This window comes from Cyanobium sp. Cruz-8D1 (genome assembly GCF_024345975.1).
Lineage (GTDB): Bacteria > Cyanobacteriota > Cyanobacteriia > PCC-6307 > Cyanobiaceae > Cyanobium.
This window is the reverse complement of record NZ_JAGQCD010000008.1, coordinates 1-57,671: the sequence shown is the minus strand read 5'-3', so window position 1 is coordinate 57,671 and position 57,671 is coordinate 1. Positions and strand designations below refer to the sequence as shown.

Here is a 57,671-nt window from a genome sequence, read left to right as displayed (position 1 = left end):
GCCCCTTGACCGTCCTGATCATGTCTATTCCATAAAGCTTGAACCCTGGGGCCATCAGCAACAGCAGCCAAGAGAGCATCCAAAAGGGAACCTGCCATTTCATACCATTCTTCCGGAAGTCCCACCAATACCAGACAGCCCCTACTCCGAGAGAACAAGCCAGCAACTGAATTTTGGAAAGGCCAAAAAGAACAAGCAAGCCAGACGAAATCAGCCGCGGCCACCCTAGGCGCACAGACAGGATGAACAGGACGAAGAACGCAGCTGCAATGATGTCGCTGGAGGGCTCCGCAAACTGAAGGGCCGAGCTGGCAATAATCGAGAAAGCCAGCGCCTGGAAGATCCAGTTCCTAATAAACAATAGGCAAAGAGAATAGGATGACAAAAGGAATAAAAGCGTTGCGATTCCTTTGGCATGCCAATTCAGGCTTTCCGCAGAGGGAGAAACAATCAACTTGTACAGGCCGATCAGCAAGCTTGCCGACACCCCTCCAGACCAATTAAATCTTGGATACTGAAACACCCAACCCGAAGGAAGTCGATAGAGACGCAGATCCGCCCTCGTTACAAAGGACTGATCCATGGGCCAATCCATTACTTGCCCGCTTTGGCTCAGGAGCCCAACAAACGAGACGACAATGGCAATGACAAGCAGTAGCGGTAAGAAGATTCTTCCAAAAGTCCCTGGATGTTCTTCAGGCTTGGATTGCATTACTATAGGGCAACTTCGGAATCCTAACAGGCTCAATTTCCACATCTCAGCGCCAAACCAGGGCCAGCCGGTGGCCGCTCACAGCCAGCCCTGCCGTGGGCGCACGAGCCTGACAGACCGCAACCCAGGAATCAGACGCTGTCCCACCCCGAAGCCGATGGGCTCAGTCGGCGTTCGCTTCAAACGATCTGGTTGAAGTTGAAGCCAATCACCAGATCATCAAAGTCGCGATCACCACCGCCAACCATGTCTTCCAGGCCAAAGAGGTTGGTGCCCAGCGTGCGGAAGTGGCTGAGGCCGTCGCTGTTGGCAGCGCCGAAGGCAAAGAAAGTGTTGCCATTCACCTGGGCGAAGGGCGCGAGGAAGGAGCCGCCGCTGATGGCTGAGAAGCTGCGGGAGGCCGTCTGGTCATCGGCGACGCTGAGGTTGCTGAGCGGAGCGATGAGGTTTGACGTGCGCAGGGCCTCGGTGGCATAGGAGCTGTCACCGGGCCTTAGACGGATGATGCCATCGGCTGCGAGCACGGTGCCTGCGGCATCGAGGGTGCGGTAGAAGCCGGCGCTGGAGTTGAAGTCGGCTTCCCGGCCCACCGTCACCGTGCCGCTGAGGTTATGGGCGGTGGTGAAGGCGCTGAGATCCAGCACCGGAGCCATGCCCTGGGCATGGCTGATCAGGGCGTTCAGGTTCGGATCGGCGGGCAAGACGCGGAGCGAGAAGGTGGTGCCGCTGCTGGAGCTGAAGTCCACCTGGCCGTTGGCGATGGTGCCGGGGTTGAGGAGACGGAAGCGGCTGTCGGAGAGGCTGGAGAGCTGCTCGAGGCTGGCGTCCACCACCTCGAAGAAGCGCAGGCTCTGGCCATTGATCAGCTGGAGGTCGCGATCGAAGGCATTGCCGGCCGGGAGGGTGACATCGGTGCTTTCGAGAGTGGAGACCAGGGTGCGGGCGCGGCTCCGCAGCCAGGAGAGATCGGAGAGCAGGGAATCAGCCCTGGCAACTTCTGAGGCATTGAGCACCACGTAGCCGATCTGGTTGGAGCTGGTGGGTCGGCTGCTGAGGCTGGCGCGCAGATTCACAGCCGCCGGTGCGGCATTGCTGGGGTCGCTGATCATGACAGTGCCGGAGCCTGCGTTGCTGAAGCGGAGATTGCTGAGATCAGCGAAGCCGGCGAAGGAGGGATCATCGATGATGCCGTTCTGCACGCCGTCTTTGTCGCCAAAGCCGCCGTCAACAAGACTGAGCGCGAAGAAATCGGCCGTGCCGTTGTTGTCGAGGTCGTAGAAGCGTGCGCCGGCGCCGGTGATGGGGTCATAGGTGAGGGGAGAAATGGCTCCTGCGCTGTTGACGCCGTAGAAAAGGAGCTTGCGATCGGCTCGCCGAGCACCGGCGGGATCGGTGAGCTGGGGCAAGAGGTCTGCCGCCACCAATTCGAGCAGGGCACCGAGGGATGCGCTGGTGCCTTGATCAACTGTGAGCTGGAAATCAAGACCCGATTGATTGGTCGTGACGCCGAGCGCGGCCAAGGTGGTGAGACCAGCGGCATTGATGCCGAGATCGGAGATGACTCTGAGCCTGGAGCCGGCAACGAGATCGGCGTTGTTGATGGTGACCGGAACTTCTGTGACCTCACCGGTGGGGAGGGTGATCGAAACGATGGCGCTGAAGGTATTGATTCCGGGGGGCTCGTTGACGTCGCTAAGGGCCAGGGAGAAGGCAGCCGCTACCGGCGTGCTGCCCGGTAGGGCTGGATCGCTGGCGGAAACTGTGACGGAGTAAGCAGCCTTGGTCTCGAAGTCGAGGACAGTTCCGGCCTTGAGGAAGAGCTGGGTGCCGATCACCTCGAAGCTGGCGGCATCAGCACCGGCGAGTGTGATGGTGTTGGTGCCGAGGGCGTCATCGGTGATAGCGATGTCGGCAACTTTGATGCGAGAAGAGGTGCTGGTGTTTTCAGCCAGGGAGGTGGGGCTGTTGGTGAGAACTAGTGCCGTGGGGGGCTCGTTGACGTCGCTAAGGGCCAGGGAGAAGGCAGCCGCTACCGGCGTGCTGCCCGGTAGGGCTGGATCGCTGGCGGAAAGTGTGACGGAGTAAGCAGCCTTGGTCTCGAAGTCGAGGACAGTTCCGGCCTTGAGGAAGAGCTGGGTGCCGATCACCTCGAAGCTGGCGGCATCAGCACCGGCGAGTGTGATGGTGTTGGTGCCGAGGGCGTCATCGGTGATAGCGATGTCGGCAACTTTGATGCGAGAAGAGGTGCTGGTGTTTTCAGCCAGGGAGGTGGGGCTGTTGGTGAGAACTAGTGCCGTGGGGGCGGAATTGAGTGTGAGTTGCGCAGTGAAGCTTGAGACGGCTTTGCCGTCACTGAATCCCAGCAGCAGGGTGGTGCTGGCCAGCTGATCTTCTGTGACGCCGACGGGAACTGATGCCGTCAGAACGGTGCCGCTCGTGCTGATCCAGCTGGGCCCTTCTAGCTTTAGGAGCTGCAGGGAGTCACCATCTAGATCGGAGCCAAAGGGACTCAGGCCTTTGCTGACTTCAATGCCGCTCTTCAGGCTGATGACGACGGGCGTGCCGCTGAGTTGGGGTGCGGCGTTGATCGCCACATTCAGCCCTTGCAGCTGCTGGCGCACCGCAGCCCAATCGCCGGTGGGGGCTACCCCGTCGATCAGTAGTTCGTCGATGCCTGGCTCGTAGTCAAGAATCTGTAGCGAGCCGGTACTGCCTGGATTAGAAGAATCGATCAGGAAGCTGTCGCGCTCTTGGTCGACTAAGGCTGTGAAGGGGGACAGGCCAAAGGTTGCTGCGCCCGATAACAATTGACCGCCAATGATTTGATCATTAGTTGGGCGCAGGAACAGCCGGTCGGCGCCGATCCCACCCACCAGCCGGTTGTCGCCTTGGCTGTCGGTGTTGAACAGCTCGTCGTTGCCGGCAGACCCATCGATCAGTGAGCCGACCCCGGCGAAGATGCGCTCGCCCGCCTCCGAGCCGAGCACCGTCACGTCGGCTAGCTGAACACTGGCCCGGGGCAGGGTGGCGAAAGCGGCAGGGTTGAGCAGGGTCTGGCCGCCGGCGCTGTCGGTCGCTAGGCCGAACACCAGATCCAGCTCACTCCAGCCCTGCTGCCAGTTGATCTGCGGCGTGGCCTGGGGTGTGATGCTGAGGCTCAAGTCGCTGCCAGCTACCACGGTCTCACTGGCCCACTGGGGAAGACCGGAGAAGGAATTAAGCCCATTGAGGAACTGGAAGCTGCCGATCGCCTCCTCCTTGCTAACCGTGAGATCGAGGAAACCGCGGCGGTTGAGATCGGCATACTTCAGCCCGCTTACATAACCACTGAAGAGGCCATCGAGGCCATCCACGGCAGGGTATTTGGCACGGATGTAAGCATCAGCGCCGGGAAGGTATTTCTCGAGACCCGGGGAAGTGACACCTGGTATGGCAAATTCAATACCGGCCCCCGTGCCGAGTACACCGGCCCAGGCGTTGTGGGTGTCGCCGGCGAGGCTGATCAGCCGCTTGCCTAGGGCTAAGGCGCTTTGCAGGATCGTCTCCCGCTCTACGCCGTAGCCATCCCAGGCATCGAGGTTGTAAGGGATCTTGCCGGCCTCGGCGAACAGGGCCTGCTCCTGGGGCGTGAGATCGGAGAAGGGGGTGCCGGTGGCGAGTTTTTGCAGCGGCGCGGCGTACTTGTCGAGCAGTGAGGGATCGCCGGGGTTGAGCAGCAGCTCCGCCGGCACGGCCATGATCTGCATCAGGGTCTGTTGGCCGAGCACCTGCCAGGCGGCGCTGGAGCTCGCCAGCTGCTGCTGCAGCCAGGCCAGTTGGGTGTCGCCGATCATGTCGCGGCTCGGATCGCCCCAGGCCTGCTGCACCGTGGCGAACACCAGCTCCTGGGTGACAGCGGGCGCTAGAGCAGCAGCAAAGGCTGGGATGGCTCCGGGATCGGTTGGGGCGGTGAGGCCGAGCTGGGCGGCATAGGCAGCCACCAGGGCGGAATCGGTCAGAATCGCGCCGATGCGCGCCTGCACCGCCGCCGCATCCGGATAGGCCAACTGCTCATCCCGGGCCGTCAGGCGGGTTTCGAGCATGTGCAGCGACAGCACATCGCCGAAATTGAAGGAGCGGTAGGCCTGGGTGAGCGGCGAGAGGGCGGTGGCATCGTCGCTGGCCTGGCGTTGGCCGGGCTCGCGGATTGGCAGCCACTCGTAGTAGGCCTTGAGGGCGGCATCGCAGCGGGCAATCCAGTCGCCTTCCGTCTCGCTCTGGTGGTTCTCGGCTCCGCCGCTCCAGCTGTTGTTGGCGGTTTCGTGGTCGTCCCAACCGGCGATCAGCGGCGCGACGGCGCGCAGGTTCTGCAGGTTGACGTCGGTGTGGTACTGGGCGTAGCGCTGGCGGTAGTCGTCGAGGCTGATGATCTCGCGGTTCGGCAGGAAGCCTCGGTCTGCGGCCGCATCCTCGGCGGCCCCATAGCCACCGGGACCATATTCATAGATGTAATCGCCCAGATGCAGTAAGGCGTCGTAGGCGTTGACCGCATGGATCTCAGCAGCGCGGCCGTAGGCGGCGAACTGGTCGGCGGCGGGGAAATTGGCGCACGAGAACACCGCCAGCCGCACCGGATCGCTGCCCACCGGCAGGGTTTTGGTCTGCCCCAGCATCGACACCACTTCGCCGGCGCGGAAGCGGTAGTAGTAGGTGGTGTCGGCGGTGAGGCCTTCTGCTGCCACCTTGACGGTCCAGTCGCGAGCGGCACTGGTGCTGAACGAACCGCTGTCAACGAGTGATTCAGCGTTGAAATCGGCAGTTCTGGCAACCTCCCACCGCACATCCACCAGGCCGGCGAAGTCTGTGGGTGGGGTGATGCGGGTCCAGAGGATCACCGAATCGGCGTAGGGATCGCCGGAAGCGACGCCATGGCCGAAGGCGAGCCCGCCGGACACGGCACGGCCCAGATCCAGATCGAGTATTAGGGGATCGTGGTCAGAGGTGCGGTAGGGATCGGCGGCGAAGAAGTCGCGCACCGCAGCGTTGCCATTGTTGTTGGAATCGCGGTTGTAGTCGCGGAAAGCTCCTTCAGCGGCATTAATTGCCCAGTCGGTTGCGGCGGTGGCTTGGGGCACCAGTGAGGCGGATATCAGCAGGTGATCCAGCGCCCCGCTCATATCGACTGGATTGAAGAAGGCGTAGCTCGATGGCGGCTCGGCGGTGAAGCTGGGCAGGGCATTGCGATAGCCAGCGTCCTCGAACACCCTGATTGGATCTTCCTTGGCGTAGGCATTGATATCCCCGAGCACCACCCAGTCGGGATCGCTGCTGCCGGTGGGATCGCTGTTGATCCACTCCAGCAACCTGGCAGCAGCCGCGGTGCGGGTGGCGTTGTAGGCCGCCTGACCGTCCTGCTGGTCGAGATCGGGGCCGGTGGCATCGGTCCCTCCCTTCGACTTGAGGTGGTTGACCACCACATTTACCGTTTCGCCGCTGGCCAGCTCGCGGAAGGTTTGGGCCAGGGCCGGGCGGTTTTTCGGCGTGCCGCTGGCTAGGGGATCGGTGAAGGCGGCCTCCGCCAGCACCTGGGCGGCGCCGCTTGGGGCCACCGCCAGGTTGTTGTAGATCAGCCCCACCTTGATGGCGTCGCTGCCGATCAGACCGGTGGGTATAAAGCTGTAGGCGCGGCCGGAGGCCTCGGCCTGGGCGCCATTGAGCCTGGCCACGATCTCGGCCAGGGTGGCATCGGTGGCGTCGTTCTCCAGCTCCATCAGGCCGATCACATCGGCCTGGAGGCCGTCGAGGGCTGCGGTGAGCTTGGTGAGTTGGCGCTCCAGTTCCTCGGGGGTGTCGGCGCCGCGGGGATCTAGGCCCGTGGCCGTGGTCGCACCTGGGGCGTCGACGGTAGTGAAGGTGTTGAGCACGTTGAAGCAGGCCAGCCGCAGTTGACCAGGGGCCGCTGGCGTGGCTGCTGCCGGCCTGGGGTTTTCGGTGGTGAAGCTGGGCAGCGCTGTCGGGTGGAGCCGGTATTTGTTGAAGCCGTAGGCGAGCACTCCTTCCAGGTCGCCGACGGTGTCACCGCGGCGCAGCAGCTGATCACGAACGGGTGCGGCGTCGGTAGCAGCTGAGGCCTGGCGGTAACTGCTGTTGCTGCCGTCATCAAGCACCAGTTCCCGCAGGGCGGTGGCTTGCTCGGCGGCGTAGGCCGCAGGCCCAGGCTGCATCACATTGGTGGGCTGGAGAGGCAGGCCGCCGGCGCTGAGTTCGATTTCTCCGAAGCGGAATTGGCCGTAGAGGCCGTTCACGGAGAGGGTTTCGGGGAAGCGCACCCACATGCCCTCGTAGGGCTCCAGGTCGAGCGCTGTGCTGCGCTGGGCCAGCAGGTTTGGAATCTCTACCGGGCGGGTATCCGCCAGCCGGCCTTGGGCTTCCACCGAGAGGGCCTGGACGGTGCTGAGGAAGGTATAGCCAAAGCTCTCGCTCACCAGGCCGCTCACCAGCACCCGGTCGCCCAGTTGCACGTCGACGTTGCTGCCTGTGAGGGGGTAGGCCACATAGAGGCCTTCGGAGGAGAGAGTGGTGTTGTCCCAGTCGCTGATTTCTTCCTGCAGGAAGAAGCCTCCTAGCTCGCCGCTGAGCTGGAAGTCGCCCACCACAACCGCTTGCACGGTGACGCTCTGGCCCACCAATGGACTGGCGCTGCCGCTGCCCTGCACCGCCGAGATCAGGCTGATGCGGTCGTTGTCGAGAATGGTGATCTCGGCCAGGGCGCCGGAGGCAGCCAGGGCGTAGCCCGGCGGTGCGGCGATCTCCATGGCCAGGATTTCGCTGCCTTCGTCGAGATCGTCGTCACGCACCTCGATCGCCAGGTCGATGCTGGCGCTGCCGGCCGGGATCACCACCGAGGCGGGCAGGGGCGTGGTGAGGTCTTCGTTGGTGGCTAGGCCCGCGCCGCTGCGCAGGCTGATCGGCACCGTGAGCGCTTCAATTGTGCTGCCGGTGCGGCTGATTCGCACGCTGGCGGCGCCCCCGGATTCGCTGGCCTGAGCCACGATCGCTTGGATCGACAGCTCCGGCAGGGCGGGGAGCTGGGGGATGGCGATCGCCAGGTCGTCGATCGCCAGGCCGTGGTCGCTACCGGGGTCGTTGACTTCCGTCCAGCGCAGCCAGAACGTGGCGGCTTCGGCCCAAGGGGTGGCGGTGAGGTCGATCGTGCCGCCACGGTCCTCCACCCTGCCGGTGGTGTTTCCATCCACAGCGGCAGCTGTGCCTGTGGCAACGGGGGAGGCCCAGTTGAAGTCGCCGCCCGGTGCCACCCAGGAGGTCACCTGATCAAAGCTGGCGCCGTAGCCGTATTCCAGCACCATCGTCTGGGCGGAAGCATTGCCGCCGTTGCGCCATTGCTCGCCGTTGAAGGAGACGTTGAGGCTGCTGATGGAGCTGCCGCTGGTGTTGCTGAGGGCCAGGGCAAACCAGCCGGCCACGCTGCCGCTGGCTGGAGAGCCGAAATAACCGCCCGCGGAACCGACACCACCAAGGGCCCGATCGCTGCCGCCACTGGTTCCGTAGCTCAGGAAGGCGCCGGTATTGGCTGCACCCGTATCGGCGTTGTAGCTACTGATCGCAACAGGAGAAGCGGCAGGCTGGCGGAACAGAAACCAGCCCGGCAGGGTCTGATCGTTGGTCCAGGCGTTGCCGCTTCCGGATGCTGCCAGGGTGTCGAAGGACTGGCTGTAGCTACCTGAGAACGAAGCGGCCATGGTCTGGGGTGGTGAACGTGCTGGATCAAAGTGGTGATCCCGTGAGCCGAGAGGCAAACGAGAAAAGCCGACCGCCCCCGGAGGAGGCGATCGGCATCAGAGAACAATCAGGCGAAGACGAAGTTGGCCTGATTGTTGAGAGCGGCGGCGCTCACACCGGTGAAATGACCGATGCTGGTGCCGGACACGTTGAGCAAGCTGTCGGCGCCCATCTGGGTGACACTGAGGTCGGAGAAGCTGGCACCGCGCAGGCCAACCAGGTCTTCACCGGCCTTGAAGTCCATCACGAACTGCTTGGCGGCGGGCAGGTCGCCAGGGCCGCTCACCAGCCAGAACTGGTCGCTGCCGGCACCACCACTGAGGTAGTTGGTGCCAGCACCATCGAGGATGGTGAACACGTCGTTGCCCTCGCCACCGAGCGCCCGGTTACCGGAGCTACCGATCACGAAGTCGTCGTCGCCGCCCATGCCGCTGAGGCGGTTGCCGTTGCCGGCGATGGCCCAGATCTGGTCGCTGTCGCTGCCGCCGGTGATCACGTCGCGAGTGCCGGCAATCACGGTATTGGCACCGGAGCCGGTGAACACCTGGTTCTCGAAGCCATCGCTGAGGGCCACATCCACCTCGTCGTCACCAGCGCCGGTGAAAATGGTGTTGCCGATCAGGGTCAGACCTTCGAGATCGCCGGGCTGAAGCAGCGTGTCGTTGCCGCTGGTGCCGACAACCGGCTTGGGAGCAATGGTGGGCAGATCGAGGCTGAATTGGAAGATCTGGCCGCCGTAATCAGACTTTGTGGCTTCCACCGCACCGGCGGATTCAGCGGGTTGCTGTACCACACCAATGAACACGTGCTCCGACAGTGGTCGGCTTTGCTCAACGGTCTGGATGCCGTTGCCCGCCAGTTCCTCCTGGGTGTAGAAGGAGCCATCAGCCTTGCGGGCCACGAGGGCGGTGGTGTTCCAGGTTCCGGAGAATTCCGAGCCCCTGGCGGTCTCAAACGTTTCGCCGTACGCAGATGCACCGGCTAGGCCGCGGGGATTCTTGGTGCCGCCGGCCTGGGCCAAGAAGTAGCCGGTTCCTTCGGGCTCCACGCTGAGCGTTTCTGGGTCAATCACCAGGGCGAACTTGCGCTCGCCATAGTCGTTGCCGGAGTCTTCGTCAACGATCAGCACATCGGCATCGGACGACTTGATCCAGATCAAGCCATCCGGATCGTTCATTTTCCGGTTCTTGAGCTCGATGTGCTGCTCGGCGGTGGCACCATCAGGGTTGCCGGTGGCGTCGTAGTGCCCCACACCCTTGTCACCCACATCGAGGGTGAGGGCGCCGTCAACGGCGGCCAGGATTCGGGTGACATCGGCTGAGAGGTAATCGGGCAGGCCGTTGCCATCTAGGTCGTTGCTGGTCAGCTCCTCGGTGATGCTGGCGAACTCAATGCCGAGCAGGCCGCCGGTGCGGGTGTGGTTCTGGATGTAACGCGAGCGGGTGGTATCGGGATCAACGGCCGGATGCTCGACTTTGGTGTCGCTGTTGAAGTAGGTGTAACCGACGGGCTGTTCGTTTAGCTCGGCTACTCCTCCAACGAGGTCGCCATCCTTGGCCCAGAGGAAGACTTCGGTGTCTTTAACGGCTTCGGGTGTATCGAAGCCATCCCAGCGGTAGCTGGTGGGGTAGTAGCGGGCCGTGAATTGATCAGGGGCCGATGCATTCTGCAGATAGGCATCAAGCATCTTGGTGTCGGCATCCACTGCGGTGATACCGAGCTGCGCATAGGTGGCGGCGGTGGCAGCCATGCCATAGAGCTGGCCATACAGCAGGCCGTTGCTACCCAGGAAGCGGTCGCGCTCGCTGAGATTGGGGTCGTCCAGATTGAGGGAATTGCCCGAAGCGTCGTAACCCTTGCGGCCTACATATACCTTCAGGGGGGCAGGGTTGATGTCGTGGTTGTATCCAGCGGCCACCACCACCACATAGTCCTCATGGCCAGGATTGATCGGCATCAACTTCTCGTAGCCAGCCTGGCCAAGCGCCGGCACCGTGTAAGCCACCTCGTTCTTGAGATCCACCACCATGGAGGCCAGGCCCATGGTGCCGTTGGCCACATCAAATCCCTTGAGCGGACCGGCGCCATCCGGATCAGCGAACATTCTGGCGCCGATGTTCCACTCTTCGCCCATCAACCAGACATCGTCGCTGAAGCCGACACCGGCACCGTATTTGTTGGCAGGCTCGTACCACGCTCCGCAGAAGGAGTGAAAGAAGAAGTCTCCTTCGGTCAGCTGCCTATCGGGGAGGAACTCAACAATGGTGCCGTCTGGATTGGTTTGGTTCCCCCATTTGCCGGCAAGATCGAGTGGATCGCTTGTTTTGGCGGTGACGACCTCGCCGAAGACGTTGTAGACAGTGTTGAAGAGGTGGCCTGAGCCCAAAACCATGTCGCTGGCTGGGCTGTCATTGTTGAGGAAGTCGGCAAACTTGCTGCGCTCGTAATCAATGTAGTGAACATGTGAGCCGGTGAACTTCACACCGCTCTCCATCTGCCAGCCATACGTCTCATTCGACATCGTGGCGTAGGACTCGGACTGGTAAACGACGCGAACTGTGTCGCTGTCCTTGAGCCAGGCTGCATTGCCATCGGGATAGCCCGTCAGTGCCTGATTTGTAACTGGGTCAACTTCACCAACTGTGGCAATCGGCTTGAAGTTGGCGTAGGGGAATGCTGTATCGCCGCTTTGACCATCCAGTAATTCTGATGGCTCATTAGCAGAACTTGCTTCTGGGATCAGTGCCGTGGTCTGGCCGATCGTTTTGATCAGAGTCATGGTGCGTGAGGAGGTTAAAGAATGGATGTGGCCGGAATCGATCAACGATCCGATGTGGCTGGACTACCGATGTTTAATTTCTTGACTAAGAACTCTTTTGGGCGGGCGGCAGTCTTATGGCAAAGAGATGATTACCGCTGGTATTATTATAATCTTGACGACCCGAAGCTGCCGTGCCAAGGAATTCCTCAGAGTGTGTTCCTGGCTGCATCAGAGAGCAATCAGGCGAAGACGAAGTTGGCCTGATTGTTGAGAGCGGCGGCGCTCACACCGGTGAAATGACCGATGCTGGTGCCGGACACGTTGAGCAAGCTGTCGGCGCCCATCTGGGTGAAACTGAGGTCGGAGAAGCTGGCACCGCGCAGGCCAACCAGGTCTTCACCGGCCTTGAAGTCCATCACGAACTGCTTGGCGGCGGGCAGGTCGCCAGGGCCGCTCACCAGCCAGAACTGGTCGCTGCCGGCACCACCATTGAGGTAGTTGGTGCCAGCACCATCGAGGATGGTGAACACGTCGTTGCCCTCGCCACCGAACGCCCGGTTACCGGAGCTACCGATCACGAAGTCGTCGTCGCCGCCCATGCCACTGAGGCGGTTGCCGTTGCCGGCGATGGCCCAGATCTGGTCGCTGTCGCTGCCGCCGGTGATCACGTCGCGAGTGCCGGCGTAGACGGTGTTGGCACCGGAGCCGGTGAAGATCGTGTTGTCACCACCGCCAGTGAGAGCAACGTCGATCTCGTCGTTACCGGCACCGGTGAACACCGTGTCGAGACGGCCGTCGAAGCCGGGGATGGTGGAGGCGCCCGGCAGGGTGGTGTCGTCACCGCTGGTGCCGACCCGCACCGGATCAATCACCGCATCGCTGCGCACCGCCAGGTTCTGCAGGCGGGTATCGAGCGCCTGGGTTGTGTCTGCCTCGTCGTAGGGGTTGGTGGGGGAGTGGTTGGCGGCCAGGAATTCGGCCAGGGCGTCCTGCTCGGAGCCGTCGGCGGCGAAGGTGGCGACGCCCGTGCGGGGTGCGGCGAGTTCGTCTGTGAGGTCCACTCGGTCGGGGCTGGTGAGGCTGGTGAAGGGGTAGCCGTCTCCGCCTCCGGCCAGGAAGTTGAGCGTCACCATGCGGATAGATCGGGCCGGATCGCCCACTACCGCACCGCCGCGCACCACGATGTCAAGATCGTTGCCGGCGTCGTCCTGGATCGCCAGGGTCTGCACCCGTGCGCCAGCAGGAAGGCTGAGGTCGTAGCTGAAGGCCATGCCTCCCACCTGGGGGAAGCGGCCGCCGCCGGCGCCGGCGGCGACGCCGAACTCGATCAGCTCCTTCAGTTCGGTCGCGGTGACGCTAACCAGCGATAGGCCGTTGTTGAAGCTGAGGGCATTAGCGATGTCGTTGCGGGAGATGCCGCCCTCCGGCTTCACCTCGTTGCCCTGGGCGTCGAACACGGCCGCGGTGGGTAGCAGGTCGGGCTTGCCATCCACCGAGCCAGTGGGAATCACCGACTGTCCTATGGAGTTGCGGATGCCGCCGCCGTTCTTTAGCGACACCATCACCGTCGCGTCGATCGAGCGGGCGTAGGCCAGGTTGGCATCGGCGGTGAGGTTGCCGAGGTTGGTTTCTTCGCTGCGCACACCGGGGTTGCGGTTGCCGTTGAGGAACACGTCGCTGACGCCGAACCACTCCGATTCCTGGGCGACGATCACCTCGCGCAACGTGTCGGCCACCTCCTGCACGCGGGCATCGATGAACTTTTCGGCATCGAGGGCTGCCAGGCCGGCGGCATCGGTGCGGTAAGCGCCGCTGACCGTGGCGTCGTAGCTGCCGGGGATGATGACGCCGGCGGCATCGAATTCGAGCACCAGGCGGCCCAGGTACTTGTAGTTGCCGTCGGTGTTCACCACCGCCACCGGCTTGCCGTCGGCGTCGGTCTTGATGATCGGGTAAGGGCCCTGAACGCTGTCGCCGGGCCGGGCGGTGTCGTTGCTGTCGAACAGGCGGGTGTTGGAGCCACCGCCGGCGATGATGTCCACATGACGCAGGCGCTCGGCCAGGGCCTGCTCGATGTTGAGCTGCTGCATGTGGGCCAGCAGGATCACCTTGTTGAGCCCAGGGTTGGCAGCGAGCAGGGCATCCACATCGGCCTGGATCACTGCGGCCAGGGCATCCAGCTCGGCTGGAGTGGGGCTGCCGCTGAAGGGTGCAGGGGAAATGCCCACCTTGCCGGGGCTGGAGATGGTTTTCAGCCAGGGGGTGGTGGCGCCCACCACACCCACCTTTTCGCCGTTGAGGTTGAACACCACGCTGGCGGTGATGCTGTTGGGCTTCGGCGCTTGGCCATCGGGCACCACCAGGCCGGCCAGGTTGGGTTCGGTGGCGAAGTTGAGGTTGCCGCTGAGGTAGGGGAAGGCAGTGCCGGGGTAGCCGCTGGCGCTGCTGATCAGATCCTTCAGCACGCTCGTGGTTTGGTCGAACTCGTGGTTGCCGAAGGCGATCGCCTGCACCCCAAGGGCGTTCTGAATCAGCACGTCGCCGCGGCCAAATCCCTGGAGATTCCCGTCCTGATCTATGTAGCCGTAAGCCGGGGCAGAGGCGCCGTAGAACAGACCCGGGATCCAGGCATCGCCGCTGGAGAGGGTGAGGGTGTTAACGAAGCCGGGGATGCCGTCCAGGTCGATGTCCTGGGCGCGCAGGGCATGGAGCACCCCAGAGAGGCGGGGGGCATCGTCGAGGGAGCTGAGGTTGCCTTCCTGATCCGAGAGGTGGAAGAGCTGCAGCTTGAAGGCGCTGCCCGCCGCCAGCGCTTCAGCAGTGGTGATGCTCACCACATCATTGCCCTCGCTGCTGGCGACTACACCAGCTGGCTCGCCGGCCTCACTGCTCAGGAAGGTGATGCCCTCAATCCGGTTGGAGCCGGGGAACACCAGCGGATCGACAGCCACCACGTTGTAAGGGTCGGTGACGTCAAACACCGCCGCCACGCTGGTGGTGGTGCGCTCCAGGGCCACGAAGGCATACGTGCGGCCGGCGACGGTGGCGATCTCCACCATTTCGGGCTCGGTGCCCTTGTCGTCGTCGCGGTTGCTGGCCATCAGGCCGAGGCTGTTGGCCAGATCCTCTAGAGCGTCGCTGGAATCGAACACCACGTTGCCCTTGTCGTCGTAGATGCGCAGGGAGCGGGAGCCGATGCTGAAGGCTTTGTCGATCAGCCCATCGCCGTTGATGTCGCCGTAGTCGTTCAGAAGATTCAGCCGGGTGCTGTTGAAGCCGGTGGCCGCGTTGAAGGCGGCGTTGAGAGCACTGACGCCAGGGTGATCGGGGAAGGCGGTGCCGTTGATCTGTGCGCTGTCGCTGGCACGGGTGAGGTCGTAGAACACGTTGCCCTTGTCGGGTTCGTATTCGCGCGAGTCGCCTTCGCCCACCGCCAGCAGGAACTGGCGCCCCTGCCCATCGGTGTAGGTGGCAATGCCATCCGGCATGGTGAGGCCCCACACCGGCAGACCGCTGATCGGCAGGTAGCGGTTGCCGCCGCTGGAGCTGCCGTTCACGTCCCGGTCGGAGCTGTCGAAGCCGGCGCCATCGAAGCTCACCACGGTGAAGGTGTTGCCGCTGGCGCCTTCGGTGCCGAAGTCGTTGTCGTAGTTGACCACCAGCGCGCCGTCGTCGCGGATGGTTAAGCCTTCTGGTTTGTCGTAGGCGGTGGTGCCGCCGATCGAGGGCAGGTTGAACAGTTCGATCTTGTGGGCCAGGCGGATGCCAGCGGCGGCAAGGGAATCGGCGCTGGAGGTGCTGAACACGCCATCAACCAGGACGCGGAGGTTGTTGAGCAGCTCGGGGCTGACCACACCGATCGCCGCCTGCCAGCCGCCCGTGCTGGTGAGGGGCAGGGTGTCGGTGGCACCGCGCAGGTCCACTTCGAACACATGCTTGAAGCCGGTGAGGCTGCGGCTGCTGTCGCGCTCGATCACCAGGAACACGCCGCGAGCGGCGTCGAAGGCCACATCGCCGATCTTGTCTTGACCGTTGCGGCCGCTGAGCAGGTAGAGGTGCTCCTTCACCGCTGCGCCGGTGGCTGGGTTAATCGCCAGGATGCGGGTGAGCTCGGAGCGGCTGCGGCCTTCGGTGACGCCGTCGCCGTTGGCATCCACATCCAGCGGGCTCTGCATAAAGGCGTAAAGCAGCCCGTCGGTGGGGTTGAAGGCCATGCCCTCGATGCCACGGTTGCTCCAGCGATTGCCGTAAACGGCTGGCAGGCTGTCGATCGTTTCGGCGCCGATCGGCGTGGCACCACCCACGTTGTGCTGGGCGGCGAGCTGGGCTTTCTGGCCGGCGGGGATGAAGCGCTGAATCAGGTTGCCGGTGTTGAAGTCGAACAGGCCGATCTGGCCGCGATATTCATCGCCGACAGCGAAGACTTTGCGCTGTTGGCCGCCGATGCTGATGTCGAATACCGAAACGGTTTCTGAGTCGATACCGAACGGGTCGTAGGCGAGAGGTGCGTTGTTCTGGTCGACGGGAATATCATCTTTGCTGGCCAGCTGCGGCAAGCCGGTTAGAGGAGTGCCGTCGGCTCGGTTGAGGCCGATCCGATCGAGCTCGAGGATGGCGCCGGTGGCGCGGTTCATGCCCAGCTTGTAGATGCTGGGCTGGAAATCTGGGTCTAGGAACTGGCGTTTGCCAGCCACGATGTCGCCGTTTGGTCCGCGATCGGTGATTGAGAAGTAGATATCGAGTTCTGTACCATCCACCGTCTCCTTGCCGGAGAAGAACAGTCCCGACAGGCCTCCGGCCAGCACACCAGCTGGTTGCTTGGCTGCGCCGGCGGCGTACTCCAGCTCGTAGTTGAAGTTTTCAGCGCTGGCCACGCCCCGGCTCCAGTCCTTGATGCCGGCCGAGAAGATCTCCTTGACCACGGGCTCAGCGCCGCTGAGGTCCACCACGGCGAAGGCATTGTTCTCCTGCAGGGAGATCCAGGCCGTCTTGCCATCGGCGCTGATGGCGATCGCCTCGGGCTCGATGTCCTGAGCCACGGTGGTGGTGACACCTAGCCGCTGGCCGATGCGGATGCCGCGGTTGATCAGCTCTTCACGGCGGTTTTCCCAAGCGCCGAAGCCGATGGTTTGCACGTCGCTCTGAGCCGGTGGCACCGGCGTTGCGGCCAGGTAGCCGCGGGTGTCGATCACCGAGATAGAGCCTTCGGGATCGATGGTGTAAAGCGGATCGGGCTCGCCCTCATTGGTGACGAGCAGCTTGCTGCCGTCGCCGTTGAACTTCACCATGTCGGGTAGGGGGCCGACGCTCACGGTGCTGAGGTAAACGGGCAGTGCCGGGTTGCTCAGGTCGTAGAACTGCACAAAGCCGGGGTCCGTCTTGACCGCGTTCTGCACCGCAACGGCGAGCAGGTTTCCGAATACCGCTGCGCTCTGGAGGGTTTCAGCGTTGCCGGTGGAGGTGGCTCGTGCAACAGCAAGCGGGCTGGCAGGATTGCGCAGATCGGAAACAACAATTGCTCCGGATCCACCACCGACGGTGTAGAGGAAACCACTCGTTGGGTTGTAGGCAGATATTTCAGCGTTGGCCTCAAGACTCCCCAGAGAAATCACTCCATTTGTCGCTTGGACGAAGGGATCCAGTGCGGAAAAGGTGAGGGCCATTGAAATCAGCTGCATTCAGCCTAAACCTGACAGCAGCGGCCTCAAACCAGGTTAAGCTCTGACAAATTCATGTTGAAGAGATGGGGGTCATTCGCTGCCCCGCTACGTGACCAGGTATTCGGGACGACGTTGGTTTTCGTGGCTGCAGGGTCCGTTTGAAGCTCGTGCCGGTGGGCACGATGGCAAGACCTATGGCGTCCTTCAGTAATCAGAACGTAAAGGTGTCAGGTCTTCGATCGTCAGCTCAATGGCGCGCTCAGGCGCGTTGAGTCGCGTGGCCTGGGAATTGAGTGGGTGCCGAGGAGCCGTCGGCGATTTCCCTGCAGAAATCAGCCCTCCTGAACAAGCGCACCGGCGCTCCACCCAACCCCATCCCTTTGCATTGCAGGTCTGACACCGCTGCACGGGGCATCGCTGCTGCACCGGCCCTCAAGCGCCAGGAAGCGCGCTAAGGGTTGGGCCTAGAACCTGACGCCCCCGATGCCGCCTGTGCCCGCACCAGCCCACGCCCTGCCAGCGGCTGATGTGCTGACGGCCCTGCAGAGCGATGCCATGAGCGGCCTGAGCGAGGCGGAAGCCAAGCGCCGGCTCCATGCCCATGGCACCAACACCCTCACCATCCGAGGCGGCAAGCCTGGCTGGCTGAAGTTTCTGCTCCAGTTCAACAATCCCCTGTTGATCACCTTGCTGGTGGTGGGGGCCGTGAAGGCGCTGCTGGGTCACCCCCGCGATGCCCTGGTGATCTGGAGCGTCACGGTGATCAATGCCGTGATCGGCTTCGTGCAGGAGAGCAAGGCCGAGAACGCCATCGCCGCCCTGGCGCGGTCGGTGCGCACCGAGGTGGAGGTGGTGCGCGGTGGCGTACGCCAGCGCCTGGCGTCGGAGCAATTGGTGCCGGGCGATCTGGTGCAGCTGGAGGCTGGGGCGCGGGTGCCGGCCGATCTGCGGTTGCTGGAAACGCGCCACCTGCAGACCGATGAATCGGCCCTCACCGGGGAATCGCTGCCGGTGCATAAGGGCACAACCGCCGTGGAGGCGTCAGCCCCCCTGGCGGAGCGGATCGGCATGGCCTATGCGGGCAGTTACGTGACAACCGGTCAGGGCCTGGGGCTGGTGGTGGCCACGGGTGATGGCACCGAGGTGGGCACCATCTCCACCTCCCTGCAGGAGCAGGTGGATCTCACCACCCCGCTCACGCGCAAGTTCGGCCGCTTCAGTCGCAGCTTGCTGCAGGTGATCCTGGTGCTGGCCGGACTCACATTCCTGGTGGGGCTGGCGCGGGGGCGCGGCGCCGATGAGATGTTTGATGGGGCCGTGGCCCTGGCGGTGGGAGCGATCCCGGAAGAGTTGCCGGCGATCGTCACGATCACCCTGGCCATCGGCGTGAATCGCATGGCCAGGCGGCGGGCCATCATCCGCAAGCTGCCGGCCGTCGAAACCCTGGGCAGCACCACCGTCATCTGCTCCGACAAGACCGGCACCCTCACCCAGAACCGGATGACCGTGCAGCACCTCTACGGGGGCGGCCAATCGGTGGCGATCGAGGATCTCTGGCCTGGGAATGGCCTGTCCGGTCCATCGAATGCGGCCCTGCAGGAAACCCTGCTGGCGGGCCTGCTCTGCAACGACGCCCGACCCAGCAGCCGTGAGGGGATGGTGGGGGATCCCACCGAAACGGCCCTGCTGGTGGCGGCTGACGCGGCCGGGATCGACCGCCAGGACGCTCTGGATCGCCATCCACGCCGCGATGCCATTCCGTTTGCTTCGGAACAGCAGTTCATGGCCACCCTGCACGGCAGCGAGCGCATCCTGGTGAAAGGCTCGGTGGAGGCCGTGCTGGATCGCTGCAGCCGGCAGCTGGATTCCCTGGGCCAGCCCGAACCACTCGACCGAGAGGCCATCGAAGCGGCCGTAGGGGCGATGGCGGCCAGCGGGGAACGGGTGCTGGCCTTTGCCATTGGCCAGGCCGAGGCCTCCCAGCACCAGTTGGAGCACCACCATGTGGCCGCAGATCTGGATTTCCTCGGTCTGCAGGGGATGCTGGATCCACCGCGCCCCGAGGCGATCCGGGCCGTGGCGGCCTGCCAGGCGGCGGGCATCACGGTAAAGATGATCACCGGCGACCACCTGGAAACCGCCCGTGCCATCGCCCGCGAGATGGGCATCGGGCGCGCTCCGGTCGGCACCGGTGAGGAGCTGGCGGCGATCGATGGCCGCCAGCTGGCCGAACTGGGTCCGGATGGCATCGCCGCGTGCGTCGATCGGGTGGACGTGTTTGCCCGGGTGGCGCCAGCCCAGAAGTTGCAGCTGGTGCAGGCCCTCCAGGCCAATGGCGAGGTGGTGGCAATGACCGGCGACGGCGTCAACGACGCGCCCGCCCTCAAACAGGCCGACATCGGCATCGCCATGGGCGCCGGCGGCACCGAGGTGGCGCGCCAGGCCGCCGACATGCTGCTCACCGACGACAACTTCGCCACGATCGAAGCGGCGGTGGAAGAAGGCCGCACGGTCTACCTCAACCTGCGCAAGACCCTGGCCTTCGTGCTGCCGGTGAACGGCGGCGCCTCGATGACGATCCTGCTCGGGGCTGTGCTCGGCACCGCCCTACCGGTGACGGCTTTGCAGGTGCTCTGGCTCAACATGATTTGCTCGCTGACGATGTCGCTCGCCCTGGCGTTCGAACCTGTGGCCCCCTGGTTGATGCAGCAGCCACCCCGGCCGCCCCAGCAGCCCCTGCTCACCGGCGGCCTGATCCGCCGGTTGCTGGTGGTGTCGCTGTTCAACTGGATGGTGATCTTCGGGCTGTTCCTCTGGAGCACACAGCGCTACGGCGACCTGGCCCTGGCCCGCACCATGGCCGTGCAGGGTCTGGTGTTGGCCCATCTGGTCTATCTGGTGAGCATCAGCCAGTTGCGCACAGCTCTGCTGGCCCTGCCGCGGCTGGGCTGGCGTGCCTTCACCCAGGCACCGGCGGTGCTGCTCGGCATCGCTGGCACGGTGACGGTGCAATGGATCTTCAGCCAGAGCACGGTGATGCATCGCTTCTTCGGCACCGCCCCGCTCAACCTGGAGCAGCTGGGAATCTGCGCCTTGCCGATGCTGCTGGTGCTGCCCGTGGCCTGGTTGGGGGAGCGGCTGGATCCCACCGATGGCAGAGTTCAGACGCCCTGAAAGGTGCTCCCACCGGCCTCAACATCCGGCCAAGACAATAAAAAACCCCCGGTAGTGACCGGGGGTCTGGAGGTCCCTCGAAGATTCGAGAAGGGGCGTCGACGGTGTTCGGAAGCCGGAGGCTCAGCCGAACTTGCCTGACGTGGACGCGATCAGGAAGGCCGCGTACGTGAGGATGTAGCCGATCGTGAAGTGGGCGAGACCCACGACACGGGCCTGAACGATCGAGAGAGCGACGGGCTTGTCGCGCCAGCCCACCAGGTTGGCGAGGGGCGTGCGCTGATGCGCCCAGACGATGGTTTCGATCAGCTCCTGCCAGTAACCCCGCCAGGAGATCAGGAACATGAAGCCGGTGGCCCACACCAGGTGACCGAAGAGGAACATCCAGGCCCAGACGGCCAGGTTGTTGGATCCCATCGGGTTGTACCCGTTGATCAGCTGGGAGCTGTTGAGCCACAGGTAGTCGCGGAACCAGCCCATGAGATAGGTGCTGGATTCGTTGAACTGGGCCACGTTGCCCTGCCAGATGGCGAGGTGCTTCCAGTGCCAGTAGAAGGTGACCCAACCGACGGTGTTCAGGGCCCAGAAGACTGCCAGATAGAAGGCGTCCCAGGCCGAGATGTCGCAGGTGCCGCCACGGCCGGGGCCGTCGCAGGGGAAGGAATAGCCGAAGTCCTTTTTGTCGGGCATCAGCTTGGAACCCCGGGCATCCAGGGCACCCTTCACCAGGATCAGGGTCGTGGTGTGCAGACCCAGGGCGATGGCGTGGTGAACGAGGAAGTCACCAGGGCCGATCTGCAGGAACAGGGAGTTGTTGCCTGCATTGATGGCATCCATCCACCCAGGAAGATAGGCGGCACCAGATGTGCTGGCCAGACTTCCCGAATTGGCCAGCAGCACATCCATGCCATACATGGCTTTGCCACTGGCGGCCTGAACGAACTGGGCGAAGACAGGCTCGACCAGGATCTGCTTCTCGGGGGTACCGAAGGCCACCACCACGTCGTTGTGGACGTAGAGACCCAGGGTGTGGAAGCCGAGGAACAAAGAGACCCAGCTCAGGTGGCTGATGATGGCTTCCTTGTGCTCGAGCATCCGGGCAAGAACGTTGTTCTTGTTGGCTTCCGGGTCGTAGTCGCGGATGAAGAAGATCGCACCGTGGGCGAAGGCACCGCACATCAGGAAGATGGCGATGTACTGGTGGTGGGTGTAAAGGGCCGCCTGGGTGGTGTAGTCCTTGGCGATGAACGCATAGGACGGCAGCGCGTACATGTGCTGCGCCACCAGGCTGGTCGCGACTCCCAACGACGCCAGGGCCAGGCCCAGCTGGAAGTGGAGGGAGTTGTTGACGGTGTCGTAAAGGCCCTTGTGGCCTGCGCCTAGGGCTCCACCAAAGGGAGTGCCCTTCGGCGGATTGTGGGCTTCGAGGATCTCACGGATCGAATGGCCGATACCGAAATTGGTCCGGTACATGTGGCCGGCGATCACGAAGATGCAGCCGATGGCCAGGTGGTGGTGGGCAATGTCCGTGAGCCACAGCGCTTCGGTCTGGGGGTGGAAACCACCCAGGAAGGTGAGGATCGCGGTGCCGGCTCCCTCAGAGGTACCGAACAGCTGATTGGCTGTGTCGGGGTTCTGGGCATAGACCCCCCAGTTGCCGGTGAAGAACGGAGCCAGACCGGCGGGGTGGGGCGAGACCGAGAGGAAGTTGTCCCAGCCGACGTGCTGTCCCCTGGATTCGGGGATGGCGACGTGGACCAGGTGACCGGTCCAGGCGATGGAACTGAAGCCGAACAGCACAGCCAGGTGATGGTTGAGCCGCGATTCAGCGTTCTTGAACCAGGCCAGGGAAGGCAGGAACTTGGGCTGGAGGTGGAGCCAGCCGGCGAACAGGGCCCAGGCCGAAAGGATCAGCATGAAGATGGAACCCTGGTAGAGCTCCATGTTGGTCGTCATGCCGATCGTGTACCACCAGTGGTACAGACCGGAATAGGCGATGTTCACCGGGGAGGAAGCGCCCGCCTGGGTGAAGGCGTCGATGGCGCCCTGGCCGAAGTGGGGATCCCAGATCGCGTGAGCGATGGGACGTACATGCAGCGGATCGGCGACCCACTGCTCGAAGTTGCCCTGCCAGGCGATATGGAACAGGTTTCCCGAAACCCAGAGGCCGATGATCGCCAGGTGACCGAAGTGGGTGGAGAACAGCTTTTGGTAAAGCCGCTCCTCCGTCATTCCGTCATGGCTCTCGAAGTCGTGAGCCGTGGCGATGCCGTACCAGATACGACGGGTTGTCGGGTCCTGTGCCAGACCCCGGCTGAACGAAGGAAATTTCGTTGCCATTGGGAAAGGTCAGGTGGAGGTCAGCCGACCGCGATGAGTCGGGACAGGAAGAAGGCCCAGGTGGTCGCAATACCGCCCAGGAGATAGTGGGCGACACCGACGGCACGGCCTTGGGTGATGGAAAGCGCCCGCGGTTGGATGGCGGGAGCCACCTTCAGCTTGTTGTGAGCCCAGACGATGGACTCGATCAGTTCCTGCCAGTAGCCGCGGCCACTGAAGAGGAACATGAGGCTGAAGGCCCAGACGAAGTGGGCACCCAGGAACATCAGACCGTAGGCACTGGAGGACGAGCCGTAGCTGTTGATCACCTGGGCGGCCTGGGCCCAGAGGAAGTCCCGCAGCCAACCGTTGATGGTGATGGCGCCCTGGGCGAAGTTGCCATTGGTGATGTGCTGGACGGTGCCGTCGGCATTGACGGTGCCCCACACGTCGCTCTGCATCTTCCAGCTGAAGTGGAAAATGACGATCGACAGGGAGTTGTACATCCAGAACAGGCCGAGGAACACGTGGTCCCAGGCCGACACCTGACAGGTACCGCCACGGCCGGGGCCGTCGCAGGGGAAGCGGAAGCCCAGATTCGCCTTGTCGGGGACGAGGCGGGAGCTACGCGCGTAGAGCACACCCTTCAGCAGGATCAGCACGGTGACGTGGATCGTGAAGGCGTGGATGTGGTGGACCATGAAGTCGGCCGTTCCCAGGGGGATCGGCGCGGCGGCCACCTTGCCGCCAACGGCCACGACGGCGCCGTTGAACACTTCGCTCACACCGGCCAGCGCATTGGGAGCGGTGGTGCCGGCAGCAGCGGCGTGCAGACCCTGAATCCATTGCGCGAAGACGGGCTTCAGCTGGATCGCCGTGTCGCTGAACATGTCCTGGGGACGACCCAGGGCACTCATGGTGTCGTTGTGGATGTAGAGGCCGAAGCTGTGGAAGCCCAGGAAAATGCACACCCAGTTGAGGTGGCTGATCAGAGCATCACGGGCTTTCAGCACCCGATCCAACACGTTGTCGATGTTCTTGGCCGGGTCGTAGTCGCGGATGAGTGCGATGGCCGAGTGGGCACCGGCTCCGACGATCAGGAAGCCGCCGATCCACATGTGGTGGGTGAACAGCGACAGCTGGGTCGGGTAGTCGATCCCGATGTAGGGATACGGCGGCATCGCATACATGTGGTGCGCCACGATGATCGTGAGCGAACCAAACAGCGCCAGGTTCAGACCCAGCTGGGCGTGCCAGGAGGTGGTCAGGAATTCGTACAGCCCATCGTGACCTTTGGGCGCAGGGAACAGCAGGGGATCGCCCTTCTGGCCCTCGAGAATTTCCTTGATGCTGTGACCGATGCCCCAGTTGGTGCGGTACATGTGGCCAGCCACGATGAACAGCACCGCGATCGCCAGGTGGTGATGCGCGATGTCGGTCATCCAGAGGCTGCCGGTCACAGGATTCAGACCACCCTTGAAGGTGAGGAAATCGCTGTAGGCGGCCCAGTTGCCAGTGAAGAAGGCGGAGATCCCCGCGCCGAAGCCGGGGAACAACTGGGTCAGCAGATCCTGGTTGAGAAACTCGTGGGGGAGCGGGATGTCGGCCACCGAAGCGATGGTCTTGCCGTTCAACACCAGCGGGTTGCCGGCGTCGATGGCGTCCATCAACTGGGTGGTGGGCAGCGACACGTGCAGCAGGTGACCTGTCCAGGACAGGGACCCGAGCCCGAGCAGGCCGGCCAGGTGGTGGTTGAGCATGGACTCAACGTTCTGGAACCACTCCAGCTTCGGCGCTGCCTTGTGGTAGTGGAAGACACCGGCGTTGAGCATGAGGCCGGCCATCACCAGGGCACCGATGGCGGTGCAGAGGAGCTGGAACTCGTTGGTGAAACCCCAGGCTCTCCACACGTGGAAGAGGCCCGAGGTGATCTGAATGCCGTGGAAGCCGGCACCCACATCGCCATTGAGAATTTCCTGGCCGAAGATCGGCCAGACCACCTGAGCACTGGGCTTGACGTGCAGGGGGTCGGCCAGCCAGCCGGTGTAGTTGGAGAAGCGGGCTCCGTGATAGAAGGCGCCGCTCAGCCAGATGAAGATGACGGCCAGGTGGCCGAAGTGAGCGCTGAAGATCTTCCGGGAGACCTCTTCAAGATCGCTCGTGTGGCTGTCGAAATCGTGAGCGTTGGCGTGGAGGTTCCAAATCCAGGTGGTGGTTTTGGGACCTTTGGCGAGGGTGCGATCGAAGTGCCCGGGCTTGCCGAGAACATCGAAGTCGACGGGAACGGGGTTCCGGTCAACCATGTCCTTCGCCTTGTTCCCACGCTCTGGTGGGCTGATGGTCATCGAGACGTTCCTCGAGGGACGGGGTCGAGGTGGAGGTCCACCCCTTCGACGGACGCCGGGGAGAGGTCATGGGACCGTCCCGGGCCCATCGGTGGGCCCCACGGCCGGGGAGACCCGACCATGGGCACCAGTCGTGAGGTGGGGGAAATCCCTTGCCACGACTGGGGCTTTGGGCCCCGAAAGGGGACCGCTGGCGGAAGTATAGGGGTCGAAAACAAGGCGAATCGGCCGCCAGTTACAAAGGTTTAATCCCGGCGGTTCCAAGGCTGCGACAGCGGTCTGACGGCATGTTGTCAACAACGTAACAATCAGAAATAACGCAGGGTTTCTATAGCCTGCTGCTGCATTTTTCGGCCATTTCGACAGCCGATCAGCCCGCTTCAGGCCCCGAAGCAGAATGGCGCCACGCATGAGGGAGCCCGCGTGAGCGACAGGGATGGGAGGCCAGGAGCCGCAGGGCGAAAGGCTGGCAGGGCGTCCTTCTGGGCCGCCCTGCTGACGGGCTTCCTACTCACGGGGGTCCTGCTGCTGGTGCTCAGCCTGGCGCCACCGGCCGCTCTCGCTTTCTCCCTGCCGGGCCGCCGGCCGCCCTCGCCGGCGGCACCACCCCTGGCGCAGGGGCGTTCCAGCCAGCAGGAAGTGGCGCCCCCCCTGGCGGTGCAGCAGCTGCAGAAAGCCCTGGAGGGGAGGCGGCCCCGGCTGGAGATCCTCTCCCCCGCCGACGGCGCCCTGCTGCAGGCGGGCCCCTGGACCCTGCGGCTGCAGGTGGAGGACTGGCCCCTGGTGGACGCCGGCCCCCTCGGCCTCGGCCCCCACGTGGTGGTGCAACTGGATGGGGATCCCCCCCTGCCGCTGACCGGCACCACCACCACCATGCGGCCGCTGGAACCGGGCAGCCATCGGCTCACCGTCTATGCCGCCAGGCCCTGGGGCGAGGCGGTGAAAAGCCCCGGGGCCCACCGCCAGATCCGGCTGCACCGGGTCGCGGCCAACCCCTTGAGCCAACCCACCCCGGGCAGCCCCCAGCTGATCGCCGTCAGCCCCTGGGGAACGGCAGCCCGCACACCCCTGCTGCTCGACTGGCTGCTGCTGGAGGCCCCGCTGCAGAACCTGCGCAGCGGCGATGCCAGCTGGCGGCTGCGGGTCAGCCTCAATGGCGACAGCTTCCTGGTGGACCAACAACTACCCCTCTGGCTGGAGGGCTGGCGTGCCGGCAGCAATGCGATCCAGCTCGACCTGCTCGATGGCCTGGGCGAACCCCTCAACCCACCGTTCAACAGCCTCGTGACGGAAGTGACCCTGCAGCCCGGCGCCGAAGCACCCCGCTGGCAGGGGGGGCGCCTGGATCCCGCCGAGCTGGCCATCTTGCTGGGCGAGGCCCCGCCGCCTGCCGCGTCGGAACCGGATCCGGAGCCCATGCCCGAAGAACAGCCAGCAACGGCGGAGGACTCTGCCCCTGAACTGGAGACCGAGGCCCTGATGGGAGCTGAACCAGGCCCTGAAACCAAGCTGGGATCGGAGGACCAGGCAGGGGGCGAGAACCTGGCGGAGTTCGAGGCTGCGACAGCGGACCTTCCAGACCCAACGGAGCCCCCCACCACGACTGAGCTGGCCGAGCCCACCCTGGATGGGAGCGTGGCACCGTGAGCGGCACCCATCGCCACATCGTCGGCCTCGGCTTCGGTCCAACGGCCACACCGATGCTGCAACAACTGACGCAGGCCGGCCTGCTGCGAACGGTGCGGGGCCCGGAGGACGCGGCGGCGGCCACCTGGCTGGCGGAGCATTGGGGGGCGGCCGAAGCGGTGGTGGCCGTCGGGGCCTGCGGCCTGGTCACCCGGCTGATCGCCCCCCTGATCAGCGACAAGGCCAGTGATCCAGCCGTACTGGTGGTGGATCCGCTGGGCAGATTCGTGGTGCCGCTGCTGGGGGGCCATGCCGCCGGTGGCGATCAGCTCAGCCAGGAGATCGCCGCCCTGATCGGAGGCCAGGCCGTGCTCACCGGCTCCAGCGCCGCCCGGCGAGGCCTGCCCCTTGATGCCTTCGGCCAGGCCTGGGGCTGGCGACGGGGCGCAGGGGACTGGCGGAGCCTGATGGTGGAGGCGGCCCGCGGCAACCGGATCAGCCTGCGGCAGGAGAGCGGCAACAGCCTCTGGCAGACATTGGAGCCCGCCGACACCGCGGAGGCGACCGGACCAGCGGCCTTGGTGATCAGTCCCCACACCGGCGACGGCTGTCGCTGGCATCCCCCCGCCCTGTGGCTGGGCCTCGGCTGCGAACGGGACACCAGCCTGGCGGTGCTGGAACGGCTGGTGGCGGAGGGGCTGGCGCAGCAGGGGCTGGCCCCTGAGGCCGTGGCCGGCCTGGCCAGCATCGATCGCAAGGGGGATGAACCCGCCCTGCTGGCCCTGGCGCAGCAGCGGGGCTGGCCCCTGCGGCTCTTCGACGCCCCCACCCTGGCGGCGGTGACCGTCCCCCATCCCTCCGACGCGGTCGCCAGGGAGATGGGCACGGCGAGCGTGGCCGAGGCCGCAGCGCTGCAGGCGGCGGCTCTAGCGGGGGGACCGGCCCGCCTGCTGGTGGAGAAGCGGATCGAGCGCGCCGGGATCGGGGAGCGGGGTGCCGCCACCCTGGCGGTGGCCCTGGCCGGACGCCAGTGGGCCCCGCACCGGGGCAGCCTGCAATTGGTGGGCAGTGGTCCGGGTCCGATCGCTCTGCTCAGTGGCGAGGCCCGCCAGGCGTTGGCTGCCGCAACGGTGTGGGTGGGCTACGGGCTCTATCTCGACCTGCTCGAACCGATCAGGCGACCCGACCAGCTGCGCCGCGAGGGCCGCCTGACGGAGGAGACGGCCCGTTGCGCCGAGGCCCTCGACCTGGCCCGCCAGGGCCTCGACGTGGCGCTGATCTCCTCAGGAGACAGCGGTATCTACGGCATGGCGGGGCTGGCCCTCGAGCTCTGGCTGCAGCTGCCGGTCCTCGACCGTCCCGCTTTCACGGTGCACCCGGGGCTCTCGGCCCTGCAACTGGCCGCCGCCCGGGCCGGCGCGCCCTTGATGCACGATTTCTGCACCATCAGCCTCAGCGACAGGCTCACGCCCTGGGAGGTGATCGAACGACGGCTGCGGGGCGCCGCCAGCGGCGATTTCGTGGTGGCCCTCTACAACCCCCGTTCGCTCGGCAGGCCCTGGCAACTGGGCCGGGCCATCGAACTGCTGGGCGAGGGCCGGCCGGCCACCACGCCGGTACTGCTGGCGCGCCAGCTCGGGCGCACTGAAGAGGCGCTCAGCCTGCACACCCTGGGCACCATGCCGGCGGACCAGGTGGACATGCTCACCCTGGTGCTGGTCGGCAACAGCTCCACCCGTGTCCAGGACGGCCGCATGGTGACCCCCCGGGGCTACCCGGGAGCGGCTCTGGCCTGAGGGCCGGCGTGAAAAAAATCGGGATGACAGGATTCGAACCTGCGGCCCCTTCGTCCCGAACGAAGTGCGCTACCAAGCTGCGCCACATCCCGATCGCCAGACTTTAGGGGATGGAGCGCGGCAACAGCCCTGCCTACAGTCCGCCCAGCCCAGCGATCCCCGTGACCATCAGCGACCCCCGGCCCGCCCCTGCCAAGCCGCCCTGGTTGCGGGTCAAGGCGCCGCAGCGGGAACGGATCGGGGCGGTGGCGGACCTGCTGGTCGACCTCAAGCTCAACACGGTCTGCCAGGAGGCCAGCTGCCCGAACATCGGCGAGTGCTTCGCCGGCGGCACCGCCACCTTCCTGATCATGGGGCCGGGCTGCACCCGGGCCTGCCCCTACTGCGACATCGACTTTGACCGCAGCGTGCGAGCGCTGGATCCCACCGAGCCCGAGCGGCTGGGGGAGGCGGTGCGGCGCCTGGGCCTGAGCCATGTGGTGATCACCTCGGTCAACCGGGACGACCTGGCCGATGGCGGCGCCAGCCAGTTCGTCGCCTGCATCGAGGCCGTGCGCCGCAACGCGCCCCTGACCACGATCGAGGTGCTGCTGCCGGATCTTTGCGGCACCTGGGAGGCCCTGGCGGTGGTGATGGCGGCGGCGCCGGAGGTGCTCAACCACAACATCGAAACCGTGCCCAGGCTCTACCGGCAGGTCCGGCCCCAGGGGGTGTATGAACGTTCGCTGGAGCTGCTGCGCCGGGTGCGGGACGGCTGGCCGCGCACCTACACCAAATCAGGCCTGATGGTGGGCCTGGGGGAAAACGACAAGGAGGTGCAGGGGGTGATGGCCGACCTGCGCGCCCACGCCGTCGACATCGTCACGATCGGCCAGTACCTCTCCCCAGGCCCCAAACACCTGCCGGTGCAGCGCTTCGTGTCCCCCGAGAGGTTCGAAGCCTTCCGCCGCCACGGCGAAACCGACCTGGGCTTCCTGCAGGTGGTGAGCAGTCCGCTCACCAGAAGCAGCTACCACGCCGGCGAGGTGCGGCGCCTGATGCGCGAGCACCCCCGCTGAACACGACGACCTGACGCCGTTGCCGTCGGTCCGGGTCCGCTCAGGCCGCTACGGCTTCCCGTTGGGCCAGACCCACCGTGGCCTTCTCGCTCGGGGGGACCAGCACCTGGAAGCGGCCCTTCCAGGTGGTCCAGTCGGCGAGAATCGCCGAAGCCTTGGTGCTGCCAGTGGCCTGCAGATGGGCCTCCAGCAGGGGGCGCAGCAACCCTTCCTGCTCGGGGGTCGTGAGGGGCACCAACTCCACGGACTCGGGATTCAGGCGGACCGCCAGACCACCGGTCTCGTCGAGCAGGAAGGCCACCCCGCCGGTCATGCCAGCGGCCACATTGCGGCCGGTGCCGCCCAGCACCACCACCACGCCGCCGGTCATGTACTCACAGCAGTGGTCACCGACCCCCTCCACCACGGTGCGGGCGCCGCTGTTGCGCACGCCGAAGCGCTCGCCGGCGCGGCCGAGGGCGAACAGCTCGCCTCCCGTGGCGCCGTACAGGCAGGTGTTGCCCAGGATCACCTGGGCACCGGGATCGGTACCACCGGCCTGGGGCACCACGGTGATGCGGCCACCGTTGAGGCCCTTGCCCACGTAGTCATTGGCCTCCCCCACCAGGCGCAGGTCCATGCCCTGGAGCACGAAGGCGCCAAAGCTCTGCCCGGCCGCACCATGGAAGGTGAGGGCCAGCCCCCCCTGGAAGCCGGTATTGCCGTGCAGGGCCGCAATCTCGCCGCCCAGCCGGGCCCCCACGCTGCGGTCGGTGTTGACGATCGGCAGCTGGCGCACCACGTGGCCATGGGCGTCGATCGCGGCGCGCACCTCCGGATCGGCGAGCAAGGCGTCTTCGAGCACCGGGCCGTTGTCGTGGGCCACGTCGTCGTGGCGCAGCCAGGCGCGGTCGGCGGCCGCAGGGATCGGATCGAGCAGGCAGGAGAGGTCCAGGGCCCCGGTCTTGGTGAGGCTGATGGCGCGGGGCGCCAGCAGCTCGGTGCGGCCGATCAGGTCCTCGAGGCGGGCCACACCCAGCACGCTGAGCAGCTGGCGCACCTCCTCGGCCACGAAGAGGAAGAAGTTGACGACCTGCTCCGGCAGGCCGGTGAAGCGCTTGCGCAGGGCTTCCTTCTGGGTGGCAACCCCCACCGGGCAGTTATTGGTGTGGCAGACGCGGGCCATGATGCAGCCCTCGGCGATCATGGCCACGGAGCCGAAGCCATACTCCTCGGCCCCCAGCAGGGCGGCGATCAGCACGTCCCAGCCGCTCTTGAGGCCACCATCGGCCCGCAGCAGGACGCGATCCCGAAGGCCGTTCTCCAGCAGGCTGCGGTGCACCTCGGTGAGCCCCAGCTCCCAGGGACTGCCGGCGTGCTTGATCGAACTCAGCGGCGAGGCTCCGGTGCCGCCGTCGTGGCCGGAGATCTGGATCACATCGGCGTTGGCCTTGGCCACCCCGGCGGCGATCGTGCCGATGCCGATCTCGGCCACCAACTTCACCGAGACCCGGGCGGCGGGATTCACCTGGTGCAGGTCGTGGATCAGCTGGGCCAGATCCTCAATCGAATAGATGTCGTGGTGCGGCGGCGGTGAGATCAGGGGCACGCCCGCCTTGCTGTTGCGCAGCCAGGCGATGTAGGCGTCCACCTTGGGGCCGGGCAGCTGGCCACCTTCGCCGGGTTTGGCGCCCTGGGCCACCTTGATCTCCAGCTGCCGGCCGCTGCGCAGGTAGGCCGGGGTGACGCCGAAACGCCCCGAGGCGATCTGCTTGATGGCAGAGCAGGCGCTGTCACCGTTCTGCAGCCCGCGCAAAGTGGGGAGGGTGGGCGAATGGCCCTCGCCGTCGACATCGTGCAGGGGGTGGTAGCGGGCCGGGTCCTCGCCACCCTCGCCGCAGTTGCTCTTGCCGCCGATGCGGTTCATCGCCACCGCCAGCACCTCATGGGCCTCCCGCGAAAGGGCACCGAGGCTCATGCCACCGGTGCAGAAGCGGCTGCAGATGCTCTCGACACTCTCCACCTGGTCGATGGGCATCGGCACCGGGGCCGGCCTGAGCTCGAGCAGGTCCCGCAGGGCCGTCACCGGCCGGTTCTCGAGCAGCGTGCGGTAAGTGGAGAAATGGTCGTAGCCAGGGCCCGCGGCGACGGCGGCGTGCAGGGCCTTGGCCATCTCCGGGTTGTTGAGGTGAAACTCCCCGCCGGTGCGGTACTGCACGAAGCCCATGAACTCCAGCTTGGTGCGGTTCAGCTCCGGGTAGGCCTTGGCATGGAAGGCCAGGGTCTCGCTGGCCAGATCGCGCAGGCTCAGACCGGCGACCCGGCTGGTGGTGCCCGTGAAGGCCAGGTCGATCAGATCGGCACCGATGCCGATGGCCTCGAAGATCTGGGCGCCGTGGTAGCTGGCGAGCAGGGAGATGCCGATCTTGGAAAGGATCTTGCGCAACCCCTCCTCGAGGGCCTTGCGCACGTTGGCCTGGGCCTTGTCGGCGTCGAGGGAGGGCAGCTTGCCCCGTTCGATCATCGACTGCGTCCGCGGGTGGGCCAGCCAGTGGCGGGTGGTCTCCCAGGTGAGCCACGGACAGACCGCGCTGGCGCCGTAACCGATCAGGCAGGCGAGGTGATGGGTACTCCAGCACTGGGCGGTGTCGACCACCAGGGAGCACTGCAGGCGCAGGCCGAGCCGCAGCAGGTGGTGGTGCACGGCAGCCACCCCCAGCAGGGGAGGAATGGCGGAGGTGCCGGCGGAGAGGCCGCCAGCGGCGCGGTCGGAGAGCACCAGAATCTGGACGCCACTGCGCACGGCCGCCTCCGCCTCGAAGCAGAGGCGATGCAGGGCCTGCTCGAGTCCGTCGGGACCGTTGGCCACCGGCAGCAGCGTGGAGAGGGTGGTGATCCCGAGGCCGTGGGAGCCCAGCGCCTGGAGTTCGGCCTCGTTGAGCACCGGAGTGGTGAGGTGCAGCACGGCGGCGCCGGAGGCATCCGGCCGCAGGGCCGAGCCGCGGCGGCCGAGGTGCATCTCCAGGCTCATGACCAGCTTCTCGCGCAGCGGGTCGATGGGGGGGTTGGTGACCTGGGCGAAACGCTGCTTGAAGTAGTCGTAGAGGAGATGGGGCTTGGAAGAGAGCACCGCCAGAGGGATGTCGTCCCCCATGCAGTAGGTGGGCTCCTTGCCCTGGCCGGCCATGTCCTCGATCACCAGATCAAGGTCTTCGGCCGTGAAGCCGAAGGCGGTCTGCTGCTGCAGGAGCTCCAGGTCGCCCAGGGAGCGGTCCGTCTGCCAGGCACCGGGGGCGAGGCTGCGGCGATGGTCAAGCAGCCAGCCGGCGTAGGGAAGTCGCGCCGCGGTCTCCTCTTTCACATCCCAGTTGCGCAGCAGCCGATGCTGCTCCATATCCACCGCCAGCATCTGGCCGGGGCCAAGACGCCCCTTCTCGATGATGCGGGATTCCTCCAGCTCGACCACGCCGGTCTCCGAGCCCATCACCACGTAGCCGTCGTTGGTGATGCAGTAACGGGCCGGACGCAGACCGTTGCGATCGAGGGTGGCCCCCACCATGCGGCCATCGCTGAACACCAGCAACGCGGGGCCGTCCCAGGGCTCCTGCAGACAGGCGCTGTATTCGTAGAACGCCTTGATCGCCGGCCGCTCGTCGAGTTCGGGCTGGTCACGGAAGGCCTCCGGCACCAGGGTGAGCAGGCTGTCGGTGATCGGCCGGCCGCTGCGCACCATCAGCTCGAGGGTGGCGTCGAGGTTGGCAGAATCGCTGAAGGCGGCGTTGACCAGGGGCCGCAGGTCCCGGGCGGCATCGCCCCAGACGGCCTCAAGGTGGGATTCGGCGGCCCGGGCCCAGTTGATGTTGCCCAGCAGCGTGTTGATCTCGCCGTTGTGGCCCAGCAGCCGCATCGGCTGGGCCAGGGGCCAGCGGGGCAGGGTGTTGGTGCTGAAACGGCGGTGGTACACCGCAAAGGCCACCGTGAAGCGTTCGTCCCTGAGGTCGGCATAGAAGGCATCCAGCACCTCCGAACGCACCATGCCCTTGTAGACGACGGTGCGGCCGCTGATCGAAGCGAAGTAAAGGTCGGTGGTGTCGGCACCCCATACCTCCCTCACCCGGTCAACGGCGCGGCGCCGCAGGCGGAACAGCAGGGATTCGAGGGCATCCAGATCCGCCATGACGCCGGGCACGGCATCGGGGGCGGCCAGCAGCCACTGCTCGATGGCCGGGGCGTTCTCCCGGGCCAGGGGCCCGAGCACCTCGGAAACAACGGGGACCTTCCGCCAGCCAAGGCTCAGAAGGCCGAGGCGCTCGGCCTCCTCGTCACAGATCCGGCGGGCCAGGTCGCGCTGCTCCTCGTCCGCGGGCAGGAACAGCATTCCCAAACCGCGCACCGTCGCCGTGGAGGCGGCGGCTGCCGGCCAGACAGCCTCCAGGAAGCTCCAGGGGATCGCAGTGAGCAATCCGGCCCCGTCGCCGGAATCGCCATCGCCGCCACAGCCGCCTCGGTGCTCCACGCAGCGCAGGCCCCGCAGGGCCTGCTGAAGCACCCAGTGGTTGGCAACCCCATCGAGATGGGCCAGAAATCCCACGCCGCAAGCATCCGTCTCTCCAGGGCCTGGGGCCGAGCTGTCGCGATGGGGCCAGAGCGGAGCGGAGGGGGACATAGGCCGATGTGGTGCTGCTGAAACGGAGCTGGGATTGGCTTGAAAGCGACAAGCCTAAAGACGCCGGCAGGGAAAGCCTGCCGAGGAGCTGCCGTGTCACCCGTGCAGCAGCCGAGTCCGCAACGACAAGGCAAGCCACTGATCCTAGGCAGCCGCCCCTACCCCCCACAGCGGTGGGACTAACTTTTTTTCTACCGACCTGCAGGACTCCGTCGATGGCCAGGACCCTTCCCATCGCCCTGGCCCTGCTGGCCCTGACCGCAGCGCCGCCGGTCACGCGGGCAGCCCCGCCACCCATGCCGCCGGCCCTGCCGGAGCTGGAGGCTCCGCGTCGCAGCCGGCCCGCGCCAGCGCGGCTGGCCCCCGCGGCGGAGATCGGTGGCACCCGGCTGGCCCTCAACGGCCGCAGCCAGCAGGCCGCCTGGCGCTGGGGGGGGCAGGACCCACGTCAGCCGCAGGCGCTGTGGCTGCCCCTGGAGGTGCTGGAAGGCCAGCTGGGCTTCAGCAGCCGGTCGAGCCCCGACGGCGGGCTGGCGCTGGAATGGTTCGGCCGGGAGTTGGTGGTGCCCCCCGGCCAGCAGCGCTCGCTGGCGGATGAGGTGGCCATCGACGTGGCGACGATCCTGCGGGACGTGGGCGTGGCGGTGGAGCGCCGCGGCGACCTGCTGGATCTGCGCCTGCCGGCGCCCCGTCTGCTCCAGGTCCGCAGCTCGGAGCAAGCCGGCGTCCGGCGGGTGGTGCTCGACTTGGACGGGCCCGCCTTGGTGCGCAGCAGCGACGGCGGCGTCCAGCTGGCCCTGCTCAGCCGGTCTGACCAGCTGGCCCAGCTCACCGCCCGGGGCCTGCGCAGCGGGGCCAACGGGGCGGAACTGAACCTGAGCCTCCCGGGCGGAACCGCCCCCCTGCGGCTGTTTACCCTGGGGGAACCGGCCCGGGTGGTCATCGACCTGCCCCTGAGCGGCACCGCCACCGGCACAGCGCCAGCGGCGCCAACGGCTCCTGCACCGATCGATCCCCGGTTGCTGGCGCTGCTGGGGCCCCAGCTGCGCTGGGACCAGCAGGTGCGGGCCGTGGGGGGCACCAGGGTCCTGGTCAATGCCGTCAGGGTCGATCCCCGCAGCGGGCCACTGGAACTGCGGACCCTCAGCCGCCCGGACGGCATGGCGGGCCTGAGCTCCCTGGCGGCCCTGGCCCAGCGCCAGGACGCCCTGGTGGCAATCAATGGCGGCTTCTTCAACCGGGTGCGCCGCCTTCCGCTCGGCGCCCTGCGGGAGCAGGGCCGCTGGCTGTCCGGGCCGATCCTCAACCGGGGCGCGATGGGCTGGGATCCGCGCAGCCTGCCGCGCTTCGGGCGCCTGCAGCTGGACGAATGGATCGGCGATGACCGTGGCCAGCGCTGGCCGCTGCTGACCGTGAACAGCGGCTACGCCCAACGGGGACTGAGCCGCTACACCGCCGAGTGGGGCCGGTTTTACCAGGCCCTGACCGGCTCGGAGACGGGCGTGATGCTGAGTGGCGGCCGCGTGCAGCGGCGGATCGGCAGCCAGGAGCTGGCGGCTGGAGTGCCGCTGCGGCCGGAGGACACCCTCGTGGTGGCCCGCGGCGGGGCCGTCCTGCCCTGGAGCGAAGGGACGTCGTTGCGCCTCGGGAGCCGCCCCAGCGACCCGTTGGGCAATGCCAACGCCGTGATGGGAGGCGGACCGTTGCTGCTCCAGAACGGCCGCATCGTGCTCAACGGCAGCGCCGAAGGGTTTGGCGCCGCCTTCCTGCGCCAGGGGGCCCCCCGCACGGTGGTGGGCAGCGATGGCACCCTCCTGTGGCTGGTGACCCTGGAGAGCGCCGGTGGCGGCGCCGGACCCACCCTCTCCGAGACCGCCTGGCTGCTGCAGCAGCTGGGACTGGTGGACGCCCTCAACCTCGACGGCGGCAGTTCCACGGGCCTGGTGATGGGCGGCAGCCACCGGGTCAAGGGCCGGGGGGTGGCCGGCTCTGTTCACAACGGACTGGGACTGGTGCCGGTCGGGGACGGCGCGGCGGCCAGCGGTCTGACCCCCACCAGCCAACGGCTGGCAGACTGAGCTGATTCGCCTCTCCATCGTGCCCCGGGGCCATAGCCTTCGCCTCACCGCCGCCGCCGCCGCCGAGCTGTGCCGGCAGGCGGCCGTGGCCGGTACCCCGGGGCTGATGCACCTGGAGCTTCTGGAGGGCGCCTGCGAAGCCTGGGCGATCCGGCTGCGTCCGGGTCACCTGGCCGGCACCCCCGTGGCCAGGGCCGACGGCATCACCCTCTATTCCCCCGCTAAGCAGTTGCCCCTGCTGCAAGGTCTGCAGCTCGACTACCGGGGCGACCTCAGCGGCGGGGGCTTTTTGGTGCGTCCTGGGCCGGGCGTGCGCAGCTGCGCCTGCGGGTCCGCCTTCAGCCGCGAAACCTGAGGGGGACGGCGACGAAGTAACGTGTCGGATTGACGAAACGGCCGGACAACCGGCCAATCCACTCAGACGTCCACACCGAGCAGCACCCCGGCCCTCGATGCCCACTATTCAGCAGCTGATCCGCACCGAGCGGCAGCGTCTCACCCGCAAGACGAAGTCGCCCGCCCTGCGCGCCTGCCCCGAGCGGCGTGGCGTCTGCACCCGGGTGTACACCTCCACCCCGAAGAAGCCCAACTCGGCTCTGCGCAAGGTGGCCCGTGTGCGCCTGACCTCCGGGTTTGAGGTGACGGCCTACATCCCAGGCATCGGCCACAACCTTCAGGAGCACTCGGTGGTTCTGATCCGCGGCGGCCGCGTCAAGGATCTGCCCGGTGTCCGCTATCACATCATCCGTGGCACCCTCGACACCTCCGGTGTCAAGGATCGGCGGCAGTCCCGCTCCAAGTACGGCGCCAAGACACCGAAGGCCTGAGCCTTCGCTTCCCCGGCACTTCGCGGCCGGACCAGCCCTCTCCCGCTTTTTCTCCCTCCGTTCCATGTCCCGCCGCAACGCCGCCGAGAAACGCCCGGTTCTCCCGGATCCTCAATTCAACAGCCGCCTGGCCTCGATGATCGTGGCCCGGCTGATGAAGCACGGCAAGAAGTCCACGGCCCAGCGCATCCTTTCCGATGCCTTCACCCTGATCAACGAGCGCACCGGCTCCGATCCGCTCGACCTGTTCGAAACGGCGGTCCGCAACGCCACTCCCCTTGTGGAAGTGCGGGCCCGGCGGGTCGGTGGCGCCACCTACCAGGTGCCGATGGAAGTGCGGCAGGAGCGGGGTACCGCCATGGCATTGCGCTGGTTGGTCAACTTCTCCCGGGCCCGCAACGGCCGCAGCATGGCCCAGAAACTGGCCGGTGAGCTGATGGACGCGGCCAACGAAGCCGGCAGTGCCGTCCGCAAGCGGGAGGAGACCCACAAGATGGCCGAAGCCAACAAGGCCTTCGCCCATTACCGCTACTAAGCCGCCCCAAGGGGCCGGATCCCTGGGCTGATCCTGTTCCCGCAGATCGAACCAACCCCGATCTGTAAAATTACGCCCGCTTTTTGTCGACCCACCCCCGGAGAACTTTCCCGTGGCCCGCGCCTACCCCCTGGAACGCGTCAGAAATATCGGTATTGCCGCTCACATTGACGCGGGCAAGACCACCACGACCGAACGGATTCTGTTCTATTCCGGCGTGGTTCACAAGATGGGCGAAGTGCACGATGGCGCCGCCGTCACCGACTGGATGGAGCAGGAGCGAGAGCGTGGGATCACCATCACCGCTGCCGCCATCTCCACCAGTTGGAAAGACAACCGGATCAACATCATCGACACGCCCGGCCACGTCGATTTCACGATCGAGGTGGAGCGCTCGATGCGGGTGCTCGACGGAGTCGTCGCGGTGTTCTGCGCCGTGGGTGGCGTGCAGCCCCAGTCGGAAACCGTCTGGCGCCAGGCCGATCGCTACAGCGTGCCCCGGATCGTCTTCGTCAACAAGATGGATCGCACCGGTGCCAACTTCCTGAAGGTCTACGATCAGATCAAGGATCGCCTCAAGGCCAACGCCGTTCCCATCCAGCTGCCGATCGGAGCGGAGGGTGATCTGAAGGGCATCATCGACCTGGTGCGCAACAAGGCGATCATCTATACCAATGATCTCGGCACCGACATCCTCGAAGAGGAGATTCCCGCCGACATGCAGGACGAGGCCGCGGAGTGGCGTCAGAAGCTGATGGAATCGGTGGCCGAGACCGATGAAGAGCTGATTGAAGCCTTCCTCGAGAACGGTGAACTCACCCAGGAGCAACTGATGCGTGGCATTCGCCTCGGGGTGCTGCAACACGGCATGGTGCCGATCCTCTGCGGCTCCGCCTTCAAGAACAAGGGCGTCCAGCTGGTGCTTGATGCGGTGGTCGACTACCTGCCTGCCCCCGTCGATGTGCCGCCGATCCATGGCCTGCTGGCCGACGGCAGCGAAGCCACCCGCGCCTGCGACGACAGCGCCCCCTTCAGTGCCCTGGCCTTCAAGGTCATGGCCGACCCCTACGGCAAGCTCACCTTCATCCGCATGTACAGCGGCGTGCTGCAGAAGGGCAGCTACGTGCTCAACTCCACCAAGGACAAGAAGGAGCGCATCTCCCGCCTGATCCTGCTCAAGGCCGATGAGCGCGAGGAGGTCGACGAGCTGCGTGCCGGTGACCTGGGTGCCGTTCTCGGCCTCAAGGACACCACCACGGGCGACACCCTCTGCGTCGACTCCGATCCGATCATCCTGGAATCCCTGTTCATCCCCGAACCGGTGATCTCCGTGGCCGTGGAGCCCAAGACCAAGGGCGACATGGAGAAACTCGGCAAGGCCCTTCAGTCCCTCTCTGAGGAAGACCCCACCTTCCGGGTCTCCACCGATCCGGAAACCAACCAGACCGTGATCGCTGGCATGGGCGAACTGCACCTGGAGATCCTGGTCGACCGCATGCTGCGGGAGTTCAAGGTGGAGGCCAACATCGGCGCCCCCCAGGTGTCCTACCGGGAAACCATCCGCGGCAGTGCCAAGGGTGAGGGCAAATTCGCCCGCCAGACAGGCGGCAAGGGCCAGTACGGCCACGTGGTGATCGAAATGCAGCCCGGCGAGCCGGGTTCAGGGTTCGAATTCGTCAACAAGATCGTTGGCGGCATCGTTCCCAAGGAGTACATCGGTCCGGCGGAAGCCGGCATGAAGGAAACCTGCCAGTCCGGTGTGATTGCCGGTTTCCCCATGATCGATGTCCGGGTCACCATGGTGGACGGCTCCTATCACGACGTCGACTCTTCGGAGATGGCGTTCAAGATCGCCGGTTCCTTGGCCTTCAAAGATGGCGTCAAGAAGTGCAATCCCGTACTGCTTGAGCCGATGATGAAGGTTGAGGTCGAGGTCCCCGAGGATTATCTCGGTTCGGTCATCGGGGACCTTTCCTCCCGCCGCGGTCAGGTCGAAGGACAGTCCGTCGACAACGGACAGTCCAAAGTCCAGTCCAAAGTGCCTCTGGCCGAAATGTTCGGCTACGCCACCCAGCTCCGATCCATGACCCAGGGTCGGGGTATCTTCTCGATGGAGTTCAGCCATTACGAGGAAGTTCCTCGCAATGTGGCGGAAGCCATCATCTCCAAGAATCAGGGCAATTCCTGATCTTTCTTTCCATCCAACCCACCCCCCCCGATTCTTTCCTTCCATGGCACGCGAGAAGTTCGAGAGGAACAAGCCTCACGTCAACATCGGCACCATCGGTCACGTTGACCACGGCAAGACCACCCTCACCGCCGCCATCACCAACGTGCTGGCGTCCCAAGGCATGGCCAAGGCCCAGGCCTACGACGAGATCGATGGCGCCCCTGAGGAGAAGGAGCGGGGGATCACGATCAACACGGCCCACGTCGAGTACGAGACCACCAAGCGTCACTACGCCCACGTCGACTGCCCGGGCCACGCCGACTACGTCAAGAACATGATCACCGGTGCCGCCCAGATGGACGGCGCCATCCTGGTGGTGGCTGCCACCGATGGCCCGATGGCCCAGACCAAGGAGCACATCCTGCTGGCCAAGCAGGTGGGCGTGCCCGCGCTGGTGGTGTTCCTCAACAAGAAGGACATGGTCGACGACGAGGAGATCCTCGAACTCGTCGAACTGGAGATGCGTGAACTGCTCAGCAGCTACGACTTCCCTGGCGACGACATCCCCGTGATCGCCGGTTCGGCCCTCAAGGCCCTCGAGTACATCCAGGCCGGCAAGAAGGCCGTGCGTGGCGAAGACGAGTGGGTCGACAAGATCCTCGACCTGATGGATGCGGTCGACGAGGCCATCCCCGAGCCCGAGCGTGAGATCGACAAGCCCTTCCTGATGGCCGTCGAAGACGTCTTCTCGATCACCGGTCGCGGCACCGTCGCCACTGGCCGAATCGAGCGCGGCAAGGTGAAGGTGGGCGAAACCGTCCAGATCGTGGGCATCCGCGACACACGGGAAACCACCGTCACCGGTGTGGAGATGTTCCGCAAGCTGCTCGACGAGGGCATGGCCGGCGACAACGTCGGTCTGCTGCTGCGCGGTGTGCAGAAAGAAGACATCGAACGCGGCATGGTGCTGGTGAAGCCCAACTCCATCAAGCCCCACACCAAATTCGAAGGTGAGGTTTACGTGCTCAAGAAGGAAGAGGGTGGCCGTCACACCCCCTTCTTCGCCGGCTACCGCCCGCAGTTTTACATCCGCACCACCGATGTGACCGGCCAGATCACCGCCTTCACCGCCGACGACGGCACCAACGTGGAGATGGTGATGCCCGGCGACCGCATCAAAATGAGCGCCGAGCTGATCTGCCCGGTCGCCATCGAGCAGGGCATGCGCTTCGCCATCCGCGAAGGCGGCCGCACCATCGGTGCCGGCGTGGTGTCCAAGATCGTTCTGTGAGGCTGAACTAGCCTTCTGGGGGGAGCATCACCCAGGTGATGCTCCCTCTTTCGGAACCTCCGGTTCCCTGTGCACCTCGACAATCCGTTTCAGCGGCGCTGCCGCCGCCCTTCGCCCGCGCTTCCCTTCCGATGACCGCCTCCATTCCCCAGCAGAAGATCCGCATCCGCCTGAAGGCCTTCGATCGCCGCATGCTGGATCTCTCCTGCGAAAAAATCATCGAAACCGCCGATCACACCGCTGCCACGGCGATCGGTCCGATCCCCCTGCCCACCAAGCGCAAGATCTACTGCGTGCTGCGCTCGCCCCACGTCGACAAGGATTCCCGTGAGCACTTCGAGACCCGCACCCACCGCCGGATCATCGACATCTACAGCCCGAGCGCCAAGACCATCGACGCGCTGATGAAGCTCGACCTGCCGAGTGGCGTCGATATCGAAGTCAAACTCTGATGGCGATGGGGCCATCCGGCCTTCGCCGGGCAGGTCTGTCTTTCTAGGATCGATCAACACCTGAGCTGCTCTGGTTGATCCTTCCCTTCCCGACCTCCGATCGCCCCTCTCCCCCTGCCGCCAGCGGCAACATCCGCGCGTGACTGATCTGGCCGTCAGGGAGTTGCCCCTGTTCCCCCTGCCTGATGTGGTGCTCTTCCCCCAGGAGGTGTTGCCGCTCCACATCTTCGAGCCGCGTTACCGCATGATGCTGCAGACGGCGATGTCGGAGGATCGACGTTTCGGCGTCGTGCGCTGGGACCCCCAGAGCAAACGCATGGCGGAAGTGGGATGCTGCGCCGAAATCCTCCACTGCCAGGTGCAGGACGACGACCGCAGCAACATCGTGACCATGGGCCAGCAACGCTTCCGGGTCCTCGACATCGTGCGTGATACGCCCTTTCGGGTGGGCATGGTCAGCTGGATCGAGGACACCGTGAGCGAAAGCCACGAGGAGCTCGAAACCCTCACCAGCGACGTCACCCGGGCCTTGAGGGACGTCGTTGATCTCACCGGCAAGCTGATCGGCAAGCCCTCGTCCCTGCCCGCCGATCTGCCCGATCTGCCACGGGAGCTGTCCTTCTGGATCGGCGCCCATCTCGGCGGCCCGGTGGCCGATCACCAGCAGGCCCTGCTGGAGATCACCGACACCGGCGAGCGCCTGCGGCAGGAATACGAGTTGCTCGACCAGACCCGGCGGCAGCTGGCGGCGCGCACCGTCCTCAAGGACACCTTTTCCAGCCTCGGCGGCGGCGACGGCGAGACCTGAACCATGGCGAGTCTGCTTTCGGGCGGCATGCTGCTGCCCCTCCTCGTCGCGGGGGGCCTCCTTGTCGCCGTCCTGGTGGCCCTGCTCTGGCAACGCCGGTCGCGGGCTTATCTCTCCACGGCCAGCGTGGCTGCCGCCTATGACCGCTGGACAGACGACCGTCTGCTGGAGCGGCTCTGGGGCGAGCATGTGCACCTGGGCCACTACGGCGATCCCCCCGGATCACGGGATTTCCGGGCGGCCAAGGCCGCCTTCGTCCACGAACTGGTCCGCTGGAGCGGCCTCGACCGTCTGCCCCCCGGCAGCCGGGTGCTCGATGTGGGCTGTGGCATCGGCGGCAGCGCCCGGATCCTCGCCCGCGACTACGGCTTCGAAGTGCTGGGCATCAGCATCAGTCCGGCCCAGATTGCCCGGGCCCGAGACCTCACCCCAGCCGAGCTGCCCGGCTGCCGCTTCGCCGTGATGGATGCCCTGGATCTGGATCTCCCCGACGGGGGCCCAGACGGGGGCTTCGACGCGGTCTGGAGTGTGGAGGCTGGCCCCCACATGCCCGACAAACAGCGCTATGCCGATGAGATGCTGCGTGTGCTTCGGCCTGGCGGCTGCCTGGCGGTGGCCGACTGGAACCGCCGCGACCCGGCCGTCGCCCCGATGAACCGCCTCGAGCGTTGGGTGATGCGCCAGTTGCTCGACCAGTGGGCCCACCCGGAGTTCGCCAGCATCCTTTCCCTGAAAAGAAACCTGGAGACCAGCCCCTGGAACCGCGGCTTGCCGATCAGCACCGCTGACTGGACCGCGGCCACCCTGCCCTCCTGGGTGGATTCGATCGTTGAGGGGGTGCGCCGCCCAGGGGCGGTGCTGGGTCTGGGTCCCCGGGCCGTGGTTCAGGGCCTGCGGGAAACGCCGACGCTGCTGTTGATGCACTGGGCCTTCCGCACCGGCCTGATGCAGTTCGGGGTCTTCCGCGGGCCATGGCCTACAAGCCATCGCTCCCAAGGTCAGCGGCGTTGATCCCCGCTCCAGCCCTCAGAGCCCCTTGTCCTCGGCGGCGAGGTTGGTGAGGGGGTAGGCACCGAAGAGGGCCAGATGCTCGCAGAGGGGGGTGAGATCGGCGATGGCCCCGTCCAGAGGGGCCGCTCCCTCGGCAAGCTCGAGATCGACGAAAAAAATGTATTCGCCCATTTCCCGCTTGGAGGGTCGCGACTCGATACGGCTCATGTTCAACCCCTGCCGGGCGAAACAGCCCAGCGACTCCAGCAGGGCACCGGGGCGGTTGGAATGGAGCGAGAAGGCCAGGCTGGCGTAGGGACCGCGGTGGGAGCGTTCCCCCCGCCGCAGCAGCAGAAAACGGGTGCAGTTTCCGGGCACATCGTTGATCGGGTAAGCCAGCACCTCCAGGCCATGCTCGGCGGCCGCCTCCAACGAGGCGATGGCGCCACGGAAGCGGCTGCCCCGCACCAGCCGGGCCGCCTCGGCGGTGGAGCTGGTAGGCAGCTGCAGGGCCTCGGGCAGCTGTTCCCCCAGCCACAGGCTGCACTGGGCCAGGGCCTGGGGGTGGGAGAGCACCTCACTGATCGCCTCCAGCGGGCCACTGCCCACCAGGGCATGGCGGATCGGAAGCACCAGGGCCCGAGCCACCGCCAGGTCCGGGTGCTCCCAAAGGGCATCGAGACAGCTCGTGACACCCCCCTCGACGGAGTTCTCCACCGGCACCACCGCCAGCTCGCAATCAGCGTCGGCCAGGGCCCGGATCACGGCGCGGATGCCCTGCTGGGGCACGAACTCCACCCCCTCCAGGCCCTCCAGGGCCGCCAGTCGCTGCGCCGCCTGCTCGCCGTAGGTGCCGACGGGACCGAGGAAGGCAAGACGCATGGCGGTGGGGCGGTCAGGGGTGATCGGTAGGATCATGGCCTGCCGGCCCGCAGGCCATGTCTCTGGCCTTCAGCGCCAGCCAGCAACTCGATCTTCCGGTGCTCAGCGAAGCCGATCGCCTGCCCGCCTATCTGGACGACGAGGAGCGGGTGGTTCACGCCCTGCTCGATCCCCGCCAGCTCGAACCCCTCGGCCCTGGCCGCTACCGCTACACGGTGAGCCAGGTGAAGGTGTTCCAGCTGAAGATCCAGCCGGTGGTGGAGCTGCAGGTCGCACATCGTGACGGCCGGCTGGAGCTGGAGGCTCTCGACTGCCAGCTGGAGGGGCTGGGACTGGTGGAGGATTTCCGCCTCGGCCTCTGCTCCTGGCTCGCCGCGGCCGACGGCGGCCTGACCGGCGAAGCCAGCCTCTCGGTGACGGTGAGCCGTCCCGCCCTGCTGCAACTGATCCCCCCCAAGGTGCTGGAGGCCACCGGCCGCTCCGTGCTCGGCAGCATCCTGCTGGGCATCAGCACCCGGGTGAGTCAGCAGCTGCTGGGGGACTTCCAGCGCTGGTGCCGATCGAGCTGAGAAAGCTGCGGCGGTGCAGGGGGGTGGGCCCCAGCCGCAGGATCGCTTCACGGTGCTGGGGCGTCCCATAGCCGGCGTGGCGCTCCAGTCCGTAGCCGGGGTAGCGCAGCGCCAGGCGACCCAGCAGGGCATCCCGTTCCTGCTTGGCCAGCACGCTGGCGGCGGCGATCGCCGCACAACGGCCATCGCCGCCCACCAGGGTGGTCTGGGGCCCGGGCCACAGCCTCAGGGGTAGCACCCCGTCCACCAGCAGCAGCAGGGGCGGCCTGGACAACCGTTGCAGCGCCCGCAGCATCGCCCATTCGGTGGCCAGGCGCAGACCCCAGCGGTCGATTTCACTGGCGCTCGCCTGCCCCAGGGCCCAGTCCAGGGCGTGCTGCCGCAGCAGGGGAACAAGGGCCTGCCGGCGCCTGGCGGTGAGCTTCTTGCTGTCGTTGAGGCCCGCTGCCACCAAGGGCGCGAGGGCTGCCGCCGGCAGCACCACGGCGGCGGCAAACACCGGCCCAAACAGGCTGCCACGGCCAACCTCATCCACCCCGGCACAGGAGGAGGGGTCTTGGCCTCCCCAGACTGGGGCGTCGGATTGCCCAAGGACCTCGGATCGCCCGAGGGCCTCCGGGCCGCACCGATCAGCCCGAGGCAGAGGAACGGCGCCGGCGTCGGCGCGGTTCGCCGGCGTCACTGGAGCCGGCCTCCGCCGCAGACCCAGCAGCGGCAGCCGCCACCGGGACCGGCGCGGCCACCGGCGTGGACCTGCTGGAGGAGCGGCGGCTGGGCAGGGCCACGCTGACGAGCTCGGCAGCAGCAGAGACAGCCTCGACTTCGAACGGGGCCGGTGTGATCTCCAGGATGGGAATCCTCTCGTGGTGATCAGAGACCTCGGTGGATTCGGAGGCGTCGAAGGCTTCGGTGCCGTCAGGGGCTTCGAAGATGTCGGCAGCCTCGGTGGCTTCGGCCGAACCATTGCGCCCCTCGCCGTTCCTGCCGCGGCGACGGCGGCGGGTGCCGCTGGCCGCCAGCTGCTGGCGGGCTTCCTCGATGACGGTCTCCGGATCGGCGTCGGGGCGAACGACGCGCACCAGCAGGCTTTCCCCGGTGGGGATCGGATCCAGCAACAGCGCGGGGCTCAGGCCCATCCAGCCGTAGACCAGCTCCTGTTCCGCATCCATCGGCACCGCCAGCACCTCCGGCTCCTGGCGGCGCTGGGGCGGATCGGTGGAGGGGGTGGGCTCCTGGGAGGCAGGCACGAGGGCGGCGCCGTTGCCGCCGCCCTCGGCGAACCCACTCGCCAGAGGGGCCTCGGACTCGCTACCCCGGCCACCACGACCACCGCGCCGCCGCCGGCCGCTGCCGCCGGTCTCCGCACCCCCGTTGGCAGGGCTGGCCACTTCGGCCCGGGCTGAGGCGGCCGAGCGCACCAGGCCGGAGACCGTGGCCAGGGGCTGGAGGGTGTCCTTGCCGGGGAGCACGGCGACATGGCCCAGGCCCCCACAGCTGGGGCAGGCCCGACCGAACAGCTCATAGATGTTCTGACCCTGGCGTTTGCGGGTCAGCTCCACCAGGCCGAGTTCGGTGAGCTGGGCGATCTGGGGACGGGCCGTGTCGTCCCGGGAGGCCTGGGTGAAGTGCTCCAGCAGCTGCAGCTGGTCGCGCCGGGACTCCATGTCGATGAAGTCGATGATCACGACGCCGCCGATGTTGCGCAGCTTCAGCTGGCGGGCGATCTCCACCGCCGCCTCGCAATTGGTCCACAGCACCGTCTCGCGGGCGTTGGCCGAGCGGGTGAACGATCCGGAGTTGACGTCGATGACCGTCAGAGCCTCGGTGGGCTCGATGATCACGTAGCCGCCGGAGGGAAGATCCACCCGGGGCTTGAGGGCATCGCGGATGGCCGCATTGACCCGGTAGTGCTCGAGGATCTCGGTGGATTCGCCGTGGTGCTCCACCAGCAGATTGGCCTGATCGGAGCCGAGGAAGGCATTGACCCGCGCCACCGCATCGGGGCTGTCGACCACCACCCGCAGCACATCGGGGCTGTAGAGGTCACGCAGCACCCGGTGGATGAAATCCTCGTCGCGGTTGAGCAGCACCGGCGGCGACGCCGTCTCGGCCGCCTGCTGAATCGACTCCCACTGGCGCAACAGACCCTCGAGGTCGTCGATCAGCATGTCTTCGCTGACATCCTCGGCCTCGGTGCGGATCAGCAGACCGGCACCGGGGGGCTTGATCAGCACACCGAGGGCCCGAAGCCGGTTGCGTTCGTTTTCGCCGTTGATGCGGCGGGAGATGTTGACCCCCTGGCCATGGGGCTGCAGCACCAGGAAGCGGCCCGGCAGGGAGAGGTTGCCCGTGAGGCGCGGCCCCTTGGTACCCGTGGGCTCCTTCATCACCTGGACGAGCACCTTCTGCCTGGGCTCGAGCAGCTCGGTGATGCCGGCGCCGCCCTTCTTCAGACGCAGGGGTCCAAGGTCGGTGATGTGGATGAAGCCGTTCTTCTCGCTTTCTCCGATGTTGACGAAGGCGGCATCGATCCCGGGCAACACGTTTTCAACGGTTCCGAGATAGACGTCGCCAATCTGGTAGCGACCCTGGGCGACGATCAGTTCATCGACGCGTTCCTCGTTGAGCACTGCGGCGATCCGCAACTGCTCAGCGATGACGATCTGCTGGGGCATAGAAGAAATGGTGGGCTCTGTGGAGCCCTGCCGGAGGGCAGGTGGAGGGAAGGAATCGGGCGCCGACCTTGGCGGTCGCGCAGCCACTGAAGAGGGACAGACCAGACTTCGAAAACAATGGAGCCGGCTGTTTGCCTGGTACAGACCCTTGGTGTCAGGGGCTTGGGGGGAGCAAAGACGTCGTCGGGCCGGCAGCGTGGCGGAAGGGTTGTCTTCCCTTCCCGATGCGAAGCAACGAAGACCGAACCAAGCAGTGTTGACTGTGATCGCGCTTACGCCGAGCAGCTTCTAGAAAGCGTCTCTGTTGCAGAAGCGTCTGGGCGGAGGAGGAAGAAGGGAAAAATCCCCGCTATTCCTTTCTCCGTCTAAGGCGAACTTAGCATGCGTCCAGCCCCAGCCAACGGCGCTGGACCGCCCCCAGCACGAGGCGCCGGCCGAGGGACTCGCCCAGCCAGTGGCGCAGATGTTCGGGCCGCAGGCTGCGGCCCTGGGGATCCACGGCGGCCTCAAGATCCAGCACCTGCTCCGCCACCTCCGGACTCCGGACCTCCAGCGGCGCCGGGCGGAGGTCGAGCAGGTAGGGGCGGCAGTCGCGCTGGCGGGGTCGGCCCTTCTTGTCCTGGTCCTGCCAGGGCAGGGTGGTGGCGTCCAGCAACGCGACAATGGCGGCTGACCACTGGGACGGTGCCGGAGCCGGCTGATCCGGCGCCGGCAGCAGGGTGATCCGCCAGTGGGCGGTGCGGATCTGCTGAGCCAGGCCTGGGGTCGCCAGGGGCACCGCCTGCACCGAGAGCAACGTCAGTTCGGGGCTGAGTTCCGCCTGGAGGCGCTGGCGGGCCGTCTCCGGATCGACCGGGGCGGCGAAGTCGAGATCGAGCCACTCGCCCAGGCCCTCCACCCCCAGGGGCAGGGGCAGCGCCACCTGCAGCCGCGGCAGGGGGTGGAATCCGCCCGTGAAACTCACCGGCAGGCCGCTGCGCCGCAGGGCGCGCTCCAGCAGCCGCAGGGTGTCCAGATGGCTGATCAGGGCCAGGGAGCCGGTTTTGGCGAAGCCGAAGCGCAGCCGGCAGACGCGCTCGCTGGCGGGCGCCCGCGGCGGGATCGGCGGCGGTACCGGGGGGGGCGGGATCACCACGTTGTGGCCCAGCTCGGGGCCGCAGACACCGCAGCTGCTGCAACCGTCGAAGGAGCAATCCGGCACCACGGCGGCCGCCAGGGCCCGGCGGAGGTCCTCGGCCAGCCAGGCCTTGTCGACGCCGGAATCGATGTGGTCCCAGGGCAGGGGCTGGCGGCAGAAGGCCTCGAGGTCGCCAGTGGCAAAGGCCTCCGCCGCACTCCAGCCGCCCATCTCCAGGGCCCGGTAGGAGCCCCCCAGGCCGGCGGCCTCGATCGCGCCGGTCCAGGCGGCATGGGTGCGATCGGCGGATTCGAACCAGGCGTCCAGCCCCGCCCCAGCCCGCCAGGCCGCCGCGATCACCGGCGCCAGCCGCCGGTCCCCACGACCCACGAAGTCCTCCACCGCCGACAGGCGCACGTCGGTGAAGTTCGTCTTGAGGCCCCGCAGGGGCCGCAGGGCGTCACGCAGCAACTGCTGCCGGCGGCGGAATTCCGCCGTCGACACGCTGTGCCACTGGAACGGCGTGTGGGGCTTGGGGGTGAAATTGCTGATCGTGATGTTGAGCTGCAACCGGCCCAGATCCCGGCACTGCTGCTGCAACGCCCGGCAGGTGTCGACGATGCCGAGCACATCGGCGTCGGTCTCGCCCGGCAGACCGATCATGAAATAGAGCTTCACCCGGCTGTAGCCGTTCTGCATGGCGGTGCGGAGGCCGCGCAGCAGTTCCGCATCGGTGAGTCCCTTGTTGACGATGTCCCGCAGGCGCTGGGTGCCGGCCTCGGGGGCGAAGGTGAGCCCGGCCCGGCGGGTGCCGCCGAGGATGTGGGCGATGGAATCGTCGAAGCGGTCGACCCGCTGGCTGGGCAAGGTGAGGCTGACGTTGTGCTCCGCCAGCCGGTTGCGCAGCTCCACCCCCACCGCCGGCAGGGACAGGTAATCACTGCAGCTGAGCGACAGCAACGAGAAGTCGCTGTAACCGGTGCGCCGCATGCCCTCCTCCACCGCCTCGATCACCGCCTCGGGCTCCACATCCCGGGCCGGGCGCGTCAGCATCCCCGGCTGGCAGAAGCGGCAACCGCGGGTGCAGCCGCGGCGGATCTCCACGGTGAGCCGGTCGTGGACCGTTTCGATGTGGGGAACCAGGCCCATGGCGTAGTGGGGCATGGGGGTGGCGGTGCGCCGCTGGATCCGGGGGGCCAGGCCAGGCTCGAGCGGCAGCAGGCTGACGCCATCGGGCCCCGGCGCGTACAGGGCCGGCACGTAGACCCCCGGCAGCTCGGCCAGATCCCGCAGCAGGGCCCGGCGGCCCAGGCCGGCGGCCCTGCCCTCGGCCACCACCAGACCGATCTCGGGCAGCAGCTCCTCCCCATCCCCCAGGGCCAGGAAATCGAAGAACGGCGCGAAGGGCTCGGGGTTGCCGGTGGCGGTGGGCCCGCCGGCGAAGATCAGCGGCGCTGCCGCCGGATCGTCCAGGGGTAGGTCGCCCCGGTCGGCGGCCAGGATCGGGATGCCGGCCAGATCCAGCATCTCCAGAATGTTGGTGCCACCCAGTTCGTAGCTGAGGCTGAAGCCGAGGATGTCGAAGGCCGCCAGGGGCCGGTGGCTTTCCACCGCGAACAGGGGCGCGCCCCGCTGCCGCAGCCGGGCCGCCAGATCGGGCGCCGGCAGGTAAGCCCGGTCGCAGAGCTGGCCGGGGACGGCATTGAGGATGGAATAGAGCAGCACGTGGCCGAGGTTGCTGGCGCCGACCTCATAGACCTCCGGATAGGTGAGGGCCCAGCGCACCCGGGCCGCCGACCAGTCCCGGGGCTCCACCCCCCGCTCGTTGCCCAGATAGCGGGCCGGGCGGGAGATGGTGCTGTCCACCAGCGCGGCGAAGTCGATCGGCGCAACGGTCAAGGCCAGGGACTGCAGGCTGGAAACCGATGGTAGGCAGGCCGCACCTCGCCATAGGAAGATGCCGCCGGGCCCAGCCGCTCCGCCTTCCGCTTCCCTCCCATGGTTCAGGTCAACGACAGCTATCTCAAGCTCAAGGCGGGCTATCTGTTTCCCGAGATCGCCCGCCGCGTCAAGGCCTTCAGCGAGGCCCATCCCGAGGCTGCCGTGATCCGCCTCGGCATCGGCGACGTCACCGAACCCCTGCCGGCGGCCTGCCGCGAGGCGATGAAGCAGGCCATCGAGGCCATGGGCACCCGGGAGGGCTTCCATGGCTATGGCCCTGAGCAGGGCTACGCCTGGCTGCGGGAGGCCATCGCCCGCCACGACTTCCAGTCCCGCGGCTGCGACGTGAAGGCCGAGGAGATCTTCGTCTCCGACGGCTCCAAGTGCGACAGCAGCAACATCCTCGACATCCTTGGGGCCGGCAACCGCATCGCCGTCACCGACCCGGTTTACCCGGTGTACGTCGACAGCAACGTGATGGCAGGCCGCACCGGCGAGGCTGGCGATGGCGGCCGTTACGGGGGCCTCACCTACCTGCCGATCACCGCGGCCAACGGGTTCATCGCCCCGCTGCCAGAGCAGCCGGTGGATCTGATCTACCTCTGCTTCCCCAACAACCCCACCGGTGCGGTCGCCACCCGGGAGCAGCTCAAGCAATGGGTGGACTACGCCCTGGCCCACGACGCCCTGATTCTGTTTGACGCCGCCTATGAGGCGTTCATCACCGATCCCGACCTGCCCCACTCCATCTACGAGATCGAAGGGGCGCGACGCTGCGCGATCGAGTTCCGCTCCTTCTCCAAGAACGCCGGCTTCACCGGCACCCGCTGCGCCTTCACCGTGGTGCCCCGGGGGCTCACCGGCCGATCGGCGGCCGGTGAGCCGGTGGAGCTGTGGGGGCTCTGGAACCGGCGCCAGAGCACCAAGTTCAACGGGGTGAGCTACATCGTGCAGCGGGGGGCCGAGGCGGTGTACTCCCCGGCAGGCCAGGAGCAGGTGCGGGCCCTGGTGAGCTTCTACATGGAGAACGCGGCCATCATCCGCCGCGAACTGGCGGCCGCCGGGCTGCAGGTCTACGGCGGCCAGCAGGCCCCCTACGTGTGGATCAAGACCCCCGAGGGACTGGATTCCTGGGGCTTCTTCGACCACCTGCTCGGCCAGGCCCATGTGGTGGGCACCCCCGGCAGCGGTTTCGGGGCCGCCGGGGAAGGCTATTTCCGCCTGTCGGCGTTCAACTCCCGCGCCAACGTCGACGAGGCGATGCGCCGGATCCGGGCTCTTTAGAGTTGGCCCTTATCAGGACCGGAGCGGCCATGCCCATGACCATCCCGGCGGCGACCGAAACCCCGACCCGATCGCCGGGGGGTGCCGCCGTGATCGAGAAGGCGCCGGAGCGGGTGCGCAAGACCTCGCCCCGCTACAAGGTGCTGCTTCACAACGATCCAGTGAACAGCATGGAATACGTGGTGAACACCCTGCGCCAGGTGGTGCCGTCCCTGAGCGAGCAGGATGCCATCGCCGTGATGCTGGAGGCCCACAACACCGGCGTGGGACTGGTGATCGTCTGCGATCTTGAGCCAGCCGAGTTCTACAGCGAAACCCTTAAGGCCAAGGGCCTCACCAGCACGATCGAACCGGAGAGCTGAGTGGCTGCCTCCCCGGAGATTCCGCAAGCCCGGCGCAGCCCCCGCTGGATCGGAACCCTCCTTTACGTGCCCGGGCTCTACGGCCTGGGCTGGCTTCTGGTGCGCCCCCTTGGCGGCATCGCCCCGGCCTTGCGCCCCGATCAGGTGAACCTGGCCGGGGCGGTTGTGTCCCTGCTGCTGCTGGTCCTCACGTTGCCGCTGCGGTTGGGACGGGCCTGGGGGGAAACTCAGCCCTGGCGCGCTCTGGGAGTGATGGCCCCACCGCTGGCGATCCTGGGGGCCTTCGGGCGAGGGCTGCTGAAGGCCCTGGTGCTGCTGGCCCTGGTGGTGGGAGCCCTGCTGGCCGGCGGAAGCGCCCGCTGGATCGGCCCGGCCGCCCTGGATGGGGGCGAGAGGCTCAATGCCCTGGCCCTGGTGGTGGGGGTGGGCTTCGCCGAGGAACTGGTGTTCCGCGGCTGGCTGTGGGGCGAGCTCCAGCAACTGGTGGCGCCCCGGGCTGCGCTGCTGCTGCAGGCGGCCATCTTCGCCTTGGTGCACCCCTGGAGCCGAGACGGCGGGCTGGGGGCGGTGGGGCTGCTGGGTGGCCTGATCCTGCTGGGACTGAACCTGGCCCTGCTGCGCCGGGACGATCAAGGGGTGCTCTGGGGAGCGATCGGCCTCCACGGCGGGTTGGTGGGGGGGTGGTTCGCCCTGCAGGCGGGCCTCCTGGAGGTGCTGCCGGGAGCCTCCCCCTGGCTGGCGGGGCCTGGGGAGGGTGCCAATCCCAATCCCATCGGAGGGCTGGTGGGCTGGCTGGGGCTAGGGGCGCTGCTGCTGGTGCGGCGGTGGTGGAGCGGCTGACGCTCAGAACACCACGAAATCAGCGGCCACCGGGGAGATTGAGGTGCCGGTGAGTTTGGCGAACTCCATGTAGTCGGAGAGGCTGGCCGAACCACCCTCACGGAAGTAGAGCGACCCGCCGCTGAACACCACAGCCAAGCCCGCCGCGGCAGTGGTTCCGAAATCACCGCCTGCCAGAGCCCCCTGGCTCAGTCCGGTGAACACGGAGTCATCCAGCCAGATCTTGTCGGCCCCCGAGGCCTTGAAATCGGTGATGGTGTCCACGTTGGTGGGGCCGAGGGGCGTGGTGAAGGCGAACACATCGGGCCCCCCATTCCCCATGAGCGTGTCGTTGCCCAGGCCACCCGTGATGAAGTCCGCGCGGCGGGGGCTCGAGGTGCCATTGAGGGAATCGTTGCCCACGCCTCCCACCAGGAAACGCTGGAAGCTCTGGAAGGCACCGGTCGCAGGATTCCACACCTCGTTGGGACCGAAGCTGAGCTGCTGGGTTCCGGTGACGCCGGTGCCTCCGCTGGCACCGGTGGCCGCCTGGGTGATCAGGCTGGTGAAGGGAACGACATCCTTGAAGGTGTTGCCGGTGGCCGAGATGGTCCGGAGGTTGTAAAGGGTCTGCCCGGCGTCGATCACCACACCGAGGCCGAAGCTGGTGAAGCCACCTTCGAAACTGTTCCCCGCAACCGTGACGGTCTTACGGTTCACGTTCATCAGGTCCAGATGGGTGCCATTGAGGAACTGATTTTCCGTGATCTGACCGCTGCTGTTGGAGAAGATCTGGCCGCGCTGCTTACGCTGATGCTCCGCATCGAACACGTTGCGGGCCACCGTGAAGCCGGTGCTGTCGAAGAAGGTGATCGAGTTTCCGTAACCGCCCTCATAGAACGTGGAATCCTGCACCGTCATGGCGCTTCCCTGGGCGAAGAGAAAGGCCGAGCCACCGGAGGAGAGGGCGGTGGTGGTTCCTGCCACGTAGGTCTGCTGGCCGCCGAAGTTCTGATCCACCGTCACGGTGTCCAGCATCAGATTGCTGGCGCCCGTCAGATCGGAGTAGGCACCGTTGGCCCCGCTGTTGCCGCGGTGGGTACCCGTGAAGGTCAGGTTGATCAGGCTCAGGCCCGTGACCGGCAGGGTGGCACCGGTGACCACGCCACCGCTGACGATCTTGTTGCCGGCCTGGAGGATGTACTCGCTGGTACCGGTGAAGTTGAAAGCGAGGGTGAGATCGCGGATCGTCCAGTTCGTGGGGATGCCGAATCCGGCATCCTTGGCGGAGGCATAGATGCGCTCGAGGTTGGTGATCGTGGTGGCAGCCGGTGCACCAGCAAGGGTGAGACCCGTGATGCCGCTCCGGGAAGACTGGAATCGGGCCAGTCCTGGGATGAAGAAGTTGCCGCTGCCGGCACCGTAGTTCTTGATGTCGTAGGAACCCGCAGCCAGACTGATGGTGTTGCCGCCGACGGCGGCGTTGATGGCAGCCCGTAACGTGGGGAATGTCGTGGCGCCGATGCTGATAGCCATAGGAGAGATCTCTGGAAAACCGGTGAAGGTACGGGTCAGGGCAAGACCGAAAACAACCCAACTCTACCTGAATTTTCGAGGGGAGACCGCTTAGTGAATCAGCGGGGAATCCAGGTGAACCAGAACCCTGCTGAGCCTCCCGGACCGGCCCTGCCCTCAGCGCACCGCCGTCGCCAGTGCCCGCAGCGCCGGCAACACCGCCTTCGCTGACACCGTGGCCTCCCTCGAGTACGCCGTCGACCATCTCCAACTGGGGTGTCCCTGGGGCTGGTGGTGGGCCACAGAGGCTGCGGGGCCGACCGCCGCGATCTCCAGCGCTCCGCTGACGCCGCTGCTCAGCGATCTGGTGGCTCCGATCCGCGCCAACCTGGAGCCCGGTCACGACCTGGACCGGGCGATCCGCCACAACGCCCGGTCCAAGTCGCCCAGTTGAGCTATGAAAGCCAACGGATCGGCCAGGCAGTGCGGATGGGCCCGCTGACGATCCGCTCCGGGGCCTACGACATCGCCAGCGGCCGGGCGACGCTGCTGGAGGCCTGATGCTGGGGCGGGTTTCTGCGGAGGCACGCCCCAGGCACCTCGCGGAGGCAGCGCGGCGGCATGTCGTCACGGCGACAGGCGCAGCCCTGCCAACACTGGATCCCAGGAGACGATCGTCGCCGGGAGGGAAGCGCCGGGCGAAAAACGGCAACGGCGAGCACTAAGCAATGAACGAAAAGAGCATGTTGATGTGCACGGTGCACTCGAGCCTGCCGCCCTTGCTGCAGACAAAATCAACCACATCCCTGTCCCTGTCTCGATCTCCTTCGATCAGCATGTAGGAGATTGGAATCTGCCAGTCATGGGACTTCAGCACCTCCAGCTCATGACCCTCCACATCCAAGGACAGCAAGCCGAAGGCAGAGATGCCCGATTGCTGAATAATGGAAGCCAGGGATCGCGTCGGCAGGGCGACCGTCTGAAGATCGGTGCTGATCTGGCCGGCAAGCCAGTCATTCTCAGCCGTGGATTCATCCATCCACTGCCGCTGGTGAAATTGCCTCTGCGTGCTTTTCACAGCTGAGACACACTGAAGATCAGGGTTGGAAAAGTAGCGGAACTCCTCCTGCCCACCCTCCGTACCGACCAGGCTGTTCACCAGCACATTGCCGGGCCTGTTCAGCACCAGCTTCTCGAAGGCGCTGGGGATGGGCTCGATCAAGATCCCAGACCACCCGTACTCATCTTGAAGGGTTTTGGTGTTGGAATACCTGACGCCATCAAGCGCACCCAGCTCTATGTAGAAATTGGGAATGCCCTCCTTACAGAGGTAATGATCAATCAAAAACTTATCTTCACCAAACTGAGAGAAGAACATGCTGGTCTCTATCATTTCTGGCTGCTCAAGACTAGCTGCCCCAGCCAACTACCTGGCGCAGCCCAACGACTGATCGATCAGGACTTGACCGATCCGGACCTCACCGTTCCAGCGAATCCCGACCCTGCACCGCTGCCTCCACAGAGGCAGACCACGGCCGCTCAGCGCACCGCCGTCGCCAGTGCCCGCCGGCCTTGCACCGGTGCCCGCAGCGCCTCCTCCAAAGGGGCCACGCCGTACTCCCGCTCCAGCAGGGCCATGACGGTGCGGCCGAAGTCAGCCGGGTTGCGCTCGAAGGCCTCCAGACAGATCTGGCCGAACACCCGGCCCATCGGCTCGGGGTTCCAGAGCAGCTTGCGGGCCGTCCAGGGCATCAGGCTCATCGGGTCGTAGCCGGGCTTGAGCATCCCCTGATCGAAGGCGTACTGCTCCAGGTGTGTGTGGGGCTGGAGCCCGATGAAGAAGATGGCCGGCTCCACCTTGTCGGCGCCGAAGATGCGCTCCAGTTCCCGGTGGTAGGCGATCGTCTGGCGGATGGTCTCGGGCCGTTCATCGATCACGTTGAACGAGTAGTTGACGGAGACATGCTCGTGGAAGCCGGCCGCCGCCAGCAGGCGGCAGTTCTCCAGCACCGTGCGCAGGTTGTAGCCCATGCGCATCTTGCGAACGAGCTCCTGGGATCCTGAGGTGATGCCGATCTCGAAATAGCTCATGCCCGTGGCCACCATCAGATCGGCCAGCTCGACGTCCAGGTTGTCGGCACGGATGTAGGCGGCCCAGCGGATATCCCTGAGGCCTTCGGCCTGAATGGCCCGCAGCAGCTGCTTGGCATCGTCGATGTAGCGCCTGGCCGGGATGAACTGCGCATCGGTGAACCAGAAGCCACGCACCCCACGGTCGTACAGCTGGCGCATCTCCCGCACCACCTCCTCGACGGGGTTGACGCGCACGGCCTTGCCTTCCACCACGGTGTAGACGCAATAGCAGCAGTTGTGGGGGCAGCCGCGCTTGGTCTGGACGCCGACGTAGAAGTCGCCGCCATCGAGATACCAGTTCAACTGGGGCCAGATCGAGGCGATGTAGGCATAGTTGCAGGCGGTTTTCTCCAGACCCGCCGGTTGTTCATGAATCAGGCCCGGACGGGGGGCTTCCCCCACCACGTAGCAGCGCTCCGCCTGCAGCGACTGGCCGCGGATCAGCTTCTCCAGTAGTCCTTCCCCCTCCCCCACCGACACCACGGAACCGGTGGGCAGGCCGCGTCCCAGCTGCTCGTAGAACACACTCACCGCCCCGCCGCCGATCACCACCCGGGCCCCGGGGGTGTGCCGGCAGGCGCGCCGCAGGCCCCGGCGCACCAGCCTCAGGTTGCGCCACAGCTCGCCGTAATAGGAGCCCATCAGCCGCAGGCCACCGAGCGCCCCGCGCAGGCGCTTGAGCGGATTGGAGGAATAGAACACCTCGAAGGAGTTCTGCAGCGGATTGCCTCCCCGGCCATCGACCGGGGCATAGATCTGGATGTCCCGCCAGGAGAACACCAGCAGGCTGGGCCGGAACTCGTCCACCATCTCCAGCAGCACCCGCTGCACATCGAGCAGGGGCACCGCCGCCAGATCCAGGATCCGCTGGGGCAGGGCGGGAAAGCACTTGTGCAGGTGATCGGCCAGGTAGATGGGGCCAATCGGAAAGATCGGATTGCAGGGCAGCCGAACCAGCAGCACCCGTTGATCGCTCACGGCTCGCGCGGCTCGATGGGTTGGTTGGACGCTAACAAGACCGTCCGGGCCGCCGGTGACCCGGCCCCGACCGACCGCGGCCGACAGGGCCGGGGAGAGCAGCGGGGCGAACCAAAGCTTTTCTTCATGAAGGCGCCGCTCACCCTCCGCAACACTCTGTTACAGTCCCCGCAGGTGGGATTCCGCCTCTACCTCCTTCATCGGATCGGCGTTACGCGCTGGCCGTTGTCACCTTTTCTCGCACTCATGACCGCCACTCTCCAGCAGCGCTCCGGCGCTTCGGTGTGGAACCAGTTCTGTGAGTGGGTCACCTCCACCAACAACCGTCTGTACGTCGGTTGGTTCGGTGTGCTGATGATCCCCACCCTGC

General features: G+C 66.1%; 32 protein-coding genes, 1 tRNA gene and 1 pseudogene (1 of these 34 running past the window's edge). 19 read left to right on the top strand and 15 right to left on the bottom strand.

The genetic code is table 11. The features are described from left to right. From KBZ33_RS06925 to KBZ33_RS06910, 4 genes are all read right to left on the bottom strand, one after another. Positions 1–583 carry the 5' portion of a hypothetical protein gene (locus KBZ33_RS06925; RefSeq protein ID WP_254951690.1) on the bottom strand. Its footprint begins 215 nt before the window's first position, so the window shows 583 of its 798 coding nt (coding positions 1–583); it begins with the start codon at positions 581–583; its stop codon lies off the left edge, out of view. A gap of 308 nt (positions 584–891) precedes the next feature. After that, positions 892–8,451: an ExeM/NucH family extracellular endonuclease gene (locus KBZ33_RS06920; protein ID WP_254951688.1), complete on the bottom strand. Its 7,560-nt coding sequence runs from the start codon at positions 8,449–8,451 to the stop codon at positions 892–894. A gap of 107 nt (positions 8,452–8,558) precedes the next feature. After that, the gene (locus KBZ33_RS06915; protein WP_254951686.1) at positions 8,559–11,012 is read right to left on the bottom strand and encodes a calcium-binding protein; all 2,454 of its coding nucleotides are present in this window, start codon (positions 11,010–11,012) and stop codon (positions 8,559–8,561) included. Between the two features lie 479 nt (positions 11,013–11,491). Beyond that, positions 11,492–16,864: a choice-of-anchor I domain-containing protein gene (locus KBZ33_RS06910; protein ID WP_255011609.1), complete on the bottom strand. Its 5,373-nt coding sequence runs from the start codon at positions 16,862–16,864 to the stop codon at positions 11,492–11,494. A 531-nt stretch (positions 16,865–17,395) separates the two neighbouring features. Here KBZ33_RS06910 and KBZ33_RS06905 point away from each other — a divergent pair. Beyond that, positions 17,396–20,086 (top strand): HAD-IC family P-type ATPase, encoded by a 2,691-nt coding sequence (locus KBZ33_RS06905; protein ID WP_254951683.1) that lies wholly within the window; start codon positions 17,396–17,398, stop codon positions 20,084–20,086. A gap of 123 nt (positions 20,087–20,209) precedes the next feature. Here KBZ33_RS06905 and psaB read toward each other — a convergent pair whose 3' ends face one another. Together psaB and psaA are read right to left on the bottom strand one after the other, a co-directional pair. Then, positions 20,210–22,426 carry a photosystem I core protein PsaB gene (gene psaB, locus KBZ33_RS06900; protein WP_254951681.1) on the bottom strand — a complete coding sequence of 739 codons (2,217 nt, stop codon included), beginning with the start codon at positions 22,424–22,426 and terminating at the stop codon, positions 20,210–20,212. Positions 22,427–22,446: 20 nt separating this feature from the next. Next, a complete protein-coding gene (gene psaA / locus KBZ33_RS06895; RefSeq protein WP_254951679.1) occupies positions 22,447–24,750 on the bottom strand; it encodes a photosystem I core protein PsaA in 2,304 nt (767 codons plus the stop codon). A 423-nt stretch (positions 24,751–25,173) separates the two neighbouring features. On the opposite strand from psaA, the gene KBZ33_RS06890 reads away from it, so the two are divergent. Continuing rightward, positions 25,174–26,397, top strand: coding sequence for a hypothetical protein (locus tag KBZ33_RS06890; protein WP_254951677.1), 1,224 nt, complete (start codon positions 25,174–25,176; stop codon positions 26,395–26,397). 53 nt (positions 26,398–26,450) lie between these two features. Next, positions 26,451–28,172: a precorrin-3B C(17)-methyltransferase gene (cobJ, locus tag KBZ33_RS06885; protein WP_254951846.1), complete on the top strand. Its 1,722-nt coding sequence runs from the start codon at positions 26,451–26,453 to the stop codon at positions 28,170–28,172. Between the two features lie 18 nt (positions 28,173–28,190). On the opposite strand, the gene KBZ33_RS06880 is transcribed toward cobJ, so the two are convergent. After that, a tRNA-Pro gene (locus KBZ33_RS06880) sits at positions 28,191–28,264 on the bottom strand. 63 nt (positions 28,265–28,327) lie between these two features. Between KBZ33_RS06880 and lipA the strand changes: the two genes are divergently transcribed. Next, positions 28,328–29,230: a lipoyl synthase gene (gene lipA, locus KBZ33_RS06875; RefSeq protein WP_254951845.1), complete on the top strand. Its 903-nt coding sequence runs from the start codon at positions 28,328–28,330 to the stop codon at positions 29,228–29,230. A gap of 40 nt (positions 29,231–29,270) precedes the next feature. On the opposite strand, the gene gltB is transcribed toward lipA, so the two are convergent. Continuing rightward, on the bottom strand, positions 29,271–33,875 hold the full coding sequence (gene gltB, locus KBZ33_RS06870) for a glutamate synthase large subunit (protein ID WP_254951675.1): 4,605 nt from the start codon (positions 33,873–33,875) through the stop codon (positions 29,271–29,273). 215 nt (positions 33,876–34,090) lie between these two features. On the opposite strand from gltB, the gene KBZ33_RS06865 reads away from it, so the two are divergent. From KBZ33_RS06865 to KBZ33_RS06825, 9 genes are all read left to right on the top strand, one after another. Then, entirely contained in the window at positions 34,091–35,953 is a 1,863-nt protein-coding gene (locus KBZ33_RS06865) for a phosphodiester glycosidase family protein (protein WP_254951673.1), read from the top strand. Positions 35,954–35,972: 19 nt separating this feature from the next. Further along, entirely contained in the window at positions 35,973–36,308 is a 336-nt protein-coding gene (locus KBZ33_RS06860) for an AIR synthase (protein WP_254951671.1), read from the top strand. 97 nt (positions 36,309–36,405) lie between these two features. Then, on the top strand, positions 36,406–36,780 hold the full coding sequence (rpsL, locus tag KBZ33_RS06855; RefSeq protein WP_015109448.1) for a 30S ribosomal protein S12: 375 nt from the start codon (positions 36,406–36,408) through the stop codon (positions 36,778–36,780). A gap of 64 nt (positions 36,781–36,844) precedes the next feature. Continuing rightward, positions 36,845–37,315, top strand: a complete 471-nt coding sequence (gene rpsG, locus KBZ33_RS06850) for a 30S ribosomal protein S7 (RefSeq protein WP_254951669.1) — start codon at positions 36,845–36,847, stop codon at positions 37,313–37,315. Positions 37,316–37,427: 112 nt separating this feature from the next. Continuing rightward, positions 37,428–39,503, top strand: a complete 2,076-nt coding sequence (gene fusA, locus KBZ33_RS06845; RefSeq protein ID WP_254951667.1) for an elongation factor G — start codon at positions 37,428–37,430, stop codon at positions 39,501–39,503. A gap of 43 nt (positions 39,504–39,546) precedes the next feature. Beyond that, complete coding sequence (gene tuf, locus KBZ33_RS06840) at positions 39,547–40,776, top strand: elongation factor Tu (RefSeq protein ID WP_254951666.1); 1,230 nt, start codon at positions 39,547–39,549, stop codon at positions 40,774–40,776. Positions 40,777–40,907: 131 nt separating this feature from the next. Next, the gene (gene rpsJ, locus KBZ33_RS06835; protein ID WP_254951665.1) at positions 40,908–41,228 is read left to right on the top strand and encodes a 30S ribosomal protein S10; all 321 of its coding nucleotides are present in this window, start codon (positions 40,908–40,910) and stop codon (positions 41,226–41,228) included. A gap of 139 nt (positions 41,229–41,367) precedes the next feature. Then, positions 41,368–42,036, top strand: a complete 669-nt coding sequence (locus KBZ33_RS06830) for an LON peptidase substrate-binding domain-containing protein (RefSeq protein ID WP_254951664.1) — start codon at positions 41,368–41,370, stop codon at positions 42,034–42,036. A gap of 27 nt (positions 42,037–42,063) precedes the next feature. Then, the gene (locus KBZ33_RS06825) at positions 42,064–43,047 is read left to right on the top strand and encodes a methyltransferase domain-containing protein (protein WP_254951844.1); all 984 of its coding nucleotides are present in this window, start codon (positions 42,064–42,066) and stop codon (positions 43,045–43,047) included. A 15-nt stretch (positions 43,048–43,062) separates the two neighbouring features. Here KBZ33_RS06825 and pheA read toward each other — a convergent pair whose 3' ends face one another. Further along, positions 43,063–43,908, bottom strand: a complete 846-nt coding sequence (gene pheA / locus KBZ33_RS06820; RefSeq protein WP_254951662.1) for a prephenate dehydratase — start codon at positions 43,906–43,908, stop codon at positions 43,063–43,065. 56 nt (positions 43,909–43,964) lie between these two features. Between pheA and KBZ33_RS06815 the strand changes: the two genes are divergently transcribed. Further along, positions 43,965–44,477, top strand: coding sequence for a DUF1997 domain-containing protein (locus KBZ33_RS06815; RefSeq protein ID WP_254951660.1), 513 nt, complete (start codon positions 43,965–43,967; stop codon positions 44,475–44,477). On the opposite strand, the gene KBZ33_RS06810 is transcribed toward KBZ33_RS06815, so the two are convergent. The 3 genes from KBZ33_RS06810 to KBZ33_RS06800 all read right to left on the bottom strand — a co-directional run bounded on the left by KBZ33_RS06810 (position 44,416) and on the right by KBZ33_RS06800 (position 50,168). Beyond that, complete coding sequence (locus KBZ33_RS06810; protein WP_254951659.1) at positions 44,416–45,012, bottom strand: ribonuclease HII; 597 nt, start codon at positions 45,010–45,012, stop codon at positions 44,416–44,418. The two genes, KBZ33_RS06815 and KBZ33_RS06810, sit on opposite strands and share 62 nt — an antisense overlap. A 94-nt stretch (positions 45,013–45,106) precedes the next feature. After that, positions 45,107–47,152 (bottom strand): Rne/Rng family ribonuclease, encoded by a 2,046-nt coding sequence (locus tag KBZ33_RS06805; RefSeq protein ID WP_254951657.1) that lies wholly within the window; start codon positions 47,150–47,152, stop codon positions 45,107–45,109. A gap of 376 nt (positions 47,153–47,528) precedes the next feature. After that, complete coding sequence (locus tag KBZ33_RS06800; RefSeq protein WP_396108102.1) at positions 47,529–50,168, bottom strand: TIGR03960 family B12-binding radical SAM protein; 2,640 nt, start codon at positions 50,166–50,168, stop codon at positions 47,529–47,531. A 99-nt stretch (positions 50,169–50,267) separates the two neighbouring features. Between KBZ33_RS06800 and KBZ33_RS06795 the strand changes: the two genes are divergently transcribed. The 3 genes from KBZ33_RS06795 to KBZ33_RS06785 are packed head-to-tail and all read left to right on the top strand — an operon-like array spanning position 50,268 to position 52,696. Next, positions 50,268–51,494: an LL-diaminopimelate aminotransferase gene (locus tag KBZ33_RS06795; RefSeq protein ID WP_254951655.1), complete on the top strand. Its 1,227-nt coding sequence runs from the start codon at positions 50,268–50,270 to the stop codon at positions 51,492–51,494. 29 nt (positions 51,495–51,523) lie between these two features. Continuing rightward, the gene (gene clpS / locus KBZ33_RS06790) at positions 51,524–51,856 is read left to right on the top strand and encodes an ATP-dependent Clp protease adapter ClpS (RefSeq protein WP_254951654.1); all 333 of its coding nucleotides are present in this window, start codon (positions 51,524–51,526) and stop codon (positions 51,854–51,856) included. Beyond that, positions 51,857–52,696, top strand: coding sequence for a CPBP family intramembrane glutamic endopeptidase (locus KBZ33_RS06785; protein ID WP_254951652.1), 840 nt, complete (start codon positions 51,857–51,859; stop codon positions 52,694–52,696). 3 nt (positions 52,697–52,699) lie between these two features. On the opposite strand, the gene KBZ33_RS06780 is transcribed toward KBZ33_RS06785, so the two are convergent. Beyond that, a complete protein-coding gene (locus KBZ33_RS06780) occupies positions 52,700–54,211 on the bottom strand; it encodes a hypothetical protein (protein WP_254951650.1) in 1,512 nt (503 codons plus the stop codon). A 214-nt stretch (positions 54,212–54,425) separates the two neighbouring features. On the opposite strand from KBZ33_RS06780, the gene KBZ33_RS06775 reads away from it, so the two are divergent. Further along, positions 54,426–54,644 (top strand): hypothetical protein, encoded by a 219-nt coding sequence (locus tag KBZ33_RS06775; RefSeq protein WP_254951649.1) that lies wholly within the window; start codon positions 54,426–54,428, stop codon positions 54,642–54,644. A 267-nt stretch (positions 54,645–54,911) separates the two neighbouring features. Here KBZ33_RS06775 and KBZ33_RS06770 read toward each other — a convergent pair whose 3' ends face one another. Then, entirely contained in the window at positions 54,912–55,583 is a 672-nt protein-coding gene (locus KBZ33_RS06770; protein WP_255011607.1) for an FkbM family methyltransferase, read from the bottom strand. Positions 55,584–55,729: 146 nt separating this feature from the next. Next, complete coding sequence (locus KBZ33_RS06765; RefSeq protein WP_254951645.1) at positions 55,730–57,301, bottom strand: photosystem II high light acclimation radical SAM protein; 1,572 nt, start codon at positions 57,299–57,301, stop codon at positions 55,730–55,732. A gap of 246 nt (positions 57,302–57,547) precedes the next feature. On the opposite strand from KBZ33_RS06765, the pseudogene KBZ33_RS06760 reads away from it, so the two are divergent. Next, positions 57,548–57,671 (top strand): annotated as a pseudogene (locus KBZ33_RS06760) (photosystem II q(b) protein); the annotation flags it as partial.

Bases quoted from the DNA above. Each gene is read 5' to 3' on its own strand.
- KBZ33_RS06920 (WP_254951688.1), bottom strand. From the start codon at position 8,451: ATGGCCGCTTCGTTCTCAGGTAGCTACAGCCAGTCCTTCGACACCCTG.
- KBZ33_RS06915 (WP_254951686.1), bottom strand. From the start codon at position 11,012: ATGTCGAATGAGACGTATGGCTGGCAGATGGAGAGCGGTGTGAAGTTC.
- KBZ33_RS06905 (WP_254951683.1), top strand. From the start codon at position 17,396: ATGCCGCCTGTGCCCGCACCAGCCCACGCCCTGCCAGCGGCTGATGTG.
- psaB (WP_254951681.1), bottom strand. From the start codon at position 22,426: ATGGCAACGAAATTTCCTTCGTTCAGCCGGGGTCTGGCACAGGACCCG.
- psaA (WP_254951679.1), bottom strand. From the start codon at position 24,750: ATGACCATCAGCCCACCAGAGCGTGGGAACAAGGCGAAGGACATGGTT.
- cobJ (WP_254951846.1), top strand. From the start codon at position 26,451: ATGCTGCAACAACTGACGCAGGCCGGCCTGCTGCGAACGGTGCGGGGC.
- gltB (WP_254951675.1), bottom strand. From the start codon at position 33,875: ATGTCCCCCTCCGCTCCGCTCTGGCCCCATCGCGACAGCTCGGCCCCA.
- KBZ33_RS06865 (WP_254951673.1), top strand. From the start codon at position 34,091: ATGGCCAGGACCCTTCCCATCGCCCTGGCCCTGCTGGCCCTGACCGCA.
- rpsL (WP_015109448.1), top strand. From the start codon at position 36,406: ATGCCCACTATTCAGCAGCTGATCCGCACCGAGCGGCAGCGTCTCACC.
- rpsG (WP_254951669.1), top strand. From the start codon at position 36,845: ATGTCCCGCCGCAACGCCGCCGAGAAACGCCCGGTTCTCCCGGATCCT.
- tuf (WP_254951666.1), top strand. From the start codon at position 39,547: ATGGCACGCGAGAAGTTCGAGAGGAACAAGCCTCACGTCAACATCGGC.
- rpsJ (WP_254951665.1), top strand. From the start codon at position 40,908: ATGACCGCCTCCATTCCCCAGCAGAAGATCCGCATCCGCCTGAAGGCC.
- KBZ33_RS06825 (WP_254951844.1), top strand. From the start codon at position 42,064: ATGCTGCTGCCCCTCCTCGTCGCGGGGGGCCTCCTTGTCGCCGTCCTG.
- pheA (WP_254951662.1), bottom strand. From the start codon at position 43,908: ATGCGTCTTGCCTTCCTCGGTCCCGTCGGCACCTACGGCGAGCAGGCG.
- KBZ33_RS06815 (WP_254951660.1), top strand. From the start codon at position 43,965: ATGTCTCTGGCCTTCAGCGCCAGCCAGCAACTCGATCTTCCGGTGCTC.
- KBZ33_RS06805 (WP_254951657.1), bottom strand. From the start codon at position 47,152: ATGCCCCAGCAGATCGTCATCGCTGAGCAGTTGCGGATCGCCGCAGTG.
- KBZ33_RS06795 (WP_254951655.1), top strand. From the start codon at position 50,268: ATGGTTCAGGTCAACGACAGCTATCTCAAGCTCAAGGCGGGCTATCTG.
- clpS (WP_254951654.1), top strand. From the start codon at position 51,524: ATGCCCATGACCATCCCGGCGGCGACCGAAACCCCGACCCGATCGCCG.
- KBZ33_RS06780 (WP_254951650.1), bottom strand. From the start codon at position 54,211: ATGGCTATCAGCATCGGCGCCACGACATTCCCCACGTTACGGGCTGCC.
- KBZ33_RS06770 (WP_255011607.1), bottom strand. From the start codon at position 55,583: ATGATAGAGACCAGCATGTTCTTCTCTCAGTTTGGTGAAGATAAGTTT.